Annotated in this window: 59 protein-coding genes, 2 tRNA genes and 1 pseudogene; 35 read left to right on the top strand and 27 right to left on the bottom strand. The window is 43.9% G+C overall.

The window, feature by feature from the left end; all coding sequences use genetic code 11:
- The 3 genes from C0582_00005 to C0582_00015 form a co-directional block, all read left to right on the top strand.
- On the top strand, positions 1 to 240 hold a 240-nt coding region (locus C0582_00005; protein PLX30469.1), incomplete at its 5' end, for a hypothetical protein.
- Entirely contained in the window at positions 222 to 440 is a 219-nt protein-coding gene (locus C0582_00010) for a hypothetical protein (GenBank protein PLX30470.1), read from the top strand. The genes C0582_00005 and C0582_00010, both read left to right, overlap by 19 nt.
- Positions 441 to 444: 4 nt before the next feature.
- Positions 445 to 942 carry a hypothetical protein gene (locus C0582_00015; GenBank protein ID PLX30471.1) on the top strand — a complete coding sequence of 166 codons (498 nt, stop codon included), beginning with the start codon at positions 445 to 447 and terminating at the stop codon, positions 940 to 942.
- On the opposite strand, the gene C0582_00020 is transcribed toward C0582_00015, so the two are convergent.
- Together C0582_00020 and C0582_00025 are read right to left on the bottom strand one after the other, a co-directional pair.
- Entirely contained in the window at positions 935 to 1798 is an 864-nt protein-coding gene (locus C0582_00020) for a hypothetical protein (GenBank protein ID PLX30472.1), read from the bottom strand. The two genes, C0582_00015 and C0582_00020, sit on opposite strands and share 8 nt — an antisense overlap.
- Positions 1799 to 2034: 236 nt before the next feature.
- Positions 2035 to 2946: an EamA family transporter gene (locus C0582_00025; GenBank protein PLX30473.1), complete on the bottom strand. Its 912-nt coding sequence runs from the start codon at positions 2944 to 2946 to the stop codon at positions 2035 to 2037.
- A gap of 53 nt (positions 2947 to 2999) precedes the next feature.
- Between C0582_00025 and C0582_00030 the strand changes: the two genes are divergently transcribed.
- From C0582_00030 to C0582_00045, 4 genes are read left to right on the top strand one after another with little or no spacing between them, the layout of a single operon-like run.
- Positions 3000 to 3188, top strand: coding sequence for a hypothetical protein (locus C0582_00030; GenBank protein ID PLX30474.1), 189 nt, complete (start codon positions 3000 to 3002; stop codon positions 3186 to 3188).
- Positions 3188 to 4696 (top strand): hypothetical protein, encoded by a 1509-nt coding sequence (locus C0582_00035; GenBank protein PLX30475.1) that lies wholly within the window; start codon positions 3188 to 3190, stop codon positions 4694 to 4696. The genes C0582_00030 and C0582_00035 overlap by 1 nt, the downstream gene beginning before the upstream one ends.
- Before the next feature lie 39 nt (positions 4697 to 4735).
- Positions 4736 to 5173 (top strand): hypothetical protein, encoded by a 438-nt coding sequence (locus tag C0582_00040; GenBank protein PLX30476.1) that lies wholly within the window; start codon positions 4736 to 4738, stop codon positions 5171 to 5173.
- Positions 5170 to 6129, top strand: coding sequence for an ATP-binding protein (locus tag C0582_00045; protein ID PLX30477.1), 960 nt, complete (start codon positions 5170 to 5172; stop codon positions 6127 to 6129). The genes C0582_00040 and C0582_00045 overlap by 4 nt, the downstream gene beginning before the upstream one ends.
- Before the next feature lie 73 nt (positions 6130 to 6202).
- Here C0582_00045 and C0582_00050 read toward each other — a convergent pair whose 3' ends face one another.
- Positions 6203 to 6832, bottom strand: a complete 630-nt coding sequence (locus C0582_00050; GenBank protein ID PLX30478.1) for a hypothetical protein — start codon at positions 6830 to 6832, stop codon at positions 6203 to 6205.
- 219 nt (positions 6833 to 7051) lie between these two features.
- Here C0582_00050 and C0582_00055 point away from each other — a divergent pair, with 219 nt between their 5' ends.
- On the top strand, positions 7052 to 7636 hold the full coding sequence (locus C0582_00055) for a thymidine kinase (protein PLX30526.1): 585 nt from the start codon (positions 7052 to 7054) through the stop codon (positions 7634 to 7636).
- Between the two features lie 59 nt (positions 7637 to 7695).
- Here C0582_00055 and C0582_00060 read toward each other — a convergent pair whose 3' ends face one another.
- Positions 7696 to 8223, bottom strand: a complete 528-nt coding sequence (locus C0582_00060) for a hypothetical protein (protein PLX30479.1) — start codon at positions 8221 to 8223, stop codon at positions 7696 to 7698.
- A 146-nt stretch (positions 8224 to 8369) separates the two neighbouring features.
- Here C0582_00060 and C0582_00065 point away from each other — a divergent pair, with 146 nt between their 5' ends.
- Positions 8370 to 9245: a hypothetical protein gene (locus tag C0582_00065; GenBank protein ID PLX30480.1), complete on the top strand. Its 876-nt coding sequence runs from the start codon at positions 8370 to 8372 to the stop codon at positions 9243 to 9245.
- Here the strand turns inward: C0582_00065 and C0582_00070 are convergent.
- The 10 genes from C0582_00070 to C0582_00115 form a co-directional block, all read right to left on the bottom strand.
- Positions 9187 to 9852: a hypothetical protein gene (locus C0582_00070; protein ID PLX30481.1), complete on the bottom strand. Its 666-nt coding sequence runs from the start codon at positions 9850 to 9852 to the stop codon at positions 9187 to 9189. The genes C0582_00065 and C0582_00070 overlap by 59 nt on opposite strands.
- Entirely contained in the window at positions 9852 to 10499 is a 648-nt protein-coding gene (locus C0582_00075; protein ID PLX30482.1) for a hypothetical protein, read from the bottom strand. Before C0582_00075 ends, C0582_00070 begins: the two co-directional genes overlap by 1 nt.
- Positions 10500 to 10508: 9 nt before the next feature.
- Complete coding sequence (locus C0582_00080) at positions 10509 to 11873, bottom strand: DNA repair protein RadA (GenBank protein ID PLX30483.1); 1365 nt, start codon at positions 11871 to 11873, stop codon at positions 10509 to 10511.
- Entirely contained in the window at positions 11874 to 12632 is a 759-nt protein-coding gene (locus C0582_00085) for an ABC transporter ATP-binding protein (protein PLX30484.1), read from the bottom strand. It abuts the gene before it with no gap.
- A gap of 13 nt (positions 12633 to 12645) precedes the next feature.
- On the bottom strand, positions 12646 to 13425 hold the full coding sequence (locus C0582_00090) for an ABC transporter permease (protein PLX30485.1): 780 nt from the start codon (positions 13423 to 13425) through the stop codon (positions 12646 to 12648).
- On the bottom strand, positions 13426 to 14610 hold the full coding sequence (locus C0582_00095; GenBank protein PLX30486.1) for a hypothetical protein: 1185 nt from the start codon (positions 14608 to 14610) through the stop codon (positions 13426 to 13428).
- Positions 14537 to 15961, bottom strand: a complete 1425-nt coding sequence (locus tag C0582_00100) for a replicative DNA helicase (protein PLX30487.1) — start codon at positions 15959 to 15961, stop codon at positions 14537 to 14539. Before C0582_00100 ends, C0582_00095 begins: the two co-directional genes overlap by 74 nt.
- A 272-nt stretch (positions 15962 to 16233) precedes the next feature.
- Positions 16234 to 16443, bottom strand: a complete 210-nt coding sequence (locus C0582_00105) for a hypothetical protein (protein ID PLX30488.1) — start codon at positions 16441 to 16443, stop codon at positions 16234 to 16236.
- Complete coding sequence (locus tag C0582_00110; protein ID PLX30489.1) at positions 16444 to 18090, bottom strand: hypothetical protein; 1647 nt, start codon at positions 18088 to 18090, stop codon at positions 16444 to 16446.
- Positions 18039 to 19205 carry a hypothetical protein gene (locus tag C0582_00115; GenBank protein PLX30490.1) on the bottom strand — a complete coding sequence of 389 codons (1167 nt, stop codon included), beginning with the start codon at positions 19203 to 19205 and terminating at the stop codon, positions 18039 to 18041. Before C0582_00115 ends, C0582_00110 begins: the two co-directional genes overlap by 52 nt.
- A gap of 361 nt (positions 19206 to 19566) precedes the next feature.
- On the opposite strand from C0582_00115, the gene C0582_00120 reads away from it, so the two are divergent.
- Both C0582_00120 and C0582_00125 read left to right on the top strand, forming a co-directional pair.
- The gene (locus C0582_00120) at positions 19567 to 19788 is read left to right on the top strand and encodes a hypothetical protein (GenBank protein ID PLX30491.1); all 222 of its coding nucleotides are present in this window, start codon (positions 19567 to 19569) and stop codon (positions 19786 to 19788) included.
- An 18-nt stretch (positions 19789 to 19806) separates the two neighbouring features.
- The gene (locus C0582_00125; GenBank protein PLX30492.1) at positions 19807 to 20580 is read left to right on the top strand and encodes a hypothetical protein; all 774 of its coding nucleotides are present in this window, start codon (positions 19807 to 19809) and stop codon (positions 20578 to 20580) included.
- Positions 20581 to 20646: 66 nt separating this feature from the next.
- Here the strand turns inward: C0582_00125 and C0582_00130 are convergent, their stop codons facing one another.
- Entirely contained in the window at positions 20647 to 21492 is an 846-nt protein-coding gene (locus tag C0582_00130) for a bifunctional 5,10-methylene-tetrahydrofolate dehydrogenase/5,10-methylene-tetrahydrofolate cyclohydrolase (GenBank protein ID PLX30493.1), read from the bottom strand.
- 3 nt (positions 21493 to 21495) lie between these two features.
- The gene (locus tag C0582_00135) at positions 21496 to 23256 is read right to left on the bottom strand and encodes a portal protein (protein ID PLX30494.1); all 1761 of its coding nucleotides are present in this window, start codon (positions 23254 to 23256) and stop codon (positions 21496 to 21498) included.
- A gap of 232 nt (positions 23257 to 23488) precedes the next feature.
- Between C0582_00135 and C0582_00140 the strand changes: the two genes are divergently transcribed.
- Positions 23489 to 23968, top strand: a complete 480-nt coding sequence (locus C0582_00140; protein PLX30495.1) for a hypothetical protein — start codon at positions 23489 to 23491, stop codon at positions 23966 to 23968.
- On the opposite strand, the gene C0582_00145 is transcribed toward C0582_00140, so the two are convergent.
- Positions 23955 to 25052, bottom strand: a complete 1098-nt coding sequence (locus C0582_00145; GenBank protein ID PLX30496.1) for a hypothetical protein — start codon at positions 25050 to 25052, stop codon at positions 23955 to 23957. The genes C0582_00140 and C0582_00145 overlap by 14 nt on opposite strands.
- A gap of 182 nt (positions 25053 to 25234) precedes the next feature.
- On the opposite strand from C0582_00145, the gene C0582_00150 reads away from it, so the two are divergent.
- Genes C0582_00150 through C0582_00160 form a run of 3 tightly spaced genes read left to right on the top strand, consistent with a single transcriptional unit; the run spans position 25235 to position 28326 of the window.
- Complete coding sequence (locus C0582_00150; protein ID PLX30497.1) at positions 25235 to 27043, top strand: aspartate--tRNA ligase; 1809 nt, start codon at positions 25235 to 25237, stop codon at positions 27041 to 27043.
- A gap of 29 nt (positions 27044 to 27072) precedes the next feature.
- Complete coding sequence (gene obgE, locus C0582_00155) at positions 27073 to 28059, top strand: GTPase ObgE (GenBank protein ID PLX30498.1); 987 nt, start codon at positions 27073 to 27075, stop codon at positions 28057 to 28059.
- A gap of 9 nt (positions 28060 to 28068) precedes the next feature.
- A complete protein-coding gene (locus C0582_00160; protein ID PLX30499.1) occupies positions 28069 to 28326 on the top strand; it encodes a DUF2312 domain-containing protein in 258 nt (85 codons plus the stop codon).
- A 229-nt stretch (positions 28327 to 28555) separates the two neighbouring features.
- Here the strand turns inward: C0582_00160 and C0582_00165 are convergent, their stop codons facing one another.
- From C0582_00165 to C0582_00180, 4 genes are all read right to left on the bottom strand, one after another.
- Positions 28556 to 28915 (bottom strand): hypothetical protein, encoded by a 360-nt coding sequence (locus C0582_00165; GenBank protein PLX30500.1) that lies wholly within the window; start codon positions 28913 to 28915, stop codon positions 28556 to 28558.
- A 548-nt stretch (positions 28916 to 29463) separates the two neighbouring features.
- Complete coding sequence (locus tag C0582_00170; protein PLX30501.1) at positions 29464 to 30249, bottom strand: hypothetical protein; 786 nt, start codon at positions 30247 to 30249, stop codon at positions 29464 to 29466.
- Between the two features lie 36 nt (positions 30250 to 30285).
- Positions 30286 to 30361: transfer RNA gene (locus C0582_00175), tRNA-Arg, on the bottom strand.
- A 51-nt stretch (positions 30362 to 30412) separates the two neighbouring features.
- Positions 30413 to 30880 (bottom strand): hypothetical protein, encoded by a 468-nt coding sequence (locus C0582_00180; protein ID PLX30502.1) that lies wholly within the window; start codon positions 30878 to 30880, stop codon positions 30413 to 30415.
- 171 nt (positions 30881 to 31051) lie between these two features.
- Here C0582_00180 and C0582_00185 point away from each other — a divergent pair, with 171 nt between their 5' ends.
- Both C0582_00185 and C0582_00190 read left to right on the top strand, forming a co-directional pair.
- Positions 31052 to 34213: a hypothetical protein gene (locus C0582_00185; protein PLX30503.1), complete on the top strand. Its 3162-nt coding sequence runs from the start codon at positions 31052 to 31054 to the stop codon at positions 34211 to 34213.
- Between the two features lie 124 nt (positions 34214 to 34337).
- Positions 34338 to 34828: pseudogene (locus C0582_00190) on the top strand (DUF1287 domain-containing protein).
- Between the two features lie 70 nt (positions 34829 to 34898).
- Here the strand turns inward: C0582_00190 and C0582_00195 are convergent.
- Entirely contained in the window at positions 34899 to 35651 is a 753-nt protein-coding gene (locus tag C0582_00195) for a hypothetical protein (GenBank protein ID PLX30504.1), read from the bottom strand.
- Positions 35652 to 35782: 131 nt separating this feature from the next.
- On the opposite strand from C0582_00195, the gene C0582_00200 reads away from it, so the two are divergent.
- The 7 genes from C0582_00200 to C0582_00230 all read left to right on the top strand — a co-directional run bounded on the left by C0582_00200 (position 35783) and on the right by C0582_00230 (position 42782).
- Positions 35783 to 35867 (top strand) — tRNA-Leu (locus C0582_00200).
- A gap of 71 nt (positions 35868 to 35938) precedes the next feature.
- The gene (locus tag C0582_00205; protein PLX30505.1) at positions 35939 to 37264 is read left to right on the top strand and encodes a trigger factor; all 1326 of its coding nucleotides are present in this window, start codon (positions 35939 to 35941) and stop codon (positions 37262 to 37264) included.
- 19 nt (positions 37265 to 37283) lie between these two features.
- On the top strand, positions 37284 to 37910 hold the full coding sequence (gene clpP / locus C0582_00210) for an ATP-dependent Clp protease proteolytic subunit (GenBank protein ID PLX30506.1): 627 nt from the start codon (positions 37284 to 37286) through the stop codon (positions 37908 to 37910).
- Positions 37911 to 37988: 78 nt separating this feature from the next.
- The gene (locus C0582_00215; GenBank protein ID PLX30507.1) at positions 37989 to 39260 is read left to right on the top strand and encodes an ATP-dependent Clp protease ATP-binding subunit ClpX; all 1272 of its coding nucleotides are present in this window, start codon (positions 37989 to 37991) and stop codon (positions 39258 to 39260) included.
- A 3-nt stretch (positions 39261 to 39263) separates the two neighbouring features.
- Positions 39264 to 41657, top strand: a complete 2394-nt coding sequence (locus C0582_00220) for an endopeptidase La (GenBank protein ID PLX30508.1) — start codon at positions 39264 to 39266, stop codon at positions 41655 to 41657.
- A 61-nt stretch (positions 41658 to 41718) separates the two neighbouring features.
- Positions 41719 to 42450: a hypothetical protein gene (locus C0582_00225; GenBank protein PLX30509.1), complete on the top strand. Its 732-nt coding sequence runs from the start codon at positions 41719 to 41721 to the stop codon at positions 42448 to 42450.
- Positions 42420 to 42782: a hypothetical protein gene (locus tag C0582_00230; GenBank protein ID PLX30510.1), complete on the top strand. Its 363-nt coding sequence runs from the start codon at positions 42420 to 42422 to the stop codon at positions 42780 to 42782. The genes C0582_00225 and C0582_00230 overlap by 31 nt, the downstream gene beginning before the upstream one ends.
- A gap of 55 nt (positions 42783 to 42837) precedes the next feature.
- On the opposite strand, the gene C0582_00235 is transcribed toward C0582_00230, so the two are convergent.
- The 3 genes from C0582_00235 to C0582_00245 all read right to left on the bottom strand — a co-directional run bounded on the left by C0582_00235 (position 42838) and on the right by C0582_00245 (position 46288).
- Complete coding sequence (locus tag C0582_00235; protein PLX30511.1) at positions 42838 to 44019, bottom strand: hypothetical protein; 1182 nt, start codon at positions 44017 to 44019, stop codon at positions 42838 to 42840.
- 75 nt (positions 44020 to 44094) lie between these two features.
- A complete protein-coding gene (locus C0582_00240; GenBank protein PLX30512.1) occupies positions 44095 to 45012 on the bottom strand; it encodes a signal recognition particle-docking protein FtsY in 918 nt (305 codons plus the stop codon).
- A 19-nt stretch (positions 45013 to 45031) separates the two neighbouring features.
- Complete coding sequence (locus tag C0582_00245) at positions 45032 to 46288, bottom strand: tRNA (N(6)-L-threonylcarbamoyladenosine(37)-C(2))-methylthiotransferase MtaB (GenBank protein PLX30513.1); 1257 nt, start codon at positions 46286 to 46288, stop codon at positions 45032 to 45034.
- Between the two features lie 149 nt (positions 46289 to 46437).
- On the opposite strand from C0582_00245, the gene C0582_00250 reads away from it, so the two are divergent.
- Positions 46438 to 47577 (top strand): hypothetical protein, encoded by a 1140-nt coding sequence (locus C0582_00250; protein ID PLX30514.1) that lies wholly within the window; start codon positions 46438 to 46440, stop codon positions 47575 to 47577.
- Positions 47578 to 47593: 16 nt separating this feature from the next.
- Here C0582_00250 and C0582_00255 read toward each other — a convergent pair whose 3' ends face one another.
- Both C0582_00255 and C0582_00260 read right to left on the bottom strand, forming a co-directional pair.
- Positions 47594 to 48961 carry a signal recognition particle protein gene (locus C0582_00255; GenBank protein ID PLX30515.1) on the bottom strand — a complete coding sequence of 456 codons (1368 nt, stop codon included), beginning with the start codon at positions 48959 to 48961 and terminating at the stop codon, positions 47594 to 47596.
- Positions 48962 to 49052: 91 nt separating this feature from the next.
- The gene (locus C0582_00260) at positions 49053 to 49400 is read right to left on the bottom strand and encodes a hypothetical protein (GenBank protein ID PLX30516.1); all 348 of its coding nucleotides are present in this window, start codon (positions 49398 to 49400) and stop codon (positions 49053 to 49055) included.
- A gap of 113 nt (positions 49401 to 49513) precedes the next feature.
- On the opposite strand from C0582_00260, the gene C0582_00265 reads away from it, so the two are divergent.
- The 10 genes from C0582_00265 to C0582_00310 all read left to right on the top strand — a co-directional run.
- Positions 49514 to 50383 (top strand): hypothetical protein, encoded by an 870-nt coding sequence (locus tag C0582_00265; protein ID PLX30517.1) that lies wholly within the window; start codon positions 49514 to 49516, stop codon positions 50381 to 50383.
- Positions 50383 to 50562 carry a hypothetical protein gene (locus C0582_00270; GenBank protein PLX30518.1) on the top strand — a complete coding sequence of 60 codons (180 nt, stop codon included), beginning with the start codon at positions 50383 to 50385 and terminating at the stop codon, positions 50560 to 50562. Before C0582_00265 ends, C0582_00270 begins: the two co-directional genes overlap by 1 nt.
- 107 nt (positions 50563 to 50669) lie before the next feature.
- Positions 50670 to 51050 carry a 30S ribosomal protein S6 gene (locus C0582_00275; protein ID PLX30519.1) on the top strand — a complete coding sequence of 127 codons (381 nt, stop codon included), beginning with the start codon at positions 50670 to 50672 and terminating at the stop codon, positions 51048 to 51050.
- Between the two features lie 11 nt (positions 51051 to 51061).
- Complete coding sequence (gene rpsR, locus C0582_00280; GenBank protein PLX30520.1) at positions 51062 to 51310, top strand: 30S ribosomal protein S18; 249 nt, start codon at positions 51062 to 51064, stop codon at positions 51308 to 51310.
- Positions 51311 to 51343: 33 nt separating this feature from the next.
- Positions 51344 to 51925 (top strand): 50S ribosomal protein L9, encoded by a 582-nt coding sequence (locus C0582_00285; GenBank protein ID PLX30521.1) that lies wholly within the window; start codon positions 51344 to 51346, stop codon positions 51923 to 51925.
- 50 nt (positions 51926 to 51975) lie between these two features.
- Positions 51976 to 52101, top strand: a complete 126-nt coding sequence (locus C0582_00290; protein ID PLX30522.1) for a 50S ribosomal protein L36 — start codon at positions 51976 to 51978, stop codon at positions 52099 to 52101.
- Positions 52102 to 52282: 181 nt separating this feature from the next.
- Complete coding sequence (locus tag C0582_00295; protein PLX30523.1) at positions 52283 to 52654, top strand: 30S ribosomal protein S12; 372 nt, start codon at positions 52283 to 52285, stop codon at positions 52652 to 52654.
- A 14-nt stretch (positions 52655 to 52668) separates the two neighbouring features.
- On the top strand, positions 52669 to 53139 hold the full coding sequence (locus tag C0582_00300) for a 30S ribosomal protein S7 (GenBank protein ID PLX30524.1): 471 nt from the start codon (positions 52669 to 52671) through the stop codon (positions 53137 to 53139).
- A gap of 37 nt (positions 53140 to 53176) precedes the next feature.
- Positions 53177 to 55261: an elongation factor G gene (gene fusA, locus C0582_00305; protein ID PLX30525.1), complete on the top strand. Its 2085-nt coding sequence runs from the start codon at positions 53177 to 53179 to the stop codon at positions 55259 to 55261.
- 26 nt (positions 55262 to 55287) lie between these two features.
- The coding region (locus C0582_00310) for a hypothetical protein (protein ID PLX30527.1) at positions 55288 to 55386 on the top strand (99 nt) is incomplete at its 3' end.

Here is a 55386-nt window from a genome sequence, read left to right on the forward strand (position 1 = left end):
GCGGCAAGAGTAGCAGCTAGATATGCTGAGGAAAACTTGTTGCAATTAGATCAAGCGGTATTTAGAAGGCCAGCTCGTCTTGGGCGGGCCTTAGACCACTACCAGATTCAAGCAGCCAGAGCTCAAGTTAAACAATTGCATGCAAATGTAGCGGCGGCACAAACCGCAGCTCAGCGTGAAGCAGAGGCAAGAGTAGCAGCTAGATATGCTGAGGAAAGCTTGTGCATGCAAATAATGTAGCAGCGGCGACCTTAGCTGTGCAGCAAGCAGCGGCGAGAGAACAAGCCCTTCAAGCACAGTTAGCTGCTTTACAAAACCCACCTCAAGGGCAACAAGCCCCAGCTGACGACGCAGAAGCTGGTCGATCAGCAAAAGCCCGTGCGGAAGCCAGAGTTGAAGAGTTTACCAAGGAGATGGGGTTTTATTCATCAAGTTGTTGAGGTTTTGGCTCAAGGTAATCTTCGTCCTGAAACAGGTGTAGCTAATGACCGTTCTCAACTACATGATTGGGTTCGTGAAATGGTTGCGAGCGTTGCAAAATCCAAAGTTGAAGCAGAAGCGGAACGGGACGAAGCACGTGCAGAGCTAGAAGCATTTAAAGTAAATCTTGCAGCTGCCAAAGAAGAGGCAGAAAATGCTCATCAAGATGAATTGGCTCCTGAGCTAGCAGCGGTTCACCAAAGACTGGCAGGACAGGAGACTACTGGCTTGGCTGGTGGAATTCTCAGCCGCCGCGCAGGGCTTGATCAAACAAAGATTGACACAATATTGAAAAAATTAGTGTCCTGTATTGATTCTGAAAACCTTAAAACCTTGTTATCACAAGAAGAATACGAGATAGCTACGCTTGCTAGAACAGCTTCTGCTCCTGCCAGCCCAGCTCGATCACCACGGGGCGGCAGTGGTAGTGGTAGTGATGAAAGAGGATGGTACCCTAAATAACTCCTCTACTGATTTCTGGATTCTTTTTGAGGGCCAAAACAAGACGGGTTGATACACTTGATGCAACAAATGTTCCTAAACAGATGAGAAGTACACCCATAGAAACACCAACGATCCACCAGAGCATACTGACCTCTGAAAGGGGCGCGACGATCTTGTGGGCCAAAATGGTAAATTTGTGAAAAAATTTAGAGATACCTTTCATCCCAGGATTTTTATTGAAGGCGTTTGCAAGGGCCTTGGTGCCGAATGGAGACATTAATATACCCAGGAAGAAGGCCTTAAACATAATAAACGGCAGCATAAATAGGATGCCTTTTCTCACTAAAATTTTTTTATGAGAACGCATGGCTTTGCGGTAGTTTTTGAGCGAGCTGGTTTGAAAGACAACGGCAAAAGCCTTAAACAATACTAAACTTATGGTGAGTAAAATGATTAAAAAGATGATCGCAAACATGTTGATTCTAGGTATTGTTTCAGAAAAAATCAAAAAAGAGATCGGGATGATCAAAATGAGAGGGCACAAAAATAGGATGACCTGTTTGAAAAGCGCTTGGGAATAGGAGCTCATGCCTTTTGTAGTGTGACCCGTGATGTTGTGGCCGATTTCACCAGATCGGACAAATTGAATGGATGTAAACGGTAGGGTGACATAAAAACTGAACAGAAAAGAAAAAAGCGCGATGTACATCGGAATGGGTGTGAGAGCTTGGGTATGAAAAGCCAATACAACCGTTAAAACAGCTAAAGCTACTGGCGTTATCGAAAGGTATAATCCCGTTCTCAGATGTTGAAAGGCCTGTTTGTAACCCTTGATGGCAAGCTGACGCGCGTTAGCAGGCGATAATTTCTCCATGGTTTTCCCTGTTTTTTATGATCATAAGCCTAGCATAAAAATTTTTGGAGGCAAATCAAATCAAGCCCCGAGAGTCCGGCAGGATGATTGGTTGCGAAGGAGATTGCCACGTTGGCATTACATGCCGCCTCGCAATGACCGAATGTTGGGACTACGCTCCCGCCTGAAAGAGCGATTGTCTAGGAAGGAGAGTCTCACGCGCCATGTTGTCGCTTAGAATGACGGGGGAGAAGGGGTTACGCTTTTTTCTTGGCTCGTCTTTTGTGAAAGGTTTCAGAATAGGTGAGGTAAAGGGTGGTCATGATAATGACAAAAGCACCCAAAATGGTGTTGAATTTCACCACTTCTCCAAACAAGAAGTAACCAAAAATGCTGGCAAACACCAATTCAACATAGCGGAAGGGCGCGAGCGAAGAGGCATCAGCGGCGTAAAACGCCCTGAACAAGAAAACCTGAATCAGATTTGCCCCGGATCCCAAAAGGAACAGCCAAAGGAGTTCGGTGTAAGTTGGTGTTTTCCAGACCATCAAGGCGGGGCCAAGCGCGGCGATGGTGGTACCAAGGGCGAAATAAAACAATAAGGTCATGGTGGTTTCCGTGCCGACCATACGTTTGGCAAGCACATCTAAACCAGCAAAAAGAAACGCCGCCCCCATTGGGATGAATGCCAGTAAATTGACCTTGCTGTTGGTGGGGTCAATGACAATCATGATACCGATAAAACCAAAGAAAGTGGCAATCCAACGGTTGTTAGAAATTTTTTCTTTGAGGAAAAGCGCAGCCAAAATTAACACAAAAAACTGCTGGGTAAAGGAAAACGTGGTGACTTCATTGAGGGGAACAAGCAACACAGAATAGGTATAAAGCGCAATGGCCGCAACACCAATGACCGCCCGATAGACATGAAGCTTGGGATTGCTGGTTTTAAAAGCACTTAAGCCTTTTGGAATCATGAACGGCAAAACCGTGAGCATACTGAACAGAAAGCGAAAGAAACTGATCTGCAAGCCGTCAAGGTTACCACTGGCCTGACGGGCAACGACGTCATTGGTGATGCTGACCAATGCAGTTAAACAGGCCCATACAGCCCCTTGGGGAAAGCCCTTACGAAAGAGCCAAAATCGAGAGAGATTTGGAGAAGGGGTCATGGAAATGGATCTACCTAAAATTATTACAAATTACTAATATAAAGGAGCGTGAAATGCAAACACTAAAACTATTTACCAAAGATGAAACAGGCGCTTTGACGTTTTTGGATCTCAATTTGCCCATCTTGAGAATGACCCTGACGCAAGCACGGGGGGCAAAGCCTGTTTTGAGGCTTATGATTCGTTGGAATGATCGCCGCTTCTGGCTGGCTTGCGCGATCAGATTCTTGTTTTTCAGGTGATGGATCATTGCCTTTTTACCGGCAAACTTGAGAGTGATCTGGTTGCCATTGATGGATATTGTTTGGAAGCGGTTTTTCAAGGTGAAGGCCCAAATATTTTGGCGCAGACAGAGCGAATTGAAAAAGCAGAGAAGATTGACCCCTTGTTTTATACACCGACCCAGCTTGAAAATCTGGATTTCATTCTGAGAGATATCGGCATGACCTGGTGGCAGTCGACGGACCAAGAGATTGACTGGATGGATGCCTTGACCGGTGTGGGTCATGTGACGCTTTCAAGCGAGATAGCAGCTGAAGGATTTAAGCTGGAAAAAATGCATGAGCCGGTATCCGCTGTCCAAGCTTGTATTGAAGCCAATTGGATTCAAGAAGGCTGGGGCCACGCCAACATTGGGGAAAAAATCGCCCGGCTTTGGCCAGAGGGGGTGATTAAAACCTTGGCTGCTCCAGACTTGATTCACCGATGGATTCAGGCAAAAAAAGTGCGGCACTCAAGTTATGATATTTTGGAAAGTCGATTGGAACCAGTGGGGGAACTGAATCAGATGATCCTGCTCAATGCTGAAAAGCGCATTCTGCAACAAGCCTTCAAACCCCACGTTGTTGTGGATTGGACCTGTCAGTTTCCCCGCAAAGAGGTGTGTCACTTTGAGATGAAAGCGCCAGGTGAGGCAACAGAGTTTCAGACACCCTATCATCTTAATATTGAACTGCAAGATATCACGCTGGATCGGGAAACACCCATTTGGACGCCCCATCAGCGCTACCAAAAAGGGGATTATGTGGTGTATCAATCAACGCGATATCACTGCACAGCCGATCATGTGGCACGCCCTTTTTTCTGGCGTGACAAAGACAGTTGGCAGTCATGTTCAACCACCGCTGCGCCTTTGGGCCAGACCTCTTGGGGACAATATTTCACAACAGAGCGGGGACAAAAAAGCCTTGCCTATGCTGTGCGATTGGCGGAAGCACGGTTGAAAAAGTTTTGGCTTTGCCAGCGTTTGCAATTCCGGGTGGCTCTTGATGTGTTCAAAACGCTGGCGCCCCCAAATATTGTGACCGTTAAAGATCGCCGATTGCCGGATGGAACTTTGACAGGCGTTATTCAAGAGGTGCGCTGGGTTCTTGATGGAGAGCAAAAAACCTATCACGTTTTGGTAACGGTCTTCTGTCCGATGGGACCTTGCAGAGTTCATCCGGTGCCGACAAAGGAAAATCACTTCACGCTCTGGCCGTATGATTTGGCTGATAAAGCCCAGTTTCAAGAGGGCGATGAAAAAGAGAGAGATTTTACCATTGGACCCGATCAATTGGTGCAAGGGGTGCGCGTAAAACATGCTGCCGCTGAACAGCTCCGGGAGGTGGGCGGCGAATTGGCTGCCGCCCCCCGCAAAAAGTGGCGTCGGATTTTGAAAAAAGTTCACACTGAAGTTGAGGTTGACTTGGCGGATTTGGTCCGTGTTGAACCTCTGGAACGCCGCTATGAAATAACGTTTAGACCTTAATTCTTTTCCCAACCAAAAAATAAACAAAAGGATGGATGTATGCCGACTGAAAAAAGAAAAACAATTCCCAAAAAACTTGCTAAAAAAACCAAAACTTCTTCCAAGAAAGGTAGCCCCAAAGAACCCATCAAGGGTATTGATCCCAAAATTGCTGCCATCTTGAAAAAGGGCGGGGCCCAATCTGCCTTGCAGCAGGTGTTAAATCATATGTCTCATGATCCAGAGCAGTACAATTGGGATAAATTAGCTCGAAAGAATCAAAAGCTGCCCAAAGGGCTGCGTTGGAAAATCTGGCTGATTATGGCAGGACGTGGCTTTGGTAAAACACGGACCGGTGCGGAAACTGTGCGTCAATGGGTGATGTCTGGGCAGTATCGCCGGATTGCTTTGATTGGCAACACCGAAAAAGATGTGCGTCAGGTGATGATTGAAGGGCCCAGCGGCTTGCTTTCCTGTCACCCGCCCAATATGGGATGAGGCCCCGATATTATGCTTCATTGGGGGTGGTGATTTGGCCCAATGGGGCTGTGGCCAGTGTCTATACCGCTGAAGCGTATGAAAAACTCCGCGGCCCCCAATTTGATGGCGCTTGGGTAGATGAGCTGGCGAAGTTTCGTTTTGCACAAGAAACTTGGGCTCAATTGAGGATGGCGCTGCGGTTAGGACAACAACCGCGGGTGATTGTGACAACGACGCCGCGGCCGATTCCATTGATTCGAACCCTTATGGAAGATCCTTTGGCTAAAGTTACACGTGGGAGCACCTTTGAAAACAAATCAAATCTATCACGTGCTTTTATCACTCAGATCAAAAAGTGTTACGGCGAGACCCGGATTGGCGCTCAAGAGATTTACGGACACTTATTGGATGATCGCCCGGGGGCCTTGTGGCGACGGGATTTGATTCAATATGGGTTGCCACCTGGTGTCAATCCGTTTGTCCGGGTGGTGATTGCGATTGACCCGGCGACAACGTTTGGACCCGATAGTGATGAAACGGGGATTATTGTTGCTGGGGTTACCGATGAGAAAAAAGCCTATGTGATGGCGGATTTGAGTGGCCGATACAGCCCCAATGAATGGGCGGAAAAAATCATCCAAGCCTATGAGACCTATCAAGCGGATCGCGTGGTGGCCGAAACCAACCAGGGCGGGGCGATGATTGAACAAATTTTGCGCAGTCATGATGCAACCGTCAGCTTTCGGGGGGTGTGCGCCAGGCGGGGTAAAAAAGCCCGAGCTGAACCTGTGGTGGCGCTCTATGAACAGGGCCGTGTCTATCATCAAAAAGTGTTTGAGCAGTTGGAAGATCAACTCTGTGGGTATGTGCCGGGGGAAACGGCTAAGTCACCGGATCGACTGGATGCCTTGGTCTGGGCGTTGACAGATTTGGTGATCAGTCCCTGGTATCAAACCCGGGTCTGGAGTGTGTGAGATTGAGAGGAGAATAAAAAAAACCCAGCCGAAAGACTGGGTTCTTTTTGTTTGAAGGTCTGGGACCAAGAAACTAGAAGTGGTAGGTAACACCAACGTTGGCAACAAATCCTTTTGGACCTTTAAAAGTTTTAACAGACTTTGATTTTTTAAGGTTGAATTTGTAACCGGCTTCAGCCAACCAAGACATTTTATCAGCCAAACGACCAGACACACCAAGAAGGGGTGTAAGGGTGTACGCGTGGAATTTAGTTGTGATTTTTTCGCCAGTAACAAGGTCTTTACCAATAGCTTGGCTTTGCTCGCGCAAGAAGTTAAGCGCAAGGTGTACATTCATTGTTTCAGTGATACAAGTTCCACCAACAAGGCCTAGACCATAATTGAAACGTGGTTTGTAGTTAAGAACTGCTCGACCAGGAGTTTCAGAAACTTTTGTGTCTGCGAAGTTGTAACCAGCCAACAGGTTTACACCCGCGAAGTATTTTTCTTTGATCGCCCATGTGTGACCAAAGCGTAGACCGAGGTTAGCAGCATCTGATTTTTTAGATGTGTTGCGTACTGGAGCAGGAGCTTTTGATTTCATTTTGTTTTGAGCGACACCGGCAGTAACGGTTGTGTTCCAACCTTGTTTAACGTGTGCAGCGTTTGCTGAACCAGCAAGAGCAACTGCAGAAACAGCGAATGCTGTAAGTAGTTTGTTCATTTTAAATCCTTTTAATTATCTTTGGTTAACAATTGATTTACAAATAGGGTGTTCAACCGTTTAATGCAAGCGTCTGATTCACTTGGTGGTGCAGTTTTCTTTTTAGTGTTGCAAAAAAGATACTTTTTGTTGGGTGTTGATTTTTCTGGAGGGGTGCGCATAATAAACGTCGATTCTCTTAATCAATATAAAACAATTAGCTTTTTAAAGGGGGCAACAGTGGCAAAAGTTTATTTTTATTATTCGGCGATGAATGCCGGGAAAAGCACGGTTCTGTTACAAACAGACTACAACTATCGGGAGCGCGGGATGGCATCGCTGATTTACACGCCGAGCATTGATGACCGGTATGCCCCCAATCAAGTGACCTCGCGGATTGGGTTGAAGGCCGAGGCCCAGGCGTTTGATGCAGGCTTTGATTTTTACCAGGATGTAATGGCAAAATCTGAAAGCCGTGCCGGGATGAAGATGTGCGTGTTGGTGGATGAAGCCCATTTTTTAAAAAAATGTCAGGTGGAACAATTGTGTTTGGTGGCGGATCACTTGGGTATTCCAGTGCTTTGCTATGGTTTGCGCTCTGACTTTTTGGGCGAGCCGTTCGAGGGCAGTCAATACTTATTGGTGTGGGCGGATAAATTGGTAGAGCTGAAAACGGTGTGCCACTGCGGCAAGAAAGCAACCATGAACATGCGAATTGCGGCGGATGGACAAAAGGTGACAGAGGGAAGCCAGATTGCCATTGGCGGTAATGATCTGTACATTTCAACCTGCAGGCAGCATTTTTTAATGCCCGCACAAAAATAAAACGCAGCAAAAAAAAGGATGAAACTTCATCCCTTCAGTGTTCGATTGTTAACGATGATTTACATGTTGAGATTGAGCTTCATTTCTTTCTTAGGCATTTTCATCTCTTTAGGACCTTTAGATTGCATTTTTTTGAAATCAAATTTGTCACAGGTGATTTCAGGTGAAATCATGTAATGAGGTGTTGAATCCAAAGGAAATGCTGCCGTTGGCTTATCAGCAATAAAGGCCATGTTGAAAATATTGCCCCAGAAAACACGGCAGTTGTTCTGCATGACAAATTCACAGGTGGCGCCGCGAATGCGATCGGCGTTCATACTTTTATCTTCTGTGACGGCGTAAAAATCATACTCAGCCACATCATCAGACACATGCTTTACAGCAAAGGATTGTTTGTGAACGTTATTGCCAGAGACTAAGTGAGAAGAAAGCTCTTTTAAATTACATCCTTTGTATTTTTTAAGACTCGAGTTGAACTTATCTGAGTTCTTGATTTTAATCTCTTCAACTTTTTGGGGTGCGTCTTCATTAGCAAAAGCTGTGAATGCTAAACACGAAAGACTGAGGGCGAAAATTTTTGTTTTCATAATAAAGTATCTCCACTGTTAAAACCAATCATAACAAGATTTTTGGATAAATCACAAAAGAAATTTTAAGTTAAGGTCTAATTATGTTGAAATTAACCTCTAGAGCCCCTATGTCTTAAGAGAAATGAACATATGATTTGCAAGACATGACAGCGGTTTTTTATCTTTTGACGGCGTTTATATGGGGATCCACCTGGTATGGTGTCAAAGTGCATCAAATGAGCACGGTTCCTTTGGCGCTTTCAAACTTTTATCGGTTTTTGATCGCTGTAGTTGTGCTTTATCTTTACACCCAAATGCGCAAAAAGATTTGGCCGAAGCTTTTTTGGCGGGATCATGGCTTGATGGCTTTGCAGGGCTTTTTTCTCTTTTGTCTTAATTATTATTGCTACATGCGCAGTGTGTCCTATGTGCCCAGCGGTTTAACCTCGGTTGCCTTCTCAAGCATTATTGTTTTTAACTGTGCTTTTTCAGCCCTGTTTTTAAAACTGCCCGTGACGCGTCAGATGATGATCGGTGGTTTTTTTGGGATTGCTGGATTGTGTGTGATTTTCTCTGGACACCTGGCCCATTTTCAATCGGGCGGCCTTGAAATATATGGGCTGTTGTTTGCCGTTGGCGGCGCCATTGCCTCTTCATTTGGCCATATTATTGCGAAGTATGCCCAAATGCGTGGGGCTGATGTGATTCAAAATTGCTTGTATTCCATGACGTATGGTGTTGGTTGGTGGGGCCTTTTTATTTTGTTGAGTGGTGAAAGTTTAACGTTTGAAATGACGACCTCTTATATCTCTGCGCTGCTATACTTGGCTGTGGTGGGATCAACATTGGCGTTTATTTTCTTTTTGAGCTTATTACGCAACATTGGGCCGGGGCGCGCCTCTTACGTTTTTATTATTTCTCCTGTTGTGGCCCTTGTGGTTTCTTCTGTGATGGAGGGGTATGTTTGGTCTGAGACACTGATTATTGGATTGGTGTTTGTGATGGTGGGCAATGTTTTGATGCTGCGCCGTCGATCGTAAGGGCTTTGGCGCGCGGATCGCCATTGGGAAATGCTTTGCGACGCAGGGGCGAGTCAAAGGGATCCAGTTCTGCCAATTTGATTTTTATTTTTTGATTTTCTTGTTCTGCCTGAACGCACGCGATCAGGGACTTGGCCGCGGCTTTTGAGCTGGTATACGCCGCGTCATAAGCGCCCAGAATGGGACAGCTGTAGGCTGTGAAAGTTGGATTTTTGGACTGCCGCAAAAAGGGGAATGTGAGGCGAATCAAGTGAAAAAGGCTATGGAGATTAACAGCATAGGTTTGATGCCAAGCCGTTGGCGATAGCTGATCTGTTGGCGTGAGGTCATGAAGGGTGCCATGGCAGGCATGGACGTGATCTATTTTCATGACTCTGTCAGCTAGAGGTTTGGCGAGCTGTTCAATGAGATCAAGGTTTTTAAAATCCAAAGGGATGAGGGTGGTTTGGGTATTGGTTGACCTCAATTGATCTTCAAGCTTTTCAAGCTTTCGGCTGCTTTGATCCACCAAAATTAGATGAGTGTTTTCGTGGGCCTGCCCGTAAGAGATCCATGATCCCAACGCCCCCGTGGCACCTGTGATAAGGATGACTTTTTGAGCAGGCATCAATTGACTTGATCAATTAATTGATCAAGCTTTTGCCGCTCAGGCTTTTGGTAGCCATGTTCAGCGCTTGGGACACTCTGGGCTTTCGGTTTGGTTTTAAAAGTAGAGAGGGTTTGGCTTTGCTGGGCTGCGCGATCTGTGAACTTTGTTTGATGTGGCATCTGCGATAGGCTTGGAATGAGGCTGCAGACTTTATCCAGGCAAAGTTGAACATAAGGGTAGAGGCGTGATTTTTGAAGATCGCGCGGCGAGTTATGGTTGACATCTATAAAGAAATGCAGGCTTGAGGCGGCAAGAAGCAGGAAGATGGTTCCAATAATCAAGCCAAAAACCAGACCCAGATTGCGGTCCGCCCGGCCAGCTTTACTGTTTTTAATGCCAGCTGTGAGCTGACTTGAAAGCAGGCTAAAGACAATGAGACAAATCAGGAAAATGGCAACAAAACTGAGCGCGCAGCTGAGCAGTTGGCTTTTAACATATTGAGCAATCCATGGATCAAAGTAGGGGTATAAAAAATAACCAATGGCGGCGCTTCCTCCCCAGGTGAGAATGGATAAAATTTTGCTGCTCAGGCCCGATAGATAGCCAGTCAGAGCAAAAAAAACAACGATAGAAACAATGGTGATATCGACGAGGTAATCAGTCATTTTAATCTCCTACGATGACATGTTTAAGTGGTCTACCAAATCCTTGATATGGCCGAGAGCGATCACGGTTAGGCCCTCAATTTCTTTTTTAACATGCTTTGATTTTGGCACGAAAGCTTGAGTAAATCCAAGTTTTTTTGCTTCTTTGAGGCGTTTTTCTGTTTGACTGACGGGGCGGACTTCCCCCGTAAGCCCAACTTCACCAAAAAATATGGTGTGCTCTGGCAGCGCTGAGTTGTAGAGGCTGGAGATCAGCGAAGCCGCCACAGCAAGATCTGCAGCAGGCTCTTGGATTTTGAGACCGCCCGTGATGTTGAGATAGATATCTTTAGCGCCAAAATTAATGCCCGCTCTGGCTTCTAGAACGGCCGTGATCATGGCCAAACGGCCGCTATCCCAGCCAATAACAGTGCGGCGGGGATTGCCAAAGTTCGTGCCTGCAACCAAACTTTGAATCTCCATCAACAATGGGCGTGTCCCTTCAAGACCCGCAAAGATGGCGGATCCACTCATGTGATGGCTTTTTTCATTGAGGAAAAGCGTGGATGGATTTTTGACTTCTTGGAGGCCTCTTTCTGACATTTCAAAAACGCCAATTTCATCGGTGGGGCCAAACCGGTTTTTAACCGCGCGCAAGATGCGGAAATGGTGGCCACGCTCGCCTTCAAAATACAGTACGGTATCTACCATGTGTTCCAACACACGTGGCCCGGCAATGGCTCCTTCCTTGGTCACGTGACCAATCAAGATGATGATAACATTATGCTTCTTGGCAAAAGTGACTAGTTCATGAGTGCAAAAACGAACCTGTGAAACCGTTCCAGGCGCAGATTCAAGAACATCGGCATACATGGTTTGAATGGAATCAATGATGACAATTTGACACTCAGGATGCTTTTTAATGGTTGCAAGAATGCGACTGAGATTTGTGCTGGCAGCAAATTTAAGGGGCTGGTCCGCAACCCCCAAGCGCTTTGCGCGCAGACGAATCTGATCGGCGCCTTCTTCTCCAGAAATATAAATAGCTTGATGCGCTTTCGAGAGGTGCGCTGAAATCTGCAGCACCAACGTTGATTTACCAATACCGGGATCACCACCGATTAAGATAACAGAGCCAGGTACCAGACCCCCGCCCAGCGTCCGATCAACTTCTTGGAAAGTGGTATGAAAACGAGCTTTAGGCGGGGTGGGGTGCGATAAATCAGTTAGATCAAGGATTTTACCCGATTGTTGGACTTTAACCGCCTGAGAAGAGCCCTCAGCCGTTTCTTCTTCGAGGGTGTTCCATTCATGGCACGCGTCACATTGACCGTTCCATTTAGAAGCAAGGGCACCACAGGCACGGCAGCTGAAAAGGGTTTTGCTTTTCGCCACTTAAGAAGCCTTAATCGGCCCTTCCGTTGAGCCATGGATGAATTGTTTAAGGTAGGGATTTTTTGATTTATCCATTTCTTTCAAAGATCCCGTCCAGATGACTTCTCCTTTGTAGAGCATGGATACGGTGTCAGCAATACGCCGAAGGCTGGCAATATCATGGGTGATGGTTACCGTTGTGGCACCGAGTTCTTTAGAGCACTTGGTGATCAGAGAATCAATGGTGGTACACATGATAGGATCCAGCCCTGCGGTGGGTTCATCAAAAAACAAAATTTCTGGATTGGGAGCGATGGCCCGGGCGAGAGAAACCCGTTTTTTCATCCCCCCTGAGAGTTCGGCGGGGTATTTATAGGCAACATCCTCTGTGAGCCCTACGGATGCCAGTTTTTCAACGGCCAGATCAATGGCTTTAACTTTGCTCATACCTTGGTTGTTGATCAGCGAAAAAGAGATGTTTTCCCAGACAGGCAAACTATCAAACAGCGCGCCGCCTTGAAACAACATGCCAAACTTTCTGAGGATGGCCTCAAAGTCTTTTGATCTCATTTTTTGGGTGTCATGGCCATCAATTTCGATCCTCCCCGAATCGGGCTTGATGAGGCCTATGATGCATTTCAGGGAAACCGATTTCCCGGATCCAGATCCCCCCAGGATGACATGGGATTCGCCTTTTTTAACGCTTAGGCTGAAGTCTGTTAAAACCTGATGTTTTCCAAAACTTTTTTTTAAGTTTTTGACGTTTATTTTTATCGACACTTTACAAAGCTCCTCAATCAGAAAATAGTATAGCTGTTAGAATGTAGTTGAAAATTAAAATCAAAACAGATGAGAGAACCACCGCCCGCGTGGTCGCCTGGCCAACCCCTTGGGCCCCCCCACGAGAGGTATAGCCTTGATAACATCCCATCAATGCAATCAAATAGCCAAACACAGAAGATTTGATCATACCTGAAACCACATCTTCTTGCTTTAAAAATTTAAAGGTTTGGTCAATGTAAGTCGCTGCATTGAAATCAAGCTTGTAAACAGCCACGGCATAGCCACCAAAAATACCAATGGCATCTGCGCACAAAACCAAAAGGGGGAGCGCAATCGTACAAGCGAGAACGCGCGGGGCAACCAAATAACGCATGGGATTGGTTGAAAGAGTGACCAAGGCATCAATCTGCTCGGAAACACGCATGGTGCCAATTTCAGCCGCCATGGCAGCGCCAACACGACCTGCCACCATGAGCCCCCCTAAAACAGGACCCAGCTCCCGGGTAATCGATAAAGCCACCACTGAAGAAATGGCGCTTTCAGCTGAAAAACGGGAAAAGCCGGTGTAACTTTGCAGCGCTAACACCATTCCTGAAAAGATGGCAGTTAAGCCGATAACGGGAAGCGAGAGATAGCCAATTTGATAGAGCTGTCTGAAAAATTCTTTCAGCTTTAGCGGCCAATAAAAACAGGACACTGTGGCATGAAAGCAAAAGATGAACGCCCGTCCAAAGGTGCTGAGAAAGCCAATGGTATGACTGCCAATGGCAGATAAAGATTGAACAATCATTTATTCAAAGATCCTTTCACAACGAGGGCCCAGGCGCAGAATAATTTCATGAAGCGAACTCTTTGCTGCCGTGGCCAGATTATACAATGACATGTTATCGTAAAAAACGTCAACCCAAGAGCTTTGATCGAGATGCTCTTCAGGAACTTGGGTGACATCAAGGGTGGTTAAATCCATGGAAACCTTACCCACAATCGGGGTTTTAATGCCCCCCAGCATGGGAGTGTAGACGGTGCTGTTCGATGCCGAAAGGGGCAATCCATCGGCGTATCCCATGCTGATGGTGGCGATACGTAGGGGAGATGGCGCCGTGTAACTGGCATCATAGCCAATGGTTTCACCGGGCTGAACGGTGTGAACTTGAAGGATCTTTGCTTGGACCTTGAGGGCAAATTGCAGCGGGAAAAACGAGTGACTTTCTCCGAGGTCATCCGGTGAAAAAGCGCCAAAAATATTGAGACCCTGACGGGTGAGATGGCTGGCAAAATAATCAGGCAAGACAAGTTGACAGGATGCTGAGAGACCCCGCGGATATTCTGGAAAATGTTGGTCGCAGAGCTGAGTGAACAAGGCCATTTGTTTGTTGTTAAGCGGGTGATCCTTTGTTCGCCCACAGGCGAGATGGCTGTGAATGGAATCAATATTCAACGTTTCTTTGAGGACATCAATATCGAGTGCTTCTAAATCTTTTGAATCCAAACCCAGACGATTCATGCCGGTGTTCAGCAGAAGAGCTGCGTTTAGAGAAAGCGTGTTTTTTTTACAATAGGTGAGGGCGTTTTCAATACACGGGCGGCTGTATAAAATGGGAATAAACCCATTGTTGAAATAAAAATCAAAGCCGGTTTCGTTATGGCCATGAAAGACATAAATCTTTGAGGTTGGTGAGAGCTTTTGAGCGATGCCTCTGGCTTCACTGGGGCGGGCGACATAAAAACTTTTGCACCCTGCGCCTTCAAGGATGGGAGCTAATTCGGCAGCGCCAATACCATATCCATTGGCCTTGATGACGGCGCCGTGATCGGTTTGTGGATGGAGTTGGCACAGCATTTGATAGTTGTGCTGCACCGCCGCTTGATTGACGAAAAGACGAACCCCTGCCTCTGTTGTGCTAGTCATGGCTGAGGTTTCCAAACTTGGTGAATTTACCATCATAAAACACTCTGACGGTGCCGATGGGTCCATGTCTTTGCTTGGCGATAATCAGATCAGCCTGATTGTAAACTTTCGACATGCGCTCCTGCCAGCGGCTGTGATCTTCACTGTCTTCTGCGGGTTCTTTCCGCGCTTCGTAATATTCTTCCCGATAGACAAAAACCACGACATCGGCATCTTGCTCAATGGATCCAGATTCACGCAAGTCTGAAAGTTGGGGACGCTTGTCATCACGGGTTTCAACAGCACGAGACAATTGTGACAGAGCGATAACAGGAATATGAAGTTCTTTAGCAAGTGCCTTCAGTCCCCGAGAGATTTCTGAAATTTCCTGAACACGGTTATCGGTCCGGGTGTTTCCTTGTAGCAGCTGAAGGTAGTCTATAATGATGAGGCCCAGGCCTTCGGTGCGGTGTAGTCGGCGGGCCCGAGCCCGGACAGCTGCAACAGTGAGGGCGGGAGTATCATCAATGAAAAGTGGGATTTCACTGACGCGCTGGCTGACCTCAACAAATTTTGGAAAATCTGTTTTGTTGATTTCACCCCGGCGAATTCGATCTGAAGGGATTTGAGATTCTTGGGATAACAACCGCATGGCCAGTTGTTCTGCCGACATCTCAAGGGAAAAGAAGGCCACTTTACCGCCTTCACCGCGTAGATGGTGGGCAAGAGCAGCATTAAAGCCAATGTTGGTGGCCAGCCCCGTTTTCCCCATGGAGGGTCGCCCTGCCACAATGACCAGATCTGAGGGGTGAAGGCCCCCGAGCCATTTATCAAAGTCGCGGAGTCCAGTGGTGCAGCCGACAACTTGGCTGTCACGTTTGTAGGCAATTTCTGCTAAGCTAATCGCCTCGCCTAAGGCGGTGCTAAATGATTTAAACTGCCGGGAATTACTGCCTTGGGTGGCCAGATCAAATAATTTCTTTTCGGTGTTTTCAATTTTATCACTAGCGCTTTCTTCAAAAGAAAACTTTTGGGCCGTTGTTGCCAGATCCTCACCAATGTTGACAAGATTACGGCGGATGAAAAGATCATAGATTAGTTGAGCATAGTCTTTAATGCTGACAACAGCGCTATAATTTTGCGCAATATCTGAAAGATATTTGATGCCACCAACCGCTTTAAAATCCTCATCATCTTTGAAATATTCACGGATGGTGACAGGGTTTGCAGATTTGCCTTGATCGATCAATTGCATGATCACTTTAAATAAACGCCCATGAAGTGCATCGGCAAAATGCTCTGGTTTTAATAAGTGATCAATTTTTTCAGAAGAGAGATTATTGCGAAGTAAATTGGCCAATAAAGCCTGCTCTGCTTGATCATTAACCAAACTTTGGGTGATGTCTTGGGGAAGATTTGCTGGTGTGGTTTGTGTCATCGGAGCATCATTTATACTCTGAAACTTACCTTGTTATCAATCAACGGGTCAAGGTTATTGTTGGAGATAATGATAGATGTTTCTAGAGACTTTTAGCCCTTTGCAGGAATAATTAAATAATTCTGCTGTCATATAATTACAAGAGCCATGGCGACGTTTGCTAACCAAATTACTTGGTTGATACGCTCTTTTCACTTTTGAGCCACAATTCCATTCAGCTTCTTATATGCAAGTTCCGCTATTATCTATCAGGACTTAGTAAGCGGGATACTCTAAAAACTAAGCCAACGTTCTATGAAATGTCTTTCTTCTTCAGCAAATCCACCTGAAAAGGTTTTAAAGACAGGAGCATCGCGATCCTTTACACCATGTTTGTAATATGCGTCTTCGAGCGCGCCACTTACCTTGTCTTCTTCACTGTGCCATACTTCAACCCTCAAACGCTCAAGAGGCCAATGGTGCGTAGTTGCATATTTCATCACCTAATCCAACTTTTCTGAGGTTTGTGTGAATCCAATATTAATGACTTTATCGTCTGGCATCACGCGAAAAGCCTCCGTTATAAATGAATGGACAAGCCCTCCATATGTGGTTCTGGGTTTATGATTATTTGGAACAAGCCACTCTACCACGCTCGAAAATGTAGTATTGCCTTTTTCAACTTCAAAAGGATTGTAAGACAACGTGTTATCACCCAGGCTGAGCATTTTAAAACGGTGTGACTCATTTTGCACCAGAGAGGGTAGAAACTCTTGAACAAGGGTGTCAACATGTGCGAGCCCTAGCAATCTAACCTCGATGGGGTTTGCCTCTATAAATCTATTACTTTTAGAAAACATGTAGCTATCACTTGCTAGGCGTGGATCGAATCCAATTGTTTTTGAATTTTTAAACTGTGTATAACTCAAGCCATAGTCCTCAGGATTTACATATAAGGTATGGCAATTACAAACAAGAGCATCATATGCATAAGAGCTATGGCCATCAAAAATATCCCGAGTACTAAATATGTTATCTGCCATACTGGCCCTAAGGTCTCCGAACTTTCCATCTGGAAGAACGTTCCAACTAGTAGCGTCTGCATCTGCAGTGCCTAGAATATTTAACTTAGTCAATAGCTCCTCTTTCGGAGCTTTTGGTTCTCTGCGATCAATTAACCGAAACAGATTAGGCGCCGCTGAAATAATTTGTGCGAATTCAGCTGACGAAATGAATTTCATATGCCCTTGCATGTAATTTAGGTTTATATGTTCATGAAGTTTTTTAATTGTCGCCGGATCATTGGCATCGCTTAACTCTTTCATAACACTTTGAACTACACGCAGTACAACTTCTCTTTCCTTTTTAGCTTCGTTACTCCTATCAGGAAAGATTTCTGGCCTTTTAGGCAGAATTCTGAACCCCTCATAGGCCGCGAGGATACGGGCATCATTTGAAAGAGCCTGCTGCGCGAATGCTTGATATATCTGAACATTCTGAGAAGGTGTTAAGGCTTGATCAAAATCTCGAACGGCTTTCTGCAATTTCAAGTATGAATCAGCGTCTGCAACGCCTGCCAAGGCAAGTGCATCTTCGTATTTTTTCACTTTACCAAAGAGATCGGAAAAAGATGATTCATCCTCCAGAGTATCCCAAACCGTGTACTCAATATGATTTCCGTGGATGATTTGTAAATTTCCAAGTGCACTATCATCACGCAGTAAAGTTACTATTTCGCCTTCAAACCTAAAAGTAACCCCTAGGTGACCTCCAATAGCATCATACGTTTCTCTGATTTGAGCTTGGCTAGCGCGCTCAGATAAGCGATGTTGATCAGCAAGTCCCAAAAGGTATATCATAGCGTTAGCAAATGTTGAGGCTGATGAATAGAGCTCACAGTCATCTTTGCTATAACTGACACCTAGGTTAGCTGGAAGATTTGCAATCATATTTGCCCGGTGATCGCGTGCCCTTCCAGTTTGATTTGCCGCCATATCACTAAACTCTTCAAGATACCTGTATACCGGAGTTCCCTGGTTCAACCTGTCACGATTAAGATAGATTATTCCTTCTCTTTTCTCAGCGATTGCGTGCGTAATTACATTAAATAAAGCAGTTTCAACGCAGTCTGAAAAAGTTGTATCATCCACTCGGGCTTGACTGTATTTAGGTGGTTTGAATGCCGCATTTTGAGAGGCAAAAAAATGTAGAACTGTTTATATAATGCAGACCACTGCCAGAAAGCTTCTTCATCATCTGAAAATTCTTTTTGAAGTCTCTTGAATTCCTCTAAGCCTAAAATTTGAATTGAACCCTTATTGCCCGCACCAAGATACTCGGCCACATCTTTTTCATTTTTGAGCTTGCTCCAGGCAAAAAGATCCCATAGCTCAAGTACTTTCTGTCGGTTTTCAGCATCTACAAAAGCCTCTACCATACTGTCAATACAACTGAGCTTAAGCATAGCTTTAGCGAATTTTTCTTGGTCGGATTTACTTTTTTCAAGAAAGTTCATGCGCTTTTGGTTGAATGCCGTAATGTCTTCAGAAGTGTTGTGTACGTAATGCATCCCATCTGGCTGACCCTTCAGCGGTGTAAAAAATCGCACAGCCCGTTCATAACTCAAGGCGTCATTTTCTCTGCCATGCACCCAACGCATCGCCCACAGCATAATTGCTTTTGCAGTCTGCTTATGTAGATTCCAAAATCTGATACTATCAACGTGGCGTTCAATAATAACTTTTTGTTGTAAATATTGCCAAAACTCCCTGTTTTCTGAATAAAATTTGGCAAAATTTTGAACGCTTGAAAGTTTCACCTTCCACCTCTGTGCAAGTTGGTTAAATAAATTGGCGCGATCAACTGTATCTCCTTGGCTCGTTTGTGCAAGTGCTTGCATAACGTTTTTTAGATGATTTGGTGTAATATTGTTTAAAGGCTCAACGCCTCGCTGATTTGGAACAGCATTTTGGCGATCTGGAAATAAATGAGAAACGAAAACATCGAGAGGATTTAGAGGGAATTGAAGGCTTTCTATACAAGACGGGTTGTACGACGCACCTGCAAAAGGATAGTTGCTCATCTTGACAGGCGCCCTGAGCCAGTCATGGAGTTTAGTCACCCGCGCATGTGGTGGTTGAGCGTTTAATCCTGGGACCAAAGCTGGTTTGCCGGCTACTAAAACCATGACATTCGTTAATGATGCCTGACCAGAAAAGTAATTAGAAAATAAAAGTAGTAGAGCAAAGATGTGCTGCGTGCGCATGTTCGTTTCCTTCTTGTTTGTTTTAGCCATTCAATTGATTGATTTTATTTATATGATTAATAAAATCATAATTAATGATAAATTTTAACTAGTGATCTAAAGGCGATAAAGTCAAGTAATAATGATTAAAATTAAGTTCTAATCAAATATTGTGTTTATGCAGGCGATTGGGTTTTTGAGGAAGATTTGCTGGTGCGGTTTATGTCATATTCTCGCCATAAGTCCTTCAAAATCTATCCTTTAATAGGTTGGCGGATCAAGACGATTCTTCTATGTTGAGTGGGTGTGATGTTTTGGGCTATATTTTTTGGTAAAGTTGATATAAAATTAAATTAATTAATCGCTTTAAGGGGGCTTTTTTATGACTAAAAAATTTACATCATCTTATTTCTTCGCGTTTTTAGCGCTTTTAACCTTTGGATCGTCCGGTGTCGTCGAGGCTACGCCAAACAAGGGTTACTTTCAACGGTTTAAAGAATCAACAAGCGGGGCTTTCACATCTGCTAAAAACAAAGCATCTGGTTTAGCGGGTTCTGCCAAAAAAGGCTTTGCCAATAAGGTTTCTTCTTGTGGTACCAACTGAGCAAATGGTCAAGTAGGCATGGAAGCACTTTCTTATTGTGCCTTTACCCACTCACGTGTGCCGATTTGTATGGAAAAACTTGTGATTGAACTAGAGAATTACAAGAAGTATTTAAAGGAAAAACCCCAAGATTCTGCTGCGAACCTTTCAAAGCTCATGAACAGTTATTTTGAAGTAATGCCCATCAGCCGGGATATTCTTTTGCAAATGGCCAAGCAACGCAAGAGAATGGAGACGAAAAAAGAATATGCCAATGTTCTAATGATTCTAAAACACTATTATAAGCCCGTGATCTTGTCACACTTCTTCCAAACCACCAACTCACACTATGAAGAAACAGCTGAAAAAGTTATAGCCTCTCATGCGCACGCTTACTTTGTTGGGTATATTTTTCATGTGGATGGCGCCAGTGTGGCTGCTAAAGGCAAAGAGCGTATGGCCTATGGTTTCGTTCTACACACGCCGCGTAAATCAATGGATGGAAACAAAAACTTTACCGGGACATTGTTTGAAGTTCCTTACGAGAAAGCGCAAAGAGCTGGCTTAACCGATCCAAAAAACAAATTAGTTACATTTAGTAACCTTGAAAGGATGTATGGGGAAAATAAACAGATTACGATCACGAAAAAGACCAAAATGGGTAAGAAAACATATCGCTTGCCGATTACATCAAAAACAACCCATGTTTTGGAGTTAGGTGCAGATGCACCACCGCCTGCGCACCGGAATAGAAAACCAGCAAGGTTTATGACTGACTCGAGACCGCAGGACACTCAAAGCTCTTTAGTTTGAGCATTTTGATAGACTGAGATCTTAAAATGAAGATTAGGAAGAGGGAGGTTTAAAGCCTCCCTTTTTTTATGTATTCAACAGGTACGCTTTGACGCTGTTTTGAAGCAGGTTGGCAATGGTGGTGGGACCAACGCCGCCAGGAACGGGAGAGTAGGCGGCTGCCTTTTGAAGTAAGGTAGGCGTGTAGTTAATGTCACCGGTGACATGGCCTTTTTCTGAGATGATGCCGACATCGATGAGGCAGGCGCCTGGTTTAATATCCTCTGAAGTGATGAGACCGGGTTGGCCGGTGGCACTGACAAGGATATCAGCGTTTTGGCATAATTTTTGAAGGTCTTGCGTTTGGGAGTGAGCTTGAATAACGGTGCACCCTTCAGCGAGCAACAACTGAGCCATGGGCTTGCCCACCAAAACCGACCGGCCAATGACAAGGGCTTGAAGCCCTGAAAGGTTTGGGCGCCATTGGTGAATCAGCTGTAGACACCCTTGGGGTGTGCAGGGTTTGAGATACGTGTCCGTTTGAGGCGATTGCATCAAGCGCCCCAAGTTGACCGCCGTTAAGCCATCAACGTCTTTTGTGGGCGTGATGGTATTGATTAAAGCCATCGCATCAAGGGGAGAGGGCAGAGGTAGTTGAATAAAAATGCCATCAACGGTGGGATCTTTGTTGAGATCTTGAATTTGATGAATGAGGTCAGCTTGAGACGGAGGGGCGTCAAAGAAACGAATGGTCAGATCGACACCCACGTCTTTAGCGTGTTGTTTTTTGCTTCGAACATAGATCTGACTCCCTGGGTTGCTTCCTATCAAAAAGACCACCACATGCGGCGCGCGTTTGAAGGGCTTAACTTGTTCTGTTAGCCTTTCTTTGATCTGCTGAAGCAGGGCTTTTCCATCGAGCTTTAAGGGCATGAGTTATTCTGAAGCTGGCTTTTTCTTGAAAAGCTTATCAGGATTGAAGGGCGTTTTCCAATCTAAAGCCATGTCAGAGCAATCATCTTGCTTAAAGTGCTCTTGACGAAAGCGGCTAATGGTTTGATCGATTTGATCATCGGAAAAGTTGTAGAGATTGAGAACGCGCGCTGCAAGCTGCAGGCTGGGAGCGTAGGCTTCCGGCATGATCGGGTTGGCGTTTACTTCGTAAAGGGCAAGTGCCTGCATTTTATTCCTCACCCGTGCAAAAATCGGCACATCTGGAGAATTTCGACGGATGAGTTTAACGGATCTGAGAGTGGCATTAAAATCACCCAGGGTGATGATGATGGCTTTGGCGCGATCGGCCCCTAAAGCGTGGTATATCTCTGAACGGCGACTGTCACCGAAGAAAACCTGGGCGCCATGCTCTTCCCGCCCCAACGTGACGTTCCGCATGTTGTTATCAAAAGCAACGATGGGAATCAAACGATCCATCAGGATTTTGTAGATATAATGGCCGACATTATCAAATCCAACGATGATTAGGTGACGCTGTAGATCTTTTGATTCTTCTTCAGCCCGTTTCAGAGCAACCCCGATGGGAGAGGGGAGAAGGCCACCAATGACCTTACCAAGAGTGGCAAGGTAAGGGGTTAACGCCATGGTGATAAAAACAGAGGCGTTCACAATTTGAACGATCAGGCTGGGTATTAGATTATTCTCAATTGCTTGAGCGAATAAGACAAAGACAAACTCACCGCCACCAGCGGCAATCAAACCTGTTTTAACGGATGTTTTGATCGGCACGCGAAAGAGGTAGCAAAGCCCGGTAATGATTATGAATTTCAGGACAATCAACCCCATTGCTCCCAGCAAAACCGCATCTGCAAATTTGAAAATGATATCCGGGTTGATGTTCATCCCAATGGTCATGAAGAAAAGACCCAGTAAAATTGATTTGATGGGCTTGATATCCGCTTCAATTTGGTAGGAGTATTCTGTTTCAGCCAAAAGCAACCCAGCTAAAAAAGCCCCTAACTCGTGTGAGAGGCCAACATATCCAGTGGCAAAACTGATGGAGAGTAAAATAAAGAATGTTGTTGCCACAAATAATTCTTGGTTACGCGTCGAGGCCACAGCCCGATAAATAGGTCGCAGCAGGAACCGACCAACCAACGCAATCCCAATCAGGACAACAAGGGCTTTGACTAATGTCTTGCCTAATGTGGGCCAGATATTGACTGTTTCTCCGGCAACGGTGTTGACCCAGATGAGTAAAAAAACCACCGAAATATCTTGAGCAAGCAAGATCGAAAAACTAATTTGGCCTGTGCGCGTGCTCAGTTCGTTTCGATCGGAGATGACTTGTAAAATTATAGCGGTTGAAGACAAAGCTAAGCCACCACCAATGAGGATGGCGAGCGTTGAATTATGGAGCCAGAAATAATAAACCAAAGTTCCAATCAGTGTACTGGTGAGCGCGACCTGTAAAAGACCAAGGCCGAAGACATATTTTCTAAGCTCAACGAGCCGGTCCCAGGAGAGTTCGAGGCCGATCCCAAAAAGCAAAAAGATAATCCCTGCTTCGGCCCAATGATGAGACGCTTCAACGCCGGTTATTAGGTTAAAGACGTGTGGGCCAATAAAGACACCCACCAGAAGATATCCAAGAACGGGAGAAAATTTAGCCCGTCGCGCTGTAAAATCTACGACGATTGTTAACGCAAGAAAGATTAGAATGTCTTGATATGCTTCTAGCACGGATGTGTCCTCATTTTTATTAAAGTAGAAAATTAGGTTTTTGATTGCAATGAATTTTTATCGACTTACTCTAAATAGTTTTTACCAGGCGTGTTTATTTATGGTATAAATTATGACTAAGTATTAAGTGCGGCGAGGATCAAATTTACACCTTATTGCTGATTGTGACCTTTGGCTCTTATGCGTACTTAATTAGACACATGATTGTTGGCGGCGCGTCCGACTTTATCCTTTGACGTGGTTTCTCTGGGGGTTTGTTGCTCTTATTGTTTATTTATCTCAAACGTTGGATAATGCCGGTCGAGGGGCGCATGCTTCTTTATTGACGTGTCTTTTTTTGCTTTTAATAGCGACCATTAGCCTTGTCCGCGGCTACAAAATGACGTGGCGGCAAAAAGATACATTCATTCTGGTTTTTTCCCTTGCTGCTGTGGCGCTTTGGTTTTTTTTAGACAACCCAATTTATAGTGTGTTGGTGTTGATCTTTGTGGAGTTTACTGCCTTTGTGCCGACCTTTGTGAAGGGCGTCAAAGATCCAATTAGTGAATCTGCTTTTTTTTATTTCTTGGCCAGCTTGAAATATTTCTCATCTCTATTTTCGTTTGATGTCTACACAAAGTCAAGTGTCCTGTATCCAGTCTTTGCGGTGATATGTTACTTATCTTTTGCAGTGATACTTTTTTGTTTGAGGCGAAAATTTAGTGCGTACTGATGACTCTGGTTAACGCTTCTTCTGTTTTGGCATCGAAGAGATGGGCAGCCTCTGGATTTAGGCGAAAATGCATGGTATCTCCGATTTGCACAGAATGGTCGCCGGCGGTCCGTACCATGATTGATTTACTGCTTTGGGGCAGAGTGATATAGGCATAAATCTCGCTCCCTAAATGTTCGATGATGCGGACCTTGCCGCTGATCAAGCCTTCTTTTTCAGAGCACTCTTCGAATTGTTCTGGGCGAATTCCCAGAATCGCTTTTTTAATATTTTTATCAACTTTGGCAGCGATGGTCACTGTTTTATCGGAAGGAAGCGTTACTTTGACTTTTCCTTCAGCGCTGCTTTGAGCTTTGACGCTAATGAAATTCATACGCGGTGAGCCCAAAAATCCTGCCACGAATAGGTTCTTGGGGTTGTGGTAAAGGTCAAGGGGTGTGCCAACTTGTTCAACCCGCCCCCCTTGAAGAACAACGATTTTGTCTGCAAGTGTCATGGCTTCTACTTGGTCGTGGGTCACGTAAATCATGGTTTTATTGAGGCGGCTTTTCATGCGTGCAATTTGCATACGCATCTCAACCCGCAAACCAGCATCAAGGTTAGAGAGAGGTTCATCAAACAAAAACACCTGTGGGTCACGGACAATCGCCCGGCCAATAGCGACACGCTGGCGTTGACCGCCTGAAAGCTGCTTAGGCTTGCGATCAAGCAAGGTATCAATCTTCAAGATCTCAGCAACGTCATGAACTTTTTCTTTGATCAAGGCTTTATTGCCAATGTTGCGAATGCCAAAGGCGATGTTGTTGTAAACCGTCATGTGGGGATACAACGCATAAGATTGAAACACCATGGCAATCCCCCGTTTGGCGGGTTGCTGGGCGTTGACACATTGATCACCAATAAGAATCTGGCCGCTGTTGACATCTTCTAGGCCAGCAATGAGCCTGAGAAGAGTCGATTTACCACAACCAGAGGGACCCACAAAAACACAAAACTCGTGATCTTCGATGGTTAGGTTAATGTCGTGCAAAACCTCGGTGTGATCAAAAGATTTTTTTATGTTTTTCAGTTCAACGCGGGCCATAAGCTACCTGATGCTTTCAATATTTAGAAATTTATACACGGTTCTTGCGTGTGGGCAAAGAATTTTCCTGAAATATTTTATTTTTTTTGTGATGCTGTTTTAAGAGGTAAGCGACAATTATCTTGATTCAAAGGGCTTATTTTCCTATAAAACATAGTGTAAAAATAACTTTAGGATTTTGCATGTCCCTTCATCCATACCGATCTCATACCTGTGGTCAACTGTCAACGACTGAGGTTGGTGACATCGTTCGCCTATCCGGTTGGGTGCATCGTAAGCGTGATCATGGGCATTTGTTGTTTATTGATCTTCGGGATCATTACGGTATTACACAATGTGTGATTGATTCAACCAACCCCCTTTTTGCGTTGGCGGAAGAAAGCAAGCTTGAAAGCTTGGTAACTGTCTCAGGAGAGGTGGTGAAGAGAACGCAGCAAACCATTAACTCAGAGTTAAAGACGGGTGAAATTGAAGTCAAAATAACGGGCATTCATACCGAATCTCCCTGTGTTGATCTGCCCATACAGGTCAACAGCGATGGACCCTACTCTGAAGAAATCAGATTGAAGAACCGTTTCTTTGATTTGAGACGAGCAAAGCTACACAACAATATTGTGCTTAGAAGTAAGGTTCTTCAACGCACCCGCGCGTTAATGGTTGAACAAGGCTTTCTCGAGATTCAAACACCCATTTTAACAGCCAGTTCACCAGAGGGCGCTCGCGACTTTCTGGTGCCAAGCCGTTTACATCCTGGAAAATTTTACGCCCTTCCCCAGGCGCCGCAGCAATTCAAACAGCTGTTAATGATTTCTGGCTTTGATCGCTATTTTCAAATAGCGCCTTGTTTCCGGGATGAAGATGCGCGTGCTGACCGGTCGCCGGGTGAATTTTACCAGTTAGATATGGAAATGTCTTTTGTCACTCAAGATGATGTATTTAATGCCCTGGAGCCGGTTCTCTATAAAATCTTTACAGAATTCAGTGATAAAAAAGCTTCCCCGTATCCTTTTAGGCGCATCTCTTATCATGATGCCTTGCTGAAATATGGTAGTGATAAGCCAGATTTGCGGAACCCTCTTTTAATTGGCGATGTCACAGATGCCTTCCGAGGGTCAGGGTTTTCAGTTTTTGCTAAGCTCATTGATTCAGGGTCGGTGGTTCATGCCATTCCAGCACCTGCAACTGCTTCACAACCGCGGCGCTTTTTTGACCAACTTAATGCTTGGGCGCGTGACCACGGTAAGCCGGGGCTTGGTTATATCACTTTTGAGGATGCGGAGACGAAAGGTCCAATTGCGAAACACTTGGATGAAATGCGTTTGAATCAGATCAAGAGTTCTTTAAATGTCGGTTCTGGAGATAGTGTTTTTTTTGTATGCGATAAACCAGGCGCTATTTCCGAATTTGCCGGTGCTGTTCGAACAAAAATAGCAGAAGAGTTGGATTTGATCAAAAAAGATACCTTCGAATTTTGCTGGATTGTTGATTTCCCGATGTATGAATTGAACAAACAAACAGGAAAAATAGACTTTAGCCACAACCCATTTTCAATGCCGCAGGGTGGAGAAATGGCCCTGATTAATCAACATCCATTGAGTGTGAAGGCGCAACAATATGATATTGTTTGTAACGGTATTGAGCTTTCCAGTGGCGCGATTCGGAACCATTCTATTTCAACGCTTTATAAAGCATTTGAGATTGCTGGATACACCCCAAGTCAAGTTGATGAGAACTTTCCAGGGATGGTTAATGCCCTGAAATCTGGCGCTCCGCCGCATGGTGGATGTGCCCCTGGCTTTGATCGAATCATGATGTTGCTTGCCGATGAACCAAACCTTCGAGAAGTCGTTGCCTTTCCCATGAACCAGAAAGCAGAAGATTTGCTTATGGGCGCGCCGAACGAAGTGACCGATGACCAGTTAAAAGAACTTGGTTTAAAAAAATTGCCACCAAAAAGTCCAAAATCATCCATCAATAGTGTACAAAATTAGATGGACCTGAGGGTTAGAAAGCCATAGACATGCAATTTCTCGACGAAGCAAAAGTATACGTTCAAAGTGGTGCTGGCGGTGATGGCTGTGTAAGCTTTCGCCGGGAAAAGTTCATTGAATTTGGCGGCCCGGATGGTGGCGATGGTGGACGAGGGGGCGATATTATATTTAAAGCCGTTCCCAGCTTAAACACCTTGATTGATTTTCGCTATCAACAACACTTCAAGGCCGAGCGGGGCCAAAATGGTGCGGGCCGGCAGCGCACGGGGCGATCTGGCAAAGACCTGGTTTTAGAGGTCCCGGTGGGCACGCAAGTGATTGCGGATGACAAAAAAACCATCTTGATTGATTTAGATGCGCCGGATCAAGAAGTTGCGTTGTTAAAAGGCGGGCAGGGCGGCAAAGGCAATATTCATTTTAAATCTTCAGTGCAGCAAGCGCCCAAACGCGCCACCTCAGGCGAGGTGTTTCAAAGCATGTGGGTCTGGCTGCGCTTGAAGCTTATTGCTGATGTGGGGATTATTGGGTTGCCAAATGCCGGAAAGTCAACATTCCTTAGAACGGTTACCCGAGCTAAACCAAAGGTTGCAGATTATCCTTTCACTACTTTGCACCCCCAGCTTGGCGTGGTGAGAATTAACCATGATGAATTTGTGATTGCAGACATTCCAGGCCTGATTGAGGGGGCCCATCAAGGTGTTGGCTTGGGAACAAGATTTTTAGGACACATTGAGAGATGCCGCGTTTTGCTGCATGTGATTGATGCGTCAGCTGAGGATGTTATCAAGTCTTATCAAACCATTCGCCATGAAATTTCATCATATGGTTGTAATCTTGAGAATAAAAAAGAAATCATTGCTTTGAATAAAGTGGACCTTCTATCCCAATCCGAGCTGATGGATAAAATTCAAGCTTTGGCTGATCATGTATCTGCTGAAGTTTTACCTTTGAGCACCAAAACAAATAAAGGTGTAGAGACCATTTTAAAGCTTTTATTGAAACACAAAAATACATAAGAGGAAAACATGTCATCGATTTCATCAGACCAACTGAAAAACATTATTGAAAAAATTGAACGCCTTGAAGAAGAAAAGGCAACGGTTTCAACCGATATCCGCGAAGTATATGCCGAGGCAAAATCCATTGGGTATGACCCTAAGACCATTCGCCAAGTTGTTAAGATACGTAAAATGGATCAAGATGATTTCCAAGAACAAGAAGCATTGCTTGATACGTATATGAATGCGTTGAAAATGAGACCCGGATCGTCTTCTGATTCCTAAAATCCGCCACCAAATAAATCCTGAAAAACTAAGTGCGGCTTAGGATCGGTTTTAAGCTGCACCCATGGCCCTTGCCTACATCCCGTGTTTTGCATTAATGTATAATTAAGTAAGCACGGATATGCGGTGTTCATACAAACCTATAGGAGGCCTGAGATTTTCACCCCAGAGTAAAGGGGCTCATAAAATAAAGATCTTATAACAGCCCCCCATACGCTTTGAAAAGATTTTACTCAGAAAATTTTCGGTAGAAGATAATTCCCACCACAAATGCAATCAGGTATTGAAAAAAAGTTAAGACCTGTTGGTACTTGAGGAGAGCTAACTTTTGGGATTTTTCTTCTTCACGCATCTCCTTTAACTGGTCCGCAGACATTTTTTCCAGGTCTAAATATTCAACTTTATCATCTTCTTTTTTCCTTTTAAGCTCGGCTTTATAATGTGCATTATCTTTATATTTTTCAAAAAGATGATTGTTGCGAATTTCAGTAAATAAATAATCTATAGAGCTATTTACCATCCCCATTATGCCAATAATCATAACGATGACGGTGATAACAGGCACCAATCTGATATAAGGTTTTGTCATTTTTTTCCATTTTTATTTAAAAAATAGCATTCTATTATAGTAATCGTCAACGACTTCCCTGAAGATACGCCCACTAAACAGGTAATCCGGCGAGTATTTTTTTTTATTAAACGTTCTGGAAACGGATTAAAGAGTGTAGTGCCCCTGGTTTAGCAAGCAGATTTTAAGAGAGTATTTGTGGTCATATTTTTTCTGTAGTTTTGTTCAAAAGTATATGCCGAGGCAAAATCCATTGGGTATGACTCTAAGACCATAACACAGTTGTTTTGAAAGATCGTCATAACCTTAGACAAGCTTACAAAGACTGGAGTAGCGCTGCTCAACAAGTCGGCAGAGAACTTGGTCATGCTTTTCATACAGGAGCATCCTATGAAACTCCTTCAAAAAAAGGGGCGAAACAAAAAAATTAAGACTGTCTGAAAAACACAGGCATAAGATTAAATTCTGTTTCTAAATTAAAGCAAAATCTTTTTTAAGGTTTGGCTTTCTTTAGTTGTCACTGATTTAATTGTAGCTGATTTAGCTGTGACTGATTTAGTTAGCATTGATTATAAGAAGATAGGGCTCTCATATTCGGTGTCTAGTGACTCGTCAAATAGGAGCAGGTCTTCCAGAGTTTTGCTTTTAGTAGTGGGTGTTACAGCGCCTTTTGATAAGAGATTCAGTAAACAGTCACAGGCAGAAACCACTTTGTCAAAGGGATTGATGTCATGGTTCGCAAGAGTATCCATAAGTTTATGAGCGTAACCCAATATTTCTGAGGCTTCTAAAGGACCAAGGTTATACGTGGCATGCATAAGTTTAATCTGTGCCAAGGCTGCAACGAAAGCGCCCAACTTATCATGGGGCACCCTATTAACCTGGCTCAGAATTTCTATTTTGATGCTCTGAGATAAGGGGGATGGCATGAGTGTTTGGGTGTAAAAATCAATGAGAAGATGGACTTTTTTGTTGCGAGTATAATGAAGAACGGTGTTGAAAATAGAATACACGGCAAGGGGATCGGATGTCAGGCCATTAGAAAGAAAATACGTTGTGTCTAAAAGATGTTGTTCCTCTTCTTCTGTCACTGTTTTAAGGGTTTTATTTGTCCAGAAAGCTTTTATAAAACTTTGATAGTTTGTAGCTGGATAAAGATCAGCGAGTCTTGGTCTTGTTGTTCTTAAATTCTCAAACTCTTGTTCTGTGGATTCAGTTAATTGATAACGGTTAGCAACATTATCCAATAAGCTGATCGAAGACAGGACCAAAAACTGAAAGAAGGTTTTGATTATCTTATACAAAACGTTTCTTTTTTTATGCAAACCTAGCAACACAAAGCTTTTACCTCCCATGGTCAATAATCATCGGATGTGATTATCAACATATTTTGGCGCGCCCGGGAGGATTCGAACCCCCGACCTTAAGCTTAGAAGGCTTCTGCTCTATCCACTGAGCTACGGGTGCCAAAATATAGAGGTAACTTAAGACAGGTAGGTGATTTTTTCCAGCGTTTTTTTACGCTGACTCATCAATTTGATGGTCGGGTTTATGGTCTGTCGGCCATGGATCAGAGACATCGCGCAGCCTGACATGAAGATCTTTGCAGTGTATTCTTATCAGGCCATTATCAGAGAAGTGACAGATAATGGTATTTTTTTCAAATTTAATGGCGAGGAGGTTGTGATGTTTTTCGAAGGCCATTGGATCAATTTTTTCAAATTCAACAGAGGTGACCTGGTCAAAAACCACCATTGAAAAAACGCGCTCATACTCATCGGCGGGGGTGGGATTATGAGCCAGCTCCCAACAAAATCGATTGGCCAAAAATGAAAAATGACCTGACTCAGCATCATGCTTGAAGGTTTTATTGGTGACGATGCTATCTTGCAATAAGGTCGAAATGATGTGGAGATCCTCAGCGTCTTTCGCGACAATCTTGATAACTTGGTACAGGGGATTGGGTGAGTCGGTGCTATCTGACATGAAATTCCTAAATCTTATCTTTTAAAGAATACCATGGATTCTTCTGAAATCAAACAACCAGAGATAGACGGTTGATGAGTTTGATCCGTTGGGGTCTGATAAATTATTCTCTTGTCTTACAAGGGTGCACATTCTAGCATATAAATTGTTATTTACTTAAGGGAGGCAATCTTGCGTTTAATTCTTTTGCACATTCTACTTGCGGTTTCATGTATTCAAGTATCCGCCAATTGTAGTCTGGACTTGCGTGACTATATTGCCCAGACAAAAAGCACCCCAACATGTGCCGAGTATTTTGTGAAAGACTTGAGAAAAGGCCAGCAAAGCAAAACCCTCCTAGAATTAAACTTACTTGGTGAGAAAGCAGATCGAAACGTTGTACTTGGGCTTTTAGTGCTAGCTACAAAAGGTGTTGGGTACGATGAAACCATCGCCAATGCTTATGAGCAATTTCAAGGAGAGCTCAATAAGGTTACGAAGAAAACCAAAAAAACCAGTGATGTCTATGTCTTGAAGCAGTTTTTTGTTGAAGTAAAAAAACGCTTTGACGAGCATAATAAATTGTCTGATGTTGCCAAAGAAATCAAGTTCCGAGAGCCAAGACAGCAACCCCAAAGAAAGCAAGTTACCATTGATTTTAGCAAGTTGAGGGCGGCCCCATGTATGCGTAATTTGGATGCAACGGTGATGCGGATGTTGGGTAATGATGAGGAGGCAACTGTTTGCGCCGTACAATTTAGAAGTGCTTTAAACACGGCTGGAAAAAGGAATTCAATTGTTTCTGACTACAACAAAAAAGCATCCAAATTATCGGGTCAGGTTTTTAAAGTCGATGCTGACTTAGCGCCACATAAAGCAAATAAAGCCACCGACGGCAAGGTTGAAATGAGTTATAAGGGCGTCATTCAAGGAGTGATCAAAGCCGCCACGGCGCGGCAGAAATTTTCCAATGTGCGCATTGCACGGATTTTGCAAGTGCAAGGATTGTCATTAGAGAATTTGCCAACCTGGGAAACACAAGATCCTAACACGGCCCCTAAGCAGACCCCTCGGGCAGGAATGGATCCAGCGCTTTTGCGTGAGATTCAGGGATACGATAAGAATCAGTTAAAGAAAGTTGAGATAAAGGTTAAACTAACTTTATTAGAGCAGATCCGACGTTTTGTTGGCCCCTTGAAGGAAGTTACAAAACCAAAAAACACACATCAAAAACCCGTTGATATTCGCCTGGACCCTAAAATTGCACAATTTTTGAAAACATTGTTTTCAAGCTTGCCGCGAGAGCTTGGACCCCCTCAGAACCAAATTGTTCCCTATCAGCCAAAACAGCAGCCTGAACCCGTTATGGTAACGGTGATTTTGCCTGAAGGATTTAAAGTGTTGCATTATGGCGCGCCCAAAAACGACACACCTAAAACGGCTGAAGAAAGGGGGCTGGTAATTGTTCCTTATCGTGGTGGTCAAGCTGGCAACACACCTGCGCCGGATCGCGTTCATACAACTGTGATTCCTTCGGGAACAATCCTAAAGCTGCAGGGTGTTATGGGTAAGATTCTTAAAAATAAGCCTCTTAAGCCCTTGGAGGTGCGTGACGTTAAAGATCTACTACGAACGCTTATTATTTTGCCGCCGGCAAGTCCAGGGCCCATGCGCGCTTTGCCAGCGCCTGGAGAGAAAAGCAGAACGTCTTTAGAAGATCAGGATGATTGGTTTAGGAGGCCTGCGGAAGTTGGGGGGAAAGATTCTTTTTCAGCTGCTAGGACGAGGACGCCACAGGCACAGCCAGCACCAAAAAAAACGGCGTCTAAAAGACAGTTAGCATTACCAGCCCCTAAAAGACAGTTAGCGTTGCCGGCCCCAGAAGAGAATATGGTTTGTTTGACGGGTGGTTTGAGCGAGGCCTTAAAAGAAGTCTATTCTGGCCAGATAGATCCCTGGTATCGAAAAAGATGTGCCGGCCAGATTCTCCAGCGCATATCAGCTGATTTGTCAAATCCTCATACATTACAGGGCGACATGATGGCGTTAACGGTCGCTGATAAAAAAGCGGTTTCAGACTATCTTCAGAATATGAAAGAGGGTAAAAGACCAGTCAATCAAACTCGGTTGATTGTTCGAAAACTGATTGAGGGAAAAACAAATCAGCAGCAACCAGGAGAATATGCTGAAGAAAAGGCTGGAGGCGTTATTGCTTTGCCTTATAAAAGCAACACCCCCCCATCCTCTGCGACAAGAAAAAAGACCCTTGAAATGCGGAGACGAGGTGAGAAGATTCAGCCAGCAAAGTATCCAGGAGCAGCAGGTAGACAATCTTCTCAAGGTTCAAGGCTTGCGGCTATAAAAGAGCAATCATCTGGCGTGATGAAAGGGCAGTGTTCGGCATCGAGTGCAGGTGGAATTCTGCAAGAATTATATGATGGTGATTTAGCCTGCGCAGAGCTTGCGAAACAACAGTGGCAGTCTAATACTGGTAGCATAGGAGTATTCAAGGAAAAGTTAAATGAGACTCAGGTGCGGGTGGTTGAGAGGGTTATGAACCATCAACTCACGCACCTTAGACGACTTAAGACGGGCACGGGCCCTCAAGCTGGTAAATTAGACCGATCAGATGAGATGTCTTTTCAAAATATTTTAGAAAGATTAAAAAAAGGCACACTCGGATCCAAGCCCAAACAACCACGTTTGAATGTGTGTCCACCCTTTCTGGAACGCGCCCTTTCATTTATTTTAGATAGCCGTCAGGGCGATAGCAGAAAAGAGTGTTTCGAGCAGATGAAAAACCTTGTCAATAATACTGAAAATCCAAACACGAAGCCAAGTGAGGCGGAACTATCTCTGGGTAGTCAACTTGCCCTTTTAACAGAGCAACAGTACCGCAATGTGGAACTGTTCATTACGACACTTGTTGAAAATAAGGAAATTACTAAGCAACAAAAGCAGCAGGCGCTTGAAGGATTATTGTTGAATTTAAGCACCAAAAGAACGCCAAAAAAACGGACGTATGACAGCAGGTTGGCTGAGGATGATGAAGAAAGAATTAAAGAATTATATGAGCTTAATAAGAAAGTTGAAAAGTGCGGTCAAGACTATAGTGACACGTTAAATATTCTGCGATCTCCATGGACAACCGAAGAAATGAAAAAACGATGTGCTGGATTGGCTTTGGCAGTTCTGGACGGGAATAATAAAACGAATTTTTATGAGACGCTTGGTAAGCTTGGAACGAGTGGTACTGCAAAACAAAAAGAGGACGTGCAAACCTTTTTTGGCCAGTTAAATCAAATTCATTCTGGGAAAATACTGACACTCGTTACTGACCCAATGAGGGTATAAATCTTTGTTACGTACAGTTTTTATTTTTCTTTTGATATTAACCACCTTTAATGTCAGCTCTGATTGGAGCGCGGTGGATGCAGCCAAACTCGTTGCTGCGGCCCGAGATCAAATTGGTGTGACTATGACCTATGATCCTGGTTATCAGACTTTAAAGTATCCCATGGGAGATGTGGCCGCTAAACAGGTGTGTGCTCGGATGTGGTGGTTCGAGCGCTCCGCTCTTGTTGTGGCATTGATTTACAAAAAGACATTCATGAAGATATGAAAAGCAATTGGGCGCGTTACCCAAAACTTTGGGGGTTGAAGCGACCCGATAAAAACATTGATCATCGGCGCGTGCCTAATATAATGACAATATTTGAACGAAAAGGATTGAAATGTGCAGCAGAGTCAAAGGTCAAACCTGGTGATGTTATGGTTTGGGATATCTCTGAGGATCAGAAATCTGCACCATTAGTTCATATTGGTATTGTATCGGAGGTGAGTCAAGAGGGCGTAATTTTGGTTGTTCATAACATTGGCGCAGGTGCGGTTGAGCAAAATTTAACTGCTTATGTCATTGGCGATCATGCCCCATGGAAGATGTTAGGGCATTATCGTCTGGCTGATTGAGCTGTGTATTTTGAGCAGGGTTGGACTGAACAAGTTGTGCAAATCACCTGTGCAGGTTTTAAAAGGTTTCTTAAGACAGCTCATAGGTTAAGTGGCTAACCACCCGAACCTTTTTCATGATCGATGCTTCCTCAGGATCATTGCTGCTCATTGGATTTGAAATAGAGAAAGTGCCTTGGTTAGCTTTGATAATACTACCCACCTTTGCACCTGCATCTTGGGCTAATTTAGAGGCCATGTTACGAGCGCTTTGCACCGCTTCAGCTAGCAGTGCTGGGCGATATTGGTCAAACGCGGTGAGAATGTATCTTGGATTCGCCTCTCTAGTGCCATAATTATGGTGATTTTCGTTGACCATCTTAATACCCTTATCCAGCAAAGTCGTTGTTTGTTTTGCGGCGGTTGCGACTTTATCTACATTATTAGACTGTAAGATGAGCTTAGAGTTAATCACATGCTTAGAGTTGGTCACAACGTCTTTTTGGAGTTTGCTGTCATAGCGACTCTCTGTTTTGATAGAAGGGACGGGAGGGCTGAAAGAGAAGTCTTCTGTGCTGAAATTTTGGTTTTTCATAAAGAGGCTTAAGGCTTCAGTGTCTTTGTGAAATTTTGCTCGGGCTTCATCAAATGTTTTTCCTTCTGATTCAAACACAATGGTCCAGAAAACTTGATTAGCTTTAATTGTTTTTTCTCCTATGCCTTTTACATCTACTGATTTGACATGAGCTGAATTAAAGTGAATCAGCCCATTAGAGATAAAATAGCCAAAAGTAGCTATGGAAGCTGAAAAAATGAGGGTGTTAATTATCTTTTGATCAAACATTATTTTTCCTTAATTCACTAAAGAAAGGATAGCTTAGGCTATGATTGATATCAAGAGCTGTGTCATATTTACAGCGCTTTTCACTTGCATCGTTCAAAAGGAAGTGATAATCAAAATGTCATACACAGCACGCGGGTGTGGTGGAATTGGCAGACACGCTAGATTTAGGTTCTAGTGACGAGAGTCGTGGGGGTTCAAGTCCCTCCACCCGCACCACAAAAAAATCTTAGGGACCCTTTTAAGCTCTTAAAACGACTCACAAAATAATTCACACTAGAAGGATTGACATGGAAATTAAACTTTCTGAACAAAATCAGCTCGAAAAAAAATTTGAAATCATAATTCCTGCAAGTCTGATTGCAGAGAAAATTGACGCGCATTTAAATGAAAAAGCAGCAACAACAACGGTTGCTGGGTTTCGACCAGGCAAAGTGCCTCTTGATGTTATGAAGCAAAAATATGGCGATATCGCTCTGGAAAAAAGCATGGATGCATTGATTCAGGAAGCGGCAAAAAAAGCGTTTGAGACCCATAATTTTAAACCTGCAATGCAGGCTAAAATTGAAGCTGATTCTTACAAAGAAGGAGAAGATTTTAAATTCACCATTACAGCTGAGTCCTTGCCTGAAATTGAGGATGTTGATGTAAAAAAACTCAAAGTTAAGCGTTTGGATGTTCAGGTTGGTGACGATAAAATCAAAGAAGTTCTTGACCTGGCGTGCGCTGAAATGGGTGAGAAGGTCGCAGTTAAGACCAGCCGCGCAACCAAAAAAGGTGATGTTGTCACCATTGATTTTGAAGGATTTGTTGAGGATAAAGCCCTTGATAACGGTAAGGCAGCTGATTTTGAATTAGAGCTTGGGAGTCAATCTTTAATCGATGGTTTTGAAGAGGGGTTGATTGGTGTCAAGCCCGGTGAAAAGGTGACTCTTGATCTGGCATTTCCCGAGGCCTATCATGAAACAAGTTTATCAGGCAAGCCGGTTCGATTCGATGTTAATCTTAAATCTATTCTGGAGAAAAAACCCGCTAAGCTTGATCAAGAACTGGCAAAAAAATATAATTATGACTCTGTTGAAGCCATGAAAGAGGGCTTTAAAGGTCGCTTGAAGCAGGATTATCAACGTTTTGCGCGGGACGTCGAAAAGCATGATCTTTTGGATCAGTTGGATAAGACAATGACTCTTGAATTGCCAAGACAAATGGTTGACGCTGAGTTTGATGTGATTTGTGCAGAAATTCAGAACCAAAAAGAATCTGCTGAAAAAATGTCAGACGAAGACAAGGAAAAGCTGCGCTCTGAGTACTATCCCAAAGTTGAAAGGCGGGTGAAATTGGGGCTGATCCTTTCCAATGCCGCGCGAAAAAAGAACATCAATGTTAGCCCTCAAGAGCTTGAGCAGGCCGTGATGGAAAAAGCGCGTTCTTTTGCGGGGCAAGAGCAAGCTGTAATTGATTATTATAATAAAAATCCCGATGCCGTTAATATGCTACGCGCGCCGATCATTGAAGAAAAAGTGATTGACTCTTTGCTGGCACAATTCGAAGATAAGCCTGTATTGGTAACAATTGATGAACTGAAAAAGATGGTAGAAGACCGTCAGACAGCTTAGTTAGGTTTAAGGAGAAATGATGACTATTGAAAAGCACATGAGCACGCTCATCCCCATGGTTGTTGAGCAAACCAGCCGCGGGGAACGTTCTTACGATATTTACTCGCGTCTACTCAAAGAGCGTATTATCTTTGTTGTGGGGCCCATTGATGACGCCGTTGCGAGCTTGGTTTGTGCGCAAATGTTGTTCTTGGAATCAGAAAATCCAGCCAAAGACATTTGGCTGTACATCAATTCACCTGGGGGCGCAGTTCATTCAGCCCTGGGCATGTATGATACCATGAACTATATACGTCCGGATGTTGCCACGTTGTGTTTTGGCCTGGCTGCGTCAGCTGGCTCGTTACTATTGGGAGCGGGAGCAAAGGGCAAAAGGCACGTATTGCCCCACGCTAGGATTATGACGCACCAACCTCATGGTGGCGGATGCCGCGGGCAGACAACAGACGTTGAAATTCATGCTAAAGAGATGGTTGAGCAAAAAAATATTCTGAACCGAATTTATCATGAGATAACCGGCCAATCCATCGATGAAATTAAAACGGCCATGGAGCGGGATCGTTTCATGAGTCCAAAAGAGGCGCGCGAGTTTGGTTTGGTTGACCAAATTGTAACTCATAGATCTGAGGCAATTAAAACCAGATAATCTTGGTTGAGTATGATCTTGCTTGGATATGGTTTTAAGATCAGGTAATATCTAAACAAATGTAAGGTGTGTAGGCATATGACATCTAAAAAAGATTCTGAAGAAAATAAAGTTCTGTATTGTTCTTTTTGTGGCAAAAGTCAAAATGAAGTTAAAAAGCTTATTGCGGGGCCGTCTGTATTTATTTGTGACGAATGCGTAGAGCTTTGCGAAGATATTATTAAAGAAGAGGCCAAAGAAGCCCTTAAAGATCCAACAAAAATCCCAACGCCCAGTGATATTTGTCAGGTTTTAGATTCTTATGTGATTGGCCAAGAACACGCAAAACGTATCCTCGCTGTTGCCGTTCATAACCATTATAAACGACTCTCCCAGAGTGGTGGAAAAGATGCGGTTGAGCTCTCTAAGTCAAACGTGCTTTTGATTGGACCTACTGGATGTGGAAAGACGTTGCTTGCTCAAACGTTGGCACGGATTATTGATGTGCCTTTTGCGATTGCCGATGCAACAACCTTAACGGAAGCTGGATATGTGGGGGAAGACGTTGAGAATATTATTCTGAAGCTTCTTCAATCGGCTGACTATGACGTTGAAAAAGCACAACGTGGGATTGTCTATATTGATGAGGTTGATAAGATTACCCGAAAAACAGACAATCCATCGATCACCCGAGATGTGTCGGGTGAGGGCGTTCAGCAGGCGCTCTTGAAAGTTATGGAAGGAACGGTTGCCTCTGTCCCGCCTCAAGGAGGCAGAAAGCACCCTCAGCAAGAATTCCTTCAAGTTGATACCACAAACATTTTATTTATTTGCGGGGGAGCCTTTTCTGGGCTTGAAAAAATTATTGCGCAGCGCGGCAAAGAATCCTCTATCGGATTTGGCGCTGAGGTGAGCCGTCCTGAAGATCGTCGAACAGGAGAAATCCTGCGAAATGTTGAGCCTGAGGATATGCTGAAATTTGGTCTTATCCCCGAATTTGTTGGGCGTTTGCCGATTATTGCAACCCTTGAAGATTTGGACGAGAAAGCGATGATCACTATTTTGACGGATCCAAAAAATTCACTTGTGAAGCAATACCAAGCACTCTTTGCCATGGAAAATGTTGAGCTGACGTTTACAGATGCGGCACTGCATTACATTGCTCAGCAAGCCTTGAAGCGCAAAACAGGAGCGCGAGGATTGCGGTCTATTTTAGAAGCTTGTTTGTTAGATTTGATGTATGAGCTTCCTGACTATGAGGGGATCGAAAAAATTGGCATTGATGTCCAGGACGTCAAAGATCCAAACGTTGCGCGTTTGCTGCGTGGCGCTCAGAAAAAGCAGCTGAATCCAGAGAAAGATTCGGCATAGAAAATGGTTGATACAGGCCTTTTTTTGCAACCGCTTCCTCTGATTCCTCTTCGTGATACTGTGGTTTTCCCCCACATGGTCATGACCTTATTTGTGGGACGTGATGCATCCGTTCAAGCTGTTGAGCACGCGTTAGATGTCGGCAAAAAACTTTTTCTTGTTCTCCAAAAAGACCCGGCCAATGAATTCCCTGAGATGAGTTTAAACTCTCTCCATGATATTGGTGTGATTGCCACCATTCATCAGGTTATTCACTTGCCTGATGGCACACTGAAAGTGCTGGTTGAAGGGATTGAGCGCGCACAGGTTGCCAGCTTTGAAAAATCTCAAGGACTTGGATTTGCCTCTCTTCAGCCTTTTTATGTCGAAGATCAAAATATTCCAGCAACATTGCTTGATTCACTGGTGCAAAACTTTTTGACCTATGCAAATTATAGCAAACGCATTTCCCCCGATTTTATTGCGATGGTCAGCAAGGAAAAACAACCGAGCAAGTTGATTGATTTAATTAGTTCCAAAATATTGACTGATCTTGATATGCAGCAAGAGGTTTTGGCAATGCCAAAGCAACTACACCGGTTGGAAAAGCTTTTATCGGCCTTGTTGGTAGAATTAGACGCTATGAAGATTGAAGAGCGCGTCCACAGAAAAGTTAAAAAAGAGCTCGAAAAGAAGCACCGGGAGTATTATCTGAATGAGCAAATGAAAGCCATTCAAAAAGAGCTCAATCAGCAAGAGGGCGATGATGAAGGCAATGAAATTCAAGAGCTTAAATCAAAGCTTAAAAAGAAAAAATTAACACAAGAAGCGCGGCAAAAGACGGATTCAGAAATTCGTAAATTAAGCCAGATGAACCCCATGTCCTCTGAAGCATCTATCATTCGAGGATATTTAGAGTGGTTTATTGATATTCCTTGGAATGAGCCGTCTAAACTTTCATTTGATTTGCATAAAGCACAAAAAGTTTTGGATCGAGACCACCATGGATTGATCAAAGTCAAAGAACGTATTTTGGATTTGTTAGCTGTTCAAAAGCGCTTGAAAAAGTCATCCGGTCAAGTCATTTGTTTCGTTGGCCCTCCCGGCGTTGGTAAAACCTCTTTAGGTCGTTCAATTGCTGAGGCAACCGGCCGCGAATTTTTGAAAATTTCTTTGGGCGGTGTTCGGGATGAAGCTGAAATTCGGGGGCATCGTCGGACTTATATTGGTGCGATGCCGGGCCGTTTGATCCAAGGCATGAAAAAAGTTAAAAAATCGAACCCGCTTATCTTGCTTGATGAAATTGATAAGATGGGGGCTGATTGGCGGGGTGATCCCACGTCTGCCTTACTTGAGGTTTTGGATCCCAGTCAGAATAAAGAGTTCAACGATCATTACCTTGAAGTTGATTATGATCTTTCTCAGGTGTTGTTTATTGCAACGGCCAACTCTTACAACATTCCACGGCCGTTGATGGACCGTATGGAAATGATTCAATTATCAGGTTACACGGAAGAAGAAAAGTTGGCGATTGCTCAAGAGTATCTCCTTAAAAAGGTTCGCGAGCGCACAGGTTTAACAGCCAAAGAATTCATGCTTAAAAAAGAAATTTTAGAGCTCGTCATCCGCCACTACACCCGCGAATCCGGGGTTCGGGGTTTGGAGCGAGAGCTTCTATCCTTAGCGCGAAAATCTCTACGTGAAATTTATGACCAAGAGAAAACCAGTCATACGGTTACGCAAAAGCATTTAGAACAGTACCTTGGCCCCAAGAAATATACGTTTGAGATAGCCTCGCAAAAAAGTATGGTGGGCGTTACATCGGGCCTGTCCTGGTCTGAAGTGGGTGGTGATATGTTGCCGATTGAGGCAGCCGTGAGCTTTGGTAAGGGAAAAATAAACCTAACTGGTAAGCTTGGAGAGGTGATGCAAGAGTCGATCAAAACTTCCTTGAGTTTTATTCGTTCCTCTGCTGAAAAGTATGGTATTGAGCCTCAAATGTTTTTACAACATGATGTTCATGTTCATGCCCCTGCCGGCGCAACGCCCAAAGATGGACCGTCTGCTGGCATTGCCATTACAACATCTTTGGTGTCTGTTTTTACAGGCATTCCTGTGCGCTTTGATGTGGCAATGACTGGTGAAATAAGTTTGATTGGCCGGGTTCTCCCCATTGGGGGGCTAAAAGAGAAATTGCTGGCAGCTGTGCGCGGGCAGGTCAAGAAAGTATTGATTCCTTTTGAGAACGAAAAAGACTTGGTGGATGTGCCTGCTAATGTGAAAGAAGCCATCGAAATTATTCCGGTGAAGCATTTTGATGAAGTTTTGGAACATGCTTTGGTATCCATGCCCAAAGCGGTGGAAAAAATAAATTTATACGAACAGTCGAAATCAGGCTTAGCGGAATCGATGTTATAATAAAAGCATCTAAGATCGGGTGGTTTGATTTAAGACGTTTTTTTTAACAGGAGAGGGTTCTATGAAAACTGCTAGGATTTTTATCTTACTCATAATTTTCATGGCTTTGCCTAAAGTGTCGGCACTGGCTGATCAGAAAATAGATATTTTGACAATTGGAAGTGTCGTCCCTAATCAAATTTTAAGCGCAGCACATAAACTTCTAAGCCGAAAAGGTTTTTCTGTCGGAAAGGATGATAAGGCTAAAACAGCTGCTCGAACACCTTTCTCCATTTACATGAATACCGACGAGGAGCGTTTTAAACATTTTTTAAGAAGCATTTTGAGCAAGTCCCGTGTGCTTTGGGCTGCCAGAGGCGGCTATGGTTCGCAAGCTGTTTTGAGAAAATTTTCTAAGCACCCTATTCATAAAGATCGCCAAGCAGCTCGAAAGTTTCTAATTGGATCCAGTGATCTGACGGCCGCTGGATTATTTATGGCGCACCACCACGATTGGATTTTTCTTCATGGGCCGATGTTAATGCATAATGAGGATCTTCATAGTTTGCGCTTCAAATTGACGGGATCAAAAGTAAATCAGAAGGCCTCCTTAAAACCAGTGATCAAGCTTCTTAAGAAGCAGAGTGTTGATACGCTCACTTACACACTTACGCCTATAAATGCCGCTGCTAAGAAAAGCAAACGATCAAACAACATCCAAGGTCCAATTCTTGGGGGTAATTTGAGTGTCATCCAGAGAAATATTGGGGGGATTTTAAAGATATCTCTTTTGATAATGTCATTCTATTTTTAGAAGATGTTAATGAACCAGCCATTGTGCTGAGGGAAAAGCTAGAAGGGCTATTCGATACAGGGCGGTTTAATAAAGTGAAAGCCATTATTTTTGGTGATTTGTCACTTAAGGGTGGTAATAAGAAAGTGGATCAAAAAACATTCTATAAGCTGATTGGCAAGTATGTGCGTGAATATATAGGACAGGATATTCCCATATATGAGCAGTCCAGGTTTGGCCATGGGCCTTATAATGATTTGCTTCCAATGAACGTACCCAGTGAGATTGTACACCAAGGCGATCACACCTTGTTACAAATCAGCCTTGACCCAATCAATCGCTTTTTATCTTAACTAAATGGTTGAAAAGAAAAAGGCCAGCCCGTGGCTAATACTTTTTATATCGTAGCTACCTACGGATGATTTCAAGGTCAAAGAGGGCAGCGATACTAATGAGATGCTCCACAATTTCACTTTGAATATCTTCATACTCTCCCCAATTCGTTGTTTTGGTGAAGGCATAAATTTGTAGAGGCAAATAGCCATAACTATTAGAATCAAGGAGGCGCGCTAGTATTGTAAAGCTTTCGCTGTGGATACGATCATCATTGCGCAGGTAGTTGAGAGCGTAGTGTCTAAAAGCCCCTAAATTTGTGTGCTTTTGGGGATCTTTAGAGGCCCTTTCTATGAATTGACTGAGCTCTGGGAACTCACTAAACTGCGTCAGTTTCTCTGGAGTGAGTGGAACAACTTTTTGAGTGTCGATTAAAAGTGTTGGTGTAAACCTGCGACCACCAGCTTCTTCCATACCAGCCCAGTTTTTTATAACATTATTGACAATTTTTGTTGGGGGAACGGTTGAAATGGTTTTGTCAAAGTTCTCAATTTTAATAATACTCAAAGAGATATCGGTAACTGTCCCACTGATGTTTTCACTGGGTATTTCTATCCAATCGCCGACTTTAAGAATGTTCAGAGACGAAATTTGGAAGTTAGCTGCAAAAGAGAGAATGGCATCTTTAAAAACCAACATGGTAATACCACTCGCAAAACCAAGGCCTGCTAGAAGAGCGCCAGGAGATTTTCCTGCTAATGTTGAAACAGCCAGTATCGCCAGGATTCCATAGATGATGATTTTAATCGTTTGAGTGTAAGTGCTGATCGGCCAGCGGCTGCTGATTGGCTTGGTATTATATATCTTCTCTCCAACATGAATGAAGGTGTTGATTAAAACTGCTACTTTGAAATACAAATAAACCCAAAGAATTTTACTAAAAATAAGCCAAACATTTTTAAAATAAGGGTTGTCCGATTGATCCAGAGCGGCCGGACCAAAAGTAAAAAGAACCAGGACCGGGATTAATGAAAATATTTTTCGAACCGCTTGATAACGGATGATGAAGCGCATTGAAAGAGTATTATGTCTCTCGAGGAATTTATTAATTCGTGTCACGAAAAGAAAAGCCATGACCTTATGAGCTGCGTAGGCGGTACATAACAATATCAGCAAGCACAAAACCGTTGCGAGAGAAGAGGAAAGCACTTGAGAAAGACCAAGATCGCCTAGATAATGGGTGAATAAACTATACATATTTTGTGCCCTAAAATTTGAATTTATTATCAGGTCCTATCTCTACCATGTCAAGAACGCCGTAGTAGAAGCTTTTTATGTTTCAACTGGAACAAGTGATTGGGCGTAGGCTTTGGCATCAAAGGTATTTAAATCTTCCAGTTTCTCCCCAATGCCAATGGCATGAATGGGGAGATCTGTTTGGCTGGCAATTTGTACAAGAATGCCTCCCTTAGCTGTGCCATCTAGCTTGGTCATGATTAAGCCAGTGAGCGGGATGGATTTTTGGAATTGAATGACTTGCTGGAGGGCGTTTTGACCGGTTGTGCCATCGAGCACCAGAAGGGCGTGATGAGGCAACGCTGGATCCAGCTTTTTCAAGACCCGGCAAATTTTTTCTAGTTCCGCCATTAGGGATGTATTGTTTTGAAGTCTGCCTGCTGTATCAATGATGAGGATATCAACGTCTTTTGCACATGCTTGTTGATAAGCTTCATAAACAACGCCCGCAGCATCAGCGCCGTGGCTTTTCTTATATAAGGGGATGGATAAACGATTCGCCCATGTTTCGAGCTGGTCAACAGCGGCGGCTCTAAACGTATCGGCTGCGGCAATCAGGATCTTTTTTCCTTCTTGTTGCCAGCCATGACACAATTTTGCAATGGAGGTTGTTTTACCACTGCCATTGACACCTGCCATCAAAACAACTTGAGGTGTCGATGAAAAGTCGAGTGTTAAGGGCGCTGCACGCGGTGAAACAATCTTTTCAATTTCGGCTGCTAAAAATTCTTGGATTTCTTGATGTGTTACATCTTTGCCAAATCTCGTTTTGCGCAATTTAAGACTGAGTTCTTGTGTGGTGGCAACCCCCATGTCACTTTCAATTAAGAGGTCTTCAAAGGCTTCTAGTGTATCGTCATCTAGCTTCTTTTTCGTGAAAATCTGACTGATATTGTCTGTTAACTTAGAAGATGATTTTTTAAAAGCGGTGTTGAGTTTTTTGAACCAATTCATTTAACGAGCCTTATTGGAGTTAAAGAGGTTTTGCGTAAAGGCATTTGTCATCTGCAGACTCTATCATGACGCTGATTAACTGGCCAGAAGAACTGGGCGCGGTTAATTGAATGGGCATAAAGTTCTCGGCCCTAGCTTTATTGGCTGATTCTGTGAGGGCTATCATTTTTTTACCAACTTGTTTTGCAAAGTTCTTGGATTGATTGGTGGCGGCTGCCGTGCGCAAGAGCTTAGCTCTTTCTTTAACAGTTGCCCGATCAACTTGCGGCATACGTGCAGCCGGTGTGCCTGGGCGTGGGGAGTAGGGAAAAATATGACAAAAAGTCAGGTCGCAATCGGATATAATGTTTAGCGTGTTTTGAAACATCTCTTCAGATTCCGTTGGAAAACCGGCAATGATATCGGCGCCAAAAACCACATCTGGCCGGGCTTGACGGGCGCGTTGACAAAAACTGAGAAGATCATGGCGGAGGTGACGTCGTTTCATCCGCTTTAAAATCAGATCGTCGCCGGCTTGAAGGCTGATGTGCAAATGGGGCATGAGACGGTTCTCCGTTGCTAAAAGCTGAAAAACATCATTATCAATTTCAACGGGATCCACCGAAGACAGGCGCAGACGAGGTAGGTCAGGGATGTGGGCCAAAAGGCGACGCATCATTTGCCCAAGAGTTGGTTTTCCAGGCAAGTCCTGGCCATAAGACGTGATATCAACCCCGGTTAAGACAATTTCATTAAAGCCGTTATCGACATAGGTTTTTACTTGTTTGAAAAGATGACCCATGGGGACGCTTCGGCTGTTGCCACGGCCATAGGGAATGGTACAAAAGGTGCAGCGATGATCAAAGCCATTTTGCACTTCTAAGTAAACGCGGCTTTGACCTTCGATTTGGGGAACAATATCAATTTCTGCTTCCATCGCTTGCATAATGTCGGAAACGTGCATGCGTGGCATTTTATTCGCTTGAAGATCTTTAAAAGTTTCTGCTTTTAATTTTTCTTGATTACCCAGGACATGACTGACTTCAGGCATATCAGCATACGTTTTGGGTTGAATTTGTGCACTACAGCCCGTAACAATGATTTTTTTGTGGGGTTGGTCGCGCTTAAGTTTACGGATGGTTTGTTTGGCTTGACGTTCGGCTTCAGCGGTAACGGCGCATGTATTGATGATAATGGTATCAGTCAGATCGGCACTTTGGGCATGTGACTGCATCATGGATGATTCAAAAGTATTCAGGCGACAACCAAACGTAACGATTTCTGGAGCTTTGGGCATTTTTTGTAAACTTATGTTACATCATTTGAACCGATCTTTATCATATTTGTCACTTAAGCACCAACAACAATTGATTTTCAAAATAAATAACCCCTTGAATAATTATTTTTGATTGTTATATAGATGTTGCAATTTGAATGTTAACTATTATGAAAAACTTATTTACTATTTTTGTCCTATTTTTTATTTTTGGCGTCCAAGCGTTAACGCCTGAAGAAGAGTCAAGCTTAAGAGCTGCCTTGGGGGACGAGTATGATCAAGTGATGGCCGCGACCCAAGGGTCTGCGGCTCAAGGTGCAGTAGATGCTGGCATCGATGTTGGTGAGTTAGGTTTGTCAGATGTAGAACTGCAAGAAGCTTTAGAAGCAGAAATCAAACGTGCTCAAGAAAGGGCGGGGGCAGCTCCAGTGCCTTCCGGGGCAGCAGCTTCTGGCGGCCAAGGCATGACAGATGCGGAATTAGCAATCCTGTTGCAACAAGAAGAAGAGGATGCTCGGTTTGCTAGACAGCTTCAACAGCAGGAACAAGCAGAAGAGAGGGCTCGCCGGCAGCAAGCAGAGGAAGAGGGCGCCCGACTTGCTAGACAGCTCCAACAGCAGGCGCAAGCAGAACAAGATGCAGCGTTGGCAGCGAGACTTGCGGCCATGGATCTGGAAGATGCATACGGCGGCGCTGCTGCGGTAGGGCACGATATCAGACCACATCCAATCGCTACTGCCGAAGAACGCAAAAAGTTTTACGCAGACTTGCCAAATCTTCATGCTGCCTATAATGAACAGGTGAAAAAAATGCCCTGCAATGCAGCGGGTGAGTACGAGATTGATGTGCATCAATACAACCGCATTATCAAAGGGACTTTCGATACTTATGTGGCTCTTGATGGACAGGCCATTAAGACGCGCGCTGATCATGATTGGCAGGCTATTCATGCGATCTTGACTCAATTCATCAATGCAGGCGATCATTTTAAAGAACGCTATCAGCATGCATTGCCTTTTATGAATGGTAAAGGAAAAGCATATCTCCAATCAGGTGCTGTGGATCCAGAGATTGGACAGAATTATAGAACGTTGCTTTCCCGCTGTTGGGATTTGATTTTAAGGGTTTCTTACGCAGGGCCAACCCAAGAAATTACATTTAACGGTGAAAAACATCATGTCAGTGTTATGGCTATGGAAAAGCTTGCATATGCCTATCATGAAAACATTGCAACACAAGGTGGGTGCGCGCCAGGGTTTGCCGGTAGATTAGCCAAGGCCTATATTGAGCTTCTCAATCACATGCTTTGATCTTGAGAGGTTAAAGCTATTGATTGAAAGGTGAGTTGGGCAGTTGTCCCATTTTGCTCTCAAGCGCGGCAAGGTCTGACTTTTTCATCTTCTTCATTTTCTTCATCATCTTGCCCATGCCTTCATGTTGCTTGAGCAGCTTATTAATGAGAGGGACGTCCAGACCAGATCCTTGAGCGACCCGGCGTTTGCGTGAGGCATTGAGAAGCTTTGGATACCGACGTTCTTGAGGAGTCATTGATTGAATGAGAGCGATCTGATGGGCGATGGATTTTTCTTCCAAGCCAGCTGAACCCAATTTATCTTTCATCTTATTGATGCCTGGGATCATAGACATCAGTTTGCCCATACCGCCCATTTTCTGCATTTGCCGAAGTTGGCTGGCTAAGTCATTGAGATCAAACTTACCCTTCGCCATTTTTTTGCTGAGTTTTTCTGCCGCTGCTTCGTCAAAAGATTCAGCAGCTTGCTCAACCAAGCTGACCACATCTCCTTTATCAAGAATGCGGCCCGCAATTCTTTCAGGATGAAAGACATCAAATTGATCAATCTTCTCACCCAGGCCAATAAACTTAATGGGGCAGCCTGTAGCTAGCTTCATTGATAAGGCAGCACCGCCACGACTATCGCCATCAACGCGTGTTAGGATGATACCTGTGAGGGGCAGGGCTGCGTTGAAAGATTTTGCACTGTTGACCGCATCTTGACCGGTCATACTATCGACAACTAAAAACGTTTCTATGGGCTTGCTGATTTCATGAATCTCTTGGGCTTCTTGCATCATCGATTCATCAATATGCGTTCGTCCTGCGGTGTCGAGGATCAGAACATCATAGCCCTCTGCCTTGGCGAGCTTGAGGGCCCGTTTGGTAATATCAGCAGGGGATTGACCTGGAACAACCTCCAGGGAGGGGGTGTTAATTTGCTTGGCGAGTATGGCAAGTTGCTCTTGCGCAGCGGGGCGATAAATATCAAGGGAAGCTACTAAAACTTTTTTGTTTTTTTTCTGAATCAGCCACCGGGCAAGTTTAGCGGAAGCAGTGGTTTTACCACCCCCTTGGAGGCCTGCCATGAGAATAACAGCCGGTGGCTGCGTGTTGAGGGAAAGTTCGGCTGTTTCAGCGCCCAGCAATTCGACCAATTGGTCATGGACGAGTTTGATAACCATTTGCGCGGGCGAAATGCTTTTAACAATCTCTTGGCCTATGGCTTTTTCTTTAACTTGATCAATAAATTGCTTGGCAATGGGCAGGGAAACATCAGCTTCGAGCAGAGCAAGGCGCACTTCACGCAGGGCCTTATTGACATCTTCTTCAGAGAGCGTGCCACGCCGATTGAGTCCATCAAAAACAGTCGAAAGTTTATTGGTTAAATTTTGAAACATGACCCAGAGTTAACTGTAATTAGCCAATTGAATCAAGTTTTTTTGTTAAGATGATGATTTGAGCCGTGTGAAAAACAGTCGCTGCTATTACTTATTCACACTTGGCCATGTCACTCGTGATTAAGTTTCCTGTGCATTTCCCATCTTTGCGTGCATCAATTCCATTAACTGGTGTTCCAGCAGAGTTGTTCATTTGGTCCGTATAATCGTTGGCGGTGTAAGAAGTGGAGTGGTTGAATGCTTGATAACAAGTTTTTTGAATTTCTTGGCCGTCCTGTGAAATGTTTTGGGCAACTATTCCCAAGGTGGTGCACGTCGAACCTTTGCATTTCTGGCAGGTGAGCTCAACACATTTAACCGTTGGGCAGGCAGCGAAAAGGCATGGAGTCATAAAGGTTGACAACAACATGACACAAAAGTAATTTTTAAAATTTTTCATAAAGCCTACCCCAAATACTCATTAAATTTTGAAGTCATTTTGCTAGGGCGTCAATCAAAATTTCTTTTTTTGCTCGGATGATGATATATTTTCTTTAATAAAATGAACTGAATATGACACATCGACTTTGGTTTCTCTTGTCCTTGCTGCTGATAGGCGTGTTTTTATATTACGCTTGGGTTATTTTATTGCCCATTACATTAAGTGCCATCTTGGCTTATTTGTTGCTTCCGGCTAAAAAAGCACTAATCGTCAGAGGCCTTCCTAATAGGTTGTCAACCTGGTTAGTCTTTTTCCCTTTCTTTAGCTTGGTGTTGCTGTTTTTTGTTATTTTAATCCCTATTTTCCAAAGAGAATTTTGGAACTTTCTCATGATGTTGCCCGAGTATGGGGAAATGATTCGGGATCATTTGCATCATTGGCAGCTTCACTTAACAGAGAATAAGTTATTGAGCCAATTTTCAGAATTGAAGATTGATATCAGCTCTTTCATGCCAGATGCTATTTCCTTTGTGAAATCAACGTTGTTACGGCTGCTTCAAAACACATCTCTGATTGCGGATATTTTGATATATGCCATTCTTGTGCCGTTGTTTACCTTTTATTTTTTGAGAGATGCAGACTATATTTTCAATACCCTCGGCAAGCTGATCCCCAGGCTTTACAGCAACACATCTTTCAAGATTTTACGGGATATTAATGTTCGCTTGGTAAGCTACATTCGAGGGCAATTCTTACTCAGTATTATTTTTAGCATCTATTACATGTCTTGTTTGTCAGCTGTTGGCCTTAAGCATGGCCTTGTTCTTGGCTTTTTAACTGGAACATTCTTTTTTGTTCCCATGTTAACGTTTTATATCAGCTTTATTGCCGCGCTTATTATAGGGTATGTGCAATTTGATACCTCGTTGGCGTTCTGGTACATCATTGCAATTTATATGATCGGACAAATTCTAGAGAGTTTTATTTTGGTACCCGGGTGATGGGAAATAAGATTGGCCTGAATCCGCTTTGGATCATATTAACGTTGTATGTAGGGGGAGCCATCTTCGGTGTGGTGGGTCTTTTAATTTCAATACCTGTTGCAGCTGTTCTTGATGTTTTGATTCGGCATTCCCTTAAAGTTTACTTCCAATCCAGTTATTATAGATCTCAGCATTGATAATGAGATTTTTTGCTTGCATCCGCTGATGATTCCTATATATTCCCAACTATCCTTGCGATATTAATCGCTGGAGTGGTAGACCGCTTTAACCGAAAGGACGCATAATGAATTGTTACGAAACCGTGTTTATTGCACGTCAAGATCTCTCGCCTACTCAAGTAGATGCGCTCATAGATCGCTATAAAAAAATCATGAATGATTTTAAAGGCAAGACATCCAAAACTGAATATTGGGGTCTTAAAAAATTTTCTTACCCCATTAACAAGAGTGAGCGTGGTCACTATGCCTTGCTCAGCATTGAAGCGCCTGCTGAAGCTATTCATGAGATGGAGCGCCAAATGCGCCTTAGTGAAGATGTGCTTCGTTACATGACAGTCCGAGTCGATGGAGTCGATTCATCATCGCCGTCTGTGATGATGAAGTATGTCAAGAATAACTATGGCGCCTACGGACCAACAGGTCCAGCTAATAACATTGTAGAGTAAGAGGTTTTTAAATGGCTGAACGCACCCCCGTAAAAAAAACACAAAATTTCTTTAGGCCTCAGCGCACTTGCCCGTTTAAAGGAAAAAACGCATCAGCGATTGACTATAAGGATATTAAACTTTTATCTAAGTTTATAACCGAGCGGGGCCGTATTATGCCGCGCCGCATCACCTTTGTTTCGGCTGACAAGCAGCGGGAATTGGCAACTGCAATTAAGCGTGCACGCTTAATTGCTCTTATGCCATATGTTGAAAAGTAATCGTGCTCAGAATAAAAATCGAGAGAAGTTGAAATGAAAGTTGTTTTACTAGAAAGACTCAATAAACGCGGTGCTATTGGAGACGTCGTTGACGTTGCAGATGGATTTGCGCGGAACTTTTTAATTCCCCAAAAGCGTGCACTGCGCGCCACAAAAGAGAACATTGCGTATTATGAGCAGCAAAAAGATCAAATTGTTGCTGAAAATTTACGCCTTAAGGCGGGTGCTGCAGAAAAAGTAACCGCATTGAATGGGCAGATTTTTCCTGTGATTCGTCAAACCAGTGACCGTGGCCAGCTTTATGGGTCTGTAACGGCAAAAGATGTAGCTGCGTTAATCACAGAAAAGTTTTTTACAGTTGATAAAAATCAAATCATTATCAATAAGCCGATCAAAGAAAAAGGTGTGCACACCCTGCATGTTCAGCTTCACCCAGAGGTTTTTGCTGAAATCCAAGTGAGTGTTGCACCAACCATGGTTGAAGCAGAAAAGCAACTTGTGAAAGATGTGGATGAGAGCGCTTCTAAAAAAGAAAGGTCAGCCGATGAAAAAAGCACAGAGGCTTCTGAATCTGAAGAGGCTTTTGATGATCATGAAGGGCTGAGTGAACAATAGGTGGGCTGGCTTGAACGCTCATCAATAATTTATGTTATTAGGATCATGTTATGAAAATTGCAAACTCCATTAAAACCTTAAAGAGCCGTGATCGCGATTGCCGAGTTGTTCGTCGTCGTGGGCGTACTTATGTGATTAACAAGCGCAAGCCTCGCTTTAAGGCTCGCCAAGGATGATTGAGGCGCTGTTGTCATCAATGCGATCAGACCTTGCTACATTTTCTGTTGCAATGTCATCGCGTTTAAACAGCAAGCCTTGTGATCTATCTTCTTTTTCAAGTTTAAAATGCTTGACGAATATATGTGGGATGAATAGTATTCCACGCGTAATTAGGAATTATTAACCAAAGGAACCTGAATGCCAACCATTAACCAGTTGATTCGAAAGCCGCGCAAAAAAGCCCCGAGCCGGAGCAAATCCCCTGCATTGGAGAACTGTCCTCAAAAACGGGGTGTGTGTACGCGTGTGAATGTTCAAACGCCTAAAAAGCCTAACTCGGCCCAGCGTAAAGTTGCCCGTATTCGTTTGACGAATGGGTATGAGGTAACAGGATACATACCTGGTATTGGTCATAACCTTCAAGAGCACTCCGTTGTTTTGATTCGTGGTGGACGGGTGAAGGATTTACCTGGTGTGCGTTATCACATTGTTCGTGGTAATTTGGACACCCAAGGTGTTAAAGATCGTAAGGCCGGCCGTTCGAAATACGGCGCAAAAAAACCTAAGTAAGAGAGTATTAAAATATGTCACGTCGTAGAGCTGCTGAAAAAAGAGTTGTTAACCCAGATCCCAAATATGGCGACATTGTCGCGTCTAAATTCATTAATAACATGATGGTTGCTGGTAAAAAATCCATTGCTGAAACCATATTTTATGGTGCTCTTGAGATCATTAGTAAGAAAATAGGTCGGGATGCGATCGAGTTGTTTCATGAAGCGCTTGAAAACGTTAAGCCCACTCTTGAGGTGCGTTCTCGTCGGGTTGGTGGAGCAACCTATCAAGTTCCTGTTGAAGTACGCTCCATTCGTGCACTTGCTCTAGCGATCCGTTGGATTATCATTGCGGCACGCAAAAGATCAGAGAAAACCATGAAAGATCGTTTGGCTGGTGAGATCTTGGATGCTGTGAACAACCGAGGTTCTGCTGTGAAAAAACGTGAAGATACTCATAAAATGGCTGAAGCAAACCGTGCCTTTGCTTTGTATCGCTGGTAGTACAATTTTAAGTTTTTAGACGAGAGGCTAAATCATAATGAGTAGTGATAGACAAGTTCCCTTAAAAGATTATCGCAACATCGGTATTATGGCGCATGTTGACGCCGGAAAAACAACCACAACTGAGCGTGTTTTGTTTTATACGGGCCGTTCCCACAAGATTGGTGAAGTGCACGATGGTGCGGCAACCATGGATTGGATGGAGCAAGAGCAAGAGCGTGGGATTACCATCACCTCTGCTGCAACAACATGTTTCTGGAACGACCACCGGATTAACATCATTGATACGCCGGGTCACGTTGATTTTACCATCGAAGTTTTACGGTCGTTGCGCGTATTAGATGGCGCTGTCGCTGTTTTTGATAGCGTTGCTGGTGTTGAACCCCAATCAGAAACTGTGTGGCGTCAAGCTGATAAGCATAGGGTGCCGCGTATTTGTTTTGTTAATAAAATGGACCGGATGGGTGCAAATTTTTACCGCTGTGTAGATATGTTTGTTGATCGCCTGGGTGCAAACCCGTTAGTGTTGACGCTGCCGATTGGCGTAGAGGCTGACTTTGAAGGGATTATCGATCTTGTGCGGATGAAAGCCATCATCTGGGAAGATGAGTCTATGGGTGCGAAGTTTAATATCGTTGATATTCCCGCTGACTATCAAGATAAAGCCAATGAGTATCGTGAGAAATTGCTAGAAACTGCAGCAGAGCAAGATGATGCTGTTATGGAAGCTTTCTTTGCGGGTGAAGAAATCTCTGAGGATACCCTGAAAGCATGTTTGCGTAAGGGAACGATCAAAGGAGATTTTGTTCCAGTGATATGTGGAAGTGCCTTTAAGAACAAAGGAGTTCAAACTCTATTGGATGCCGTTGTGGATTTCTTGCCTTCACCGATTGATATTGGCGCTGTCATTGGCGAGGATGTCAAAACGGGTGAAGAAGTGAAGCGCGAACCTAAACCTACCGATCCTTTTTCTGGTCTTGCCTTCAAAATCATGAATGATCCTTTTGTTGGAACACTTACTTTTATGCGTGTTTATTCTGGACGTTTAGAGGCGGGCTCAACAATCTTGAATGCCAACAATGGTAAAAAAGAACGTGTGGGCCGAATGCTCTTGATGCATTCAAACAGTCGTGAAGATATTAAGTTTGCTGAAGCCGGTGATATCGTCGCTTTGTGTGGTTTGAAAGACACAATCACAGGAGATACTCTCTGTGATCCTCTTAAGCCTGTGATTCTAGAGCGTATGGAATTTCCTGATCCTGTGATTGAAGTTGCGGTGGAACCTAAAACAAAAAGTGACCAAGAAAAAATGGGTCTCGCCCTTTCTCGTTTGGCGAAAGAAGATCCATCCTTCCGTGTGAGTATGGATATTGAAAGTGGTCAGACTGTTATTAAAGGCATGGGTGAGCTACATCTCGAAATTATTGTTGACCGTTTGAAGCGTGAATTTAAAGTTGAAGCAAACGTTGGTGCGCCTCAGGTGGCGTATCGTGAAACCATTACACAAAAAGCTGAAGTTGATTACACTCACAAGAAGCAATCTGGTGGTGCGGGTCAATTTGCACGCTTGAAAATTGTTATGGAGCCGCAAGAGCCTGGAACACCTTACGCATTTAAAAATGAAATTGTGGGGGGATCCATTCCAAAAGAATATATCCCGGGTGTTGAAAAAGGGTTGCTCTCTGCAATGACAGCTGGTCCTTTAGCGGGTTTCCCAGTGATTGATTTTCGCGTGCGTTTGATAGACGGTGCATACCATGATGTCGACTCAAGTGCTTTGGCGTTTGAAATTGCTTCCAGAGCCGCATTTCGTGAGGGTGTTCGCAAGTGTGCACCTAGATTACTTGAGCCTATTATGAAGGTTGAAGTGATGACGCCTGAAGAATATTTAGGGGATATCATTGGTGACTTAAATAGCCGCCGTGGCCAAGTGAACAACATGGAGCAACAAACAAATGTGCGTATTATTACGGCGCAAGTGCCATTGGCAAGTATGTTTGGGTATGTAAATACCCTTCGCTCAATGAGTCAAGGTCGCGCGCAATTCCACATGGAGTTTAATAGTTACGCTCAAGTGCCACAACAACTCGCTGAGGAAATCAGCGCAAAATATAACGGATAATAAGATAAAGATTGAAAGGATAAAGCATGAGTAAAGAGAAGTTTAATCGAAATAAGCCGCACTGTAACATTGGGACGATTGGCCACGTTGACCATGGGAAGACAACGTTAACAGCGGCGATCACC

The organism is Alphaproteobacteria bacterium (assembly GCA_002869105.1).
Taxonomy (GTDB): Bacteria; Pseudomonadota; Alphaproteobacteria; order UBA7879; family UBA7879; genus UBA7879.

Bases quoted from the DNA above. Each gene is read 5' to 3' on its own strand.
- C0582_00020 (PLX30472.1), bottom strand. From the start codon at position 1,798: ATGGAGAAATTATCGCCTGCTAACGCGCGTCAGCTTGCCATCAAGGGT.
- C0582_00025 (PLX30473.1), bottom strand. From the start codon at position 2,946: ATGACCCCTTCTCCAAATCTCTCTCGATTTTGGCTCTTTCGTAAGGGC.
- C0582_00030 (PLX30474.1), top strand. From the start codon at position 3,000: ATGCAAACACTAAAACTATTTACCAAAGATGAAACAGGCGCTTTGACG.
- C0582_00035 (PLX30475.1), top strand. From the start codon at position 3,188: ATGGATCATTGCCTTTTTACCGGCAAACTTGAGAGTGATCTGGTTGCC.
- C0582_00040 (PLX30476.1), top strand. From the start codon at position 4,736: ATGCCGACTGAAAAAAGAAAAACAATTCCCAAAAAACTTGCTAAAAAA.
- C0582_00045 (PLX30477.1), top strand. From the start codon at position 5,170: ATGAGGCCCCGATATTATGCTTCATTGGGGGTGGTGATTTGGCCCAAT.
- C0582_00050 (PLX30478.1), bottom strand. From the start codon at position 6,832: ATGAACAAACTACTTACAGCATTCGCTGTTTCTGCAGTTGCTCTTGCT.
- C0582_00060 (PLX30479.1), bottom strand. From the start codon at position 8,223: ATGAAAACAAAAATTTTCGCCCTCAGTCTTTCGTGTTTAGCATTCACA.
- C0582_00065 (PLX30480.1), top strand. From the start codon at position 8,370: ATGACAGCGGTTTTTTATCTTTTGACGGCGTTTATATGGGGATCCACC.
- C0582_00070 (PLX30481.1), bottom strand. From the start codon at position 9,852: ATGCCTGCTCAAAAAGTCATCCTTATCACAGGTGCCACGGGGGCGTTG.
- C0582_00075 (PLX30482.1), bottom strand. From the start codon at position 10,499: ATGACTGATTACCTCGTCGATATCACCATTGTTTCTATCGTTGTTTTT.
- C0582_00090 (PLX30485.1), bottom strand. From the start codon at position 13,425: ATGATTGTTCAATCTTTATCTGCCATTGGCAGTCATACCATTGGCTTT.
- C0582_00095 (PLX30486.1), bottom strand. From the start codon at position 14,610: ATGGACCCATCGGCACCGTCAGAGTGTTTTATGATGGTAAATTCACCA.
- C0582_00100 (PLX30487.1), bottom strand. From the start codon at position 15,961: ATGACACAAACCACACCAGCAAATCTTCCCCAAGACATCACCCAAAGT.
- C0582_00115 (PLX30490.1), bottom strand. From the start codon at position 19,205: ATGCGCACGCAGCACATCTTTGCTCTACTACTTTTATTTTCTAATTAC.
- C0582_00120 (PLX30491.1), top strand. From the start codon at position 19,567: ATGACTAAAAAATTTACATCATCTTATTTCTTCGCGTTTTTAGCGCTT.
- C0582_00125 (PLX30492.1), top strand. From the start codon at position 19,807: ATGGAAGCACTTTCTTATTGTGCCTTTACCCACTCACGTGTGCCGATT.
- C0582_00130 (PLX30493.1), bottom strand. From the start codon at position 21,492: ATGCCCTTAAAGCTCGATGGAAAAGCCCTGCTTCAGCAGATCAAAGAA.
- C0582_00145 (PLX30496.1), bottom strand. From the start codon at position 25,052: ATGGCCCGCGTTGAACTGAAAAACATAAAAAAATCTTTTGATCACACC.
- C0582_00150 (PLX30497.1), top strand. From the start codon at position 25,235: ATGTCCCTTCATCCATACCGATCTCATACCTGTGGTCAACTGTCAACG.
- obgE (PLX30498.1), top strand. From the start codon at position 27,073: ATGCAATTTCTCGACGAAGCAAAAGTATACGTTCAAAGTGGTGCTGGC.
- C0582_00160 (PLX30499.1), top strand. From the start codon at position 28,069: ATGTCATCGATTTCATCAGACCAACTGAAAAACATTATTGAAAAAATT.
- C0582_00165 (PLX30500.1), bottom strand. From the start codon at position 28,915: ATGACAAAACCTTATATCAGATTGGTGCCTGTTATCACCGTCATCGTT.
- C0582_00170 (PLX30501.1), bottom strand. From the start codon at position 30,249: ATGGGAGGTAAAAGCTTTGTGTTGCTAGGTTTGCATAAAAAAAGAAAC.
- C0582_00180 (PLX30502.1), bottom strand. From the start codon at position 30,880: ATGTCAGATAGCACCGACTCACCCAATCCCCTGTACCAAGTTATCAAG.
- C0582_00195 (PLX30504.1), bottom strand. From the start codon at position 35,651: ATGTTTGATCAAAAGATAATTAACACCCTCATTTTTTCAGCTTCCATA.
- C0582_00205 (PLX30505.1), top strand. From the start codon at position 35,939: ATGGAAATTAAACTTTCTGAACAAAATCAGCTCGAAAAAAAATTTGAA.
- clpP (PLX30506.1), top strand. From the start codon at position 37,284: ATGACTATTGAAAAGCACATGAGCACGCTCATCCCCATGGTTGTTGAG.
- C0582_00215 (PLX30507.1), top strand. From the start codon at position 37,989: ATGACATCTAAAAAAGATTCTGAAGAAAATAAAGTTCTGTATTGTTCT.
- C0582_00220 (PLX30508.1), top strand. From the start codon at position 39,264: ATGGTTGATACAGGCCTTTTTTTGCAACCGCTTCCTCTGATTCCTCTT.
- C0582_00225 (PLX30509.1), top strand. From the start codon at position 41,719: ATGAAAACTGCTAGGATTTTTATCTTACTCATAATTTTCATGGCTTTG.
- C0582_00235 (PLX30511.1), bottom strand. From the start codon at position 44,019: ATGTATAGTTTATTCACCCATTATCTAGGCGATCTTGGTCTTTCTCAA.
- C0582_00240 (PLX30512.1), bottom strand. From the start codon at position 45,012: ATGAATTGGTTCAAAAAACTCAACACCGCTTTTAAAAAATCATCTTCT.
- C0582_00245 (PLX30513.1), bottom strand. From the start codon at position 46,288: ATGCCCAAAGCTCCAGAAATCGTTACGTTTGGTTGTCGCCTGAATACT.
- C0582_00250 (PLX30514.1), top strand. From the start codon at position 46,438: ATGAAAAACTTATTTACTATTTTTGTCCTATTTTTTATTTTTGGCGTC.
- C0582_00255 (PLX30515.1), bottom strand. From the start codon at position 48,961: ATGTTTCAAAATTTAACCAATAAACTTTCGACTGTTTTTGATGGACTC.
- C0582_00260 (PLX30516.1), bottom strand. From the start codon at position 49,400: ATGAAAAATTTTAAAAATTACTTTTGTGTCATGTTGTTGTCAACCTTT.
- C0582_00265 (PLX30517.1), top strand. From the start codon at position 49,514: ATGACACATCGACTTTGGTTTCTCTTGTCCTTGCTGCTGATAGGCGTG.
- C0582_00270 (PLX30518.1), top strand. From the start codon at position 50,383: ATGGGAAATAAGATTGGCCTGAATCCGCTTTGGATCATATTAACGTTG.
- C0582_00275 (PLX30519.1), top strand. From the start codon at position 50,670: ATGAATTGTTACGAAACCGTGTTTATTGCACGTCAAGATCTCTCGCCT.
- rpsR (PLX30520.1), top strand. From the start codon at position 51,062: ATGGCTGAACGCACCCCCGTAAAAAAAACACAAAATTTCTTTAGGCCT.
- C0582_00285 (PLX30521.1), top strand. From the start codon at position 51,344: ATGAAAGTTGTTTTACTAGAAAGACTCAATAAACGCGGTGCTATTGGA.
- C0582_00290 (PLX30522.1), top strand. From the start codon at position 51,976: ATGAAAATTGCAAACTCCATTAAAACCTTAAAGAGCCGTGATCGCGAT.
- C0582_00295 (PLX30523.1), top strand. From the start codon at position 52,283: ATGCCAACCATTAACCAGTTGATTCGAAAGCCGCGCAAAAAAGCCCCG.
- C0582_00300 (PLX30524.1), top strand. From the start codon at position 52,669: ATGTCACGTCGTAGAGCTGCTGAAAAAAGAGTTGTTAACCCAGATCCC.
- fusA (PLX30525.1), top strand. From the start codon at position 53,177: ATGAGTAGTGATAGACAAGTTCCCTTAAAAGATTATCGCAACATCGGT.